The organism is Pontibacter sp. 13R65 (assembly GCF_047525655.1).
Lineage (GTDB): Bacteria > Bacteroidota > Bacteroidia > Cytophagales > Hymenobacteraceae > Pontibacter.
Genome location: NZ_JBLIQL010000008.1, coordinates 57,672 through 115,342, shown reverse-complemented (window position 1 = coordinate 115,342; position 57,671 = coordinate 57,672). Strand labels below are relative to the sequence as shown.

At 46.5% G+C, this 57,671-nt stretch carries 50 protein-coding genes (2 of these 50 cut by a window edge); 28 read left to right on the top strand and 22 right to left on the bottom strand.

All coding sequences use genetic code 11. The annotated features are described in order from the left end of the window. From ACMA1I_RS11870 to araA, 4 genes are all read left to right on the top strand, one after another. A protein-coding gene (locus ACMA1I_RS11870; RefSeq protein ID WP_337068554.1) for a ribulokinase crosses the window boundary here: on the top strand, positions 1-597 show its final stretch. It extends 1,128 nt beyond the left edge of the window; 597 of the gene's 1,725 nt are visible here — the last part of the coding sequence; the start codon falls outside the window, past its left edge; it ends in the stop codon at positions 595-597. A gap of 8 nt (positions 598-605) precedes the next feature. Then, positions 606-1,304 (top strand): L-ribulose-5-phosphate 4-epimerase, encoded by a 699-nt coding sequence (locus ACMA1I_RS11865; protein WP_337068553.1) that lies wholly within the window; start codon positions 606-608, stop codon positions 1,302-1,304. Positions 1,305-1,873: 569 nt separating this feature from the next. After that, on the top strand, positions 1,874-3,748 hold the full coding sequence (locus tag ACMA1I_RS11860; RefSeq protein ID WP_337068552.1) for a sodium/sugar symporter: 1,875 nt from the start codon (positions 1,874-1,876) through the stop codon (positions 3,746-3,748). Positions 3,749-3,831: 83 nt separating this feature from the next. After that, positions 3,832-5,331, top strand: coding sequence for an L-arabinose isomerase (gene araA, locus ACMA1I_RS11855; protein WP_337068551.1), 1,500 nt, complete (start codon positions 3,832-3,834; stop codon positions 5,329-5,331). 89 nt (positions 5,332-5,420) lie between these two features. Here araA and ACMA1I_RS11850 read toward each other — a convergent pair whose 3' ends face one another. Next, positions 5,421-6,083 carry an HAD family phosphatase gene (locus ACMA1I_RS11850; protein WP_337068550.1) on the bottom strand — a complete coding sequence of 221 codons (663 nt, stop codon included), beginning with the start codon at positions 6,081-6,083 and terminating at the stop codon, positions 5,421-5,423. Between the two features lie 482 nt (positions 6,084-6,565). On the opposite strand from ACMA1I_RS11850, the gene ACMA1I_RS11845 reads away from it, so the two are divergent. The 3 genes from ACMA1I_RS11845 to ACMA1I_RS11835 all read left to right on the top strand — a co-directional run bounded on the left by ACMA1I_RS11845 (position 6,566) and on the right by ACMA1I_RS11835 (position 11,419). Beyond that, positions 6,566-8,023 carry an NAD(P)/FAD-dependent oxidoreductase gene (locus ACMA1I_RS11845; protein ID WP_337068549.1) on the top strand — a complete coding sequence of 486 codons (1,458 nt, stop codon included), beginning with the start codon at positions 6,566-6,568 and terminating at the stop codon, positions 8,021-8,023. 20 nt (positions 8,024-8,043) lie between these two features. Beyond that, entirely contained in the window at positions 8,044-8,592 is a 549-nt protein-coding gene (locus ACMA1I_RS11840) for a hypothetical protein (RefSeq protein ID WP_337068548.1), read from the top strand. Positions 8,593-8,890: 298 nt separating this feature from the next. Beyond that, complete coding sequence (locus tag ACMA1I_RS11835) at positions 8,891-11,419, top strand: hypothetical protein (protein ID WP_337068547.1); 2,529 nt, start codon at positions 8,891-8,893, stop codon at positions 11,417-11,419. A gap of 78 nt (positions 11,420-11,497) precedes the next feature. Here ACMA1I_RS11835 and ACMA1I_RS11830 read toward each other — a convergent pair whose 3' ends face one another. Continuing rightward, positions 11,498-11,959, bottom strand: a complete 462-nt coding sequence (locus ACMA1I_RS11830; RefSeq protein WP_337068546.1) for an RES family NAD+ phosphorylase — start codon at positions 11,957-11,959, stop codon at positions 11,498-11,500. Then, complete coding sequence (locus tag ACMA1I_RS11825) at positions 11,956-12,384, bottom strand: antitoxin Xre-like helix-turn-helix domain-containing protein (protein WP_337068545.1); 429 nt, start codon at positions 12,382-12,384, stop codon at positions 11,956-11,958. The genes ACMA1I_RS11830 and ACMA1I_RS11825 overlap by 4 nt, the downstream gene beginning before the upstream one ends. A gap of 312 nt (positions 12,385-12,696) precedes the next feature. On the opposite strand from ACMA1I_RS11825, the gene ACMA1I_RS11820 reads away from it, so the two are divergent. From ACMA1I_RS11820 to ACMA1I_RS11805, 4 genes are all read left to right on the top strand, one after another. Further along, a complete protein-coding gene (locus tag ACMA1I_RS11820) occupies positions 12,697-13,725 on the top strand; it encodes an aldo/keto reductase (protein WP_337068544.1) in 1,029 nt (342 codons plus the stop codon). A 201-nt stretch (positions 13,726-13,926) separates the two neighbouring features. Further along, a complete protein-coding gene (locus ACMA1I_RS11815; RefSeq protein WP_337068543.1) occupies positions 13,927-14,637 on the top strand; it encodes a tetratricopeptide repeat protein in 711 nt (236 codons plus the stop codon). 91 nt (positions 14,638-14,728) lie between these two features. Continuing rightward, on the top strand, positions 14,729-15,436 hold the full coding sequence (locus tag ACMA1I_RS11810) for a hypothetical protein (protein ID WP_337068542.1): 708 nt from the start codon (positions 14,729-14,731) through the stop codon (positions 15,434-15,436). Positions 15,437-15,647: 211 nt separating this feature from the next. After that, positions 15,648-16,526, top strand: coding sequence for a flagellar motor protein MotB (locus ACMA1I_RS11805; protein WP_337068541.1), 879 nt, complete (start codon positions 15,648-15,650; stop codon positions 16,524-16,526). A 167-nt stretch (positions 16,527-16,693) separates the two neighbouring features. Here ACMA1I_RS11805 and gdhA read toward each other — a convergent pair whose 3' ends face one another. After that, on the bottom strand, positions 16,694-18,043 hold the full coding sequence (gene gdhA / locus ACMA1I_RS11800; protein WP_337068540.1) for an NADP-specific glutamate dehydrogenase: 1,350 nt from the start codon (positions 18,041-18,043) through the stop codon (positions 16,694-16,696). Positions 18,044-18,120: 77 nt separating this feature from the next. Beyond that, a complete protein-coding gene (gene rluF / locus ACMA1I_RS11795) occupies positions 18,121-19,074 on the bottom strand; it encodes a 23S rRNA pseudouridine(2604) synthase RluF (RefSeq protein WP_337068539.1) in 954 nt (317 codons plus the stop codon). A 494-nt stretch (positions 19,075-19,568) separates the two neighbouring features. Here rluF and ACMA1I_RS11790 point away from each other — a divergent pair, with 494 nt between their 5' ends. Genes ACMA1I_RS11790 through ACMA1I_RS11780 form a run of 3 tightly spaced genes read left to right on the top strand, consistent with a single transcriptional unit; the run spans position 19,569 to position 22,146 of the window. After that, positions 19,569-20,381, top strand: a complete 813-nt coding sequence (locus ACMA1I_RS11790) for an ABC transporter permease (protein ID WP_337068538.1) — start codon at positions 19,569-19,571, stop codon at positions 20,379-20,381. Positions 20,382-20,391: 10 nt separating this feature from the next. Beyond that, entirely contained in the window at positions 20,392-21,165 is a 774-nt protein-coding gene (locus ACMA1I_RS11785; RefSeq protein WP_337068537.1) for an ABC transporter ATP-binding protein, read from the top strand. Beyond that, positions 21,166-22,146 carry an MlaD family protein gene (locus ACMA1I_RS11780; protein WP_337068535.1) on the top strand — a complete coding sequence of 327 codons (981 nt, stop codon included), beginning with the start codon at positions 21,166-21,168 and terminating at the stop codon, positions 22,144-22,146. 167 nt (positions 22,147-22,313) lie between these two features. Here the strand turns inward: ACMA1I_RS11780 and ACMA1I_RS11775 are convergent, their stop codons facing one another. From ACMA1I_RS11775 to rsmA, 5 genes are all read right to left on the bottom strand, one after another. Beyond that, on the bottom strand, positions 22,314-22,715 hold the full coding sequence (locus ACMA1I_RS11775; protein ID WP_337068534.1) for an HIT family protein: 402 nt from the start codon (positions 22,713-22,715) through the stop codon (positions 22,314-22,316). 4 nt (positions 22,716-22,719) lie between these two features. Next, on the bottom strand, positions 22,720-23,193 hold the full coding sequence (greA, locus tag ACMA1I_RS11770) for a transcription elongation factor GreA (protein WP_337068533.1): 474 nt from the start codon (positions 23,191-23,193) through the stop codon (positions 22,720-22,722). Positions 23,194-23,462: 269 nt separating this feature from the next. Next, complete coding sequence (locus tag ACMA1I_RS11765; RefSeq protein ID WP_337068532.1) at positions 23,463-24,416, bottom strand: NAD(P)-dependent oxidoreductase; 954 nt, start codon at positions 24,414-24,416, stop codon at positions 23,463-23,465. 355 nt (positions 24,417-24,771) lie between these two features. Then, entirely contained in the window at positions 24,772-26,121 is a 1,350-nt protein-coding gene (mgtE, locus tag ACMA1I_RS11760; protein WP_337068660.1) for a magnesium transporter, read from the bottom strand. Continuing rightward, complete coding sequence (gene rsmA / locus ACMA1I_RS11755) at positions 26,121-26,903, bottom strand: 16S rRNA (adenine(1518)-N(6)/adenine(1519)-N(6))-dimethyltransferase RsmA (RefSeq protein ID WP_337068531.1); 783 nt, start codon at positions 26,901-26,903, stop codon at positions 26,121-26,123. The genes mgtE and rsmA overlap by 1 nt, the downstream gene beginning before the upstream one ends. A gap of 144 nt (positions 26,904-27,047) precedes the next feature. Between rsmA and ACMA1I_RS11750 the strand changes: the two genes are divergently transcribed. The 8 genes from ACMA1I_RS11750 to ACMA1I_RS11715 all read left to right on the top strand — a co-directional run bounded on the left by ACMA1I_RS11750 (position 27,048) and on the right by ACMA1I_RS11715 (position 37,268). Beyond that, complete coding sequence (locus tag ACMA1I_RS11750) at positions 27,048-28,481, top strand: leucyl aminopeptidase (RefSeq protein WP_337068530.1); 1,434 nt, start codon at positions 27,048-27,050, stop codon at positions 28,479-28,481. 7 nt (positions 28,482-28,488) lie between these two features. Then, entirely contained in the window at positions 28,489-29,508 is a 1,020-nt protein-coding gene (pdxA, locus tag ACMA1I_RS11745) for a 4-hydroxythreonine-4-phosphate dehydrogenase PdxA (RefSeq protein WP_337068529.1), read from the top strand. A 68-nt stretch (positions 29,509-29,576) separates the two neighbouring features. Further along, positions 29,577-30,122 (top strand): DUF177 domain-containing protein, encoded by a 546-nt coding sequence (locus ACMA1I_RS11740; RefSeq protein ID WP_337068528.1) that lies wholly within the window; start codon positions 29,577-29,579, stop codon positions 30,120-30,122. A 52-nt stretch (positions 30,123-30,174) separates the two neighbouring features. Next, positions 30,175-30,372, top strand: a complete 198-nt coding sequence (gene rpmF, locus ACMA1I_RS11735; protein ID WP_147923429.1) for a 50S ribosomal protein L32 — start codon at positions 30,175-30,177, stop codon at positions 30,370-30,372. A gap of 57 nt (positions 30,373-30,429) precedes the next feature. After that, positions 30,430-31,371, top strand: coding sequence for a phosphate acyltransferase PlsX (gene plsX / locus ACMA1I_RS11730; RefSeq protein ID WP_337068527.1), 942 nt, complete (start codon positions 30,430-30,432; stop codon positions 31,369-31,371). A 141-nt stretch (positions 31,372-31,512) separates the two neighbouring features. Beyond that, complete coding sequence (locus tag ACMA1I_RS11725; RefSeq protein ID WP_337068526.1) at positions 31,513-32,511, top strand: beta-ketoacyl-ACP synthase III; 999 nt, start codon at positions 31,513-31,515, stop codon at positions 32,509-32,511. Positions 32,512-32,758: 247 nt separating this feature from the next. Then, the gene (locus ACMA1I_RS11720; protein WP_337068525.1) at positions 32,759-33,709 is read left to right on the top strand and encodes a UTP--glucose-1-phosphate uridylyltransferase; all 951 of its coding nucleotides are present in this window, start codon (positions 32,759-32,761) and stop codon (positions 33,707-33,709) included. A 226-nt stretch (positions 33,710-33,935) separates the two neighbouring features. Then, a complete protein-coding gene (locus tag ACMA1I_RS11715) occupies positions 33,936-37,268 on the top strand; it encodes a UTP--glucose-1-phosphate uridylyltransferase (protein ID WP_337068524.1) in 3,333 nt (1,110 codons plus the stop codon). 123 nt (positions 37,269-37,391) lie between these two features. Here ACMA1I_RS11715 and ACMA1I_RS11710 read toward each other — a convergent pair whose 3' ends face one another. The 5 genes from ACMA1I_RS11710 to ACMA1I_RS11690 all read right to left on the bottom strand — a co-directional run bounded on the left by ACMA1I_RS11710 (position 37,392) and on the right by ACMA1I_RS11690 (position 42,954). Beyond that, on the bottom strand, positions 37,392-38,738 hold the full coding sequence (locus ACMA1I_RS11710; RefSeq protein WP_414703905.1) for a bile acid:sodium symporter family protein: 1,347 nt from the start codon (positions 38,736-38,738) through the stop codon (positions 37,392-37,394). Positions 38,739-38,749: 11 nt separating this feature from the next. Then, positions 38,750-39,409: an aspartate/glutamate racemase family protein gene (locus ACMA1I_RS11705; protein ID WP_337068522.1), complete on the bottom strand. Its 660-nt coding sequence runs from the start codon at positions 39,407-39,409 to the stop codon at positions 38,750-38,752. A gap of 5 nt (positions 39,410-39,414) precedes the next feature. Further along, a complete protein-coding gene (locus tag ACMA1I_RS11700) occupies positions 39,415-40,821 on the bottom strand; it encodes a four-carbon acid sugar kinase family protein (protein ID WP_337068521.1) in 1,407 nt (468 codons plus the stop codon). Further along, a complete protein-coding gene (locus tag ACMA1I_RS11695) occupies positions 40,821-42,068 on the bottom strand; it encodes a ribulose-bisphosphate carboxylase large subunit family protein (RefSeq protein ID WP_337068520.1) in 1,248 nt (415 codons plus the stop codon). The genes ACMA1I_RS11700 and ACMA1I_RS11695 overlap by 1 nt, the downstream gene beginning before the upstream one ends. Before the next feature lie 613 nt (positions 42,069-42,681). Next, positions 42,682-42,954, bottom strand: a complete 273-nt coding sequence (locus ACMA1I_RS11690) for a hypothetical protein (protein WP_337068519.1) — start codon at positions 42,952-42,954, stop codon at positions 42,682-42,684. Positions 42,955-43,029: 75 nt separating this feature from the next. Between ACMA1I_RS11690 and ACMA1I_RS11685 the strand changes: the two genes are divergently transcribed. Beyond that, the gene (locus ACMA1I_RS11685; protein ID WP_337068518.1) at positions 43,030-43,233 is read left to right on the top strand and encodes a hypothetical protein; all 204 of its coding nucleotides are present in this window, start codon (positions 43,030-43,032) and stop codon (positions 43,231-43,233) included. Positions 43,234-43,282: 49 nt separating this feature from the next. Here the strand turns inward: ACMA1I_RS11685 and ACMA1I_RS11680 are convergent, their stop codons facing one another. Beyond that, a complete protein-coding gene (locus tag ACMA1I_RS11680; protein ID WP_337068517.1) occupies positions 43,283-44,227 on the bottom strand; it encodes a 2-dehydropantoate 2-reductase in 945 nt (314 codons plus the stop codon). A gap of 331 nt (positions 44,228-44,558) precedes the next feature. On the opposite strand from ACMA1I_RS11680, the gene ACMA1I_RS11675 reads away from it, so the two are divergent. After that, positions 44,559-47,324, top strand: coding sequence for a hypothetical protein (locus ACMA1I_RS11675; RefSeq protein ID WP_337068516.1), 2,766 nt, complete (start codon positions 44,559-44,561; stop codon positions 47,322-47,324). A 160-nt stretch (positions 47,325-47,484) separates the two neighbouring features. Here ACMA1I_RS11675 and ACMA1I_RS11670 read toward each other — a convergent pair whose 3' ends face one another. The 4 genes from ACMA1I_RS11670 to ACMA1I_RS11655 all read right to left on the bottom strand — a co-directional run bounded on the left by ACMA1I_RS11670 (position 47,485) and on the right by ACMA1I_RS11655 (position 53,361). Beyond that, on the bottom strand, positions 47,485-47,817 hold the full coding sequence (locus ACMA1I_RS11670) for a hypothetical protein (RefSeq protein WP_337068514.1): 333 nt from the start codon (positions 47,815-47,817) through the stop codon (positions 47,485-47,487). A gap of 123 nt (positions 47,818-47,940) precedes the next feature. Next, complete coding sequence (locus ACMA1I_RS11665; RefSeq protein ID WP_337068513.1) at positions 47,941-49,002, bottom strand: sugar phosphate isomerase/epimerase; 1,062 nt, start codon at positions 49,000-49,002, stop codon at positions 47,941-47,943. 8 nt (positions 49,003-49,010) lie between these two features. Then, the gene (locus ACMA1I_RS11660) at positions 49,011-50,168 is read right to left on the bottom strand and encodes a Gfo/Idh/MocA family oxidoreductase (RefSeq protein ID WP_337068512.1); all 1,158 of its coding nucleotides are present in this window, start codon (positions 50,166-50,168) and stop codon (positions 49,011-49,013) included. Between the two features lie 214 nt (positions 50,169-50,382). After that, complete coding sequence (locus ACMA1I_RS11655) at positions 50,383-53,361, bottom strand: FAD-binding and (Fe-S)-binding domain-containing protein (protein WP_337068511.1); 2,979 nt, start codon at positions 53,359-53,361, stop codon at positions 50,383-50,385. Between the two features lie 376 nt (positions 53,362-53,737). Here ACMA1I_RS11655 and ACMA1I_RS11650 point away from each other — a divergent pair, with 376 nt between their 5' ends. Genes ACMA1I_RS11650 through ACMA1I_RS11635 form a run of 4 tightly spaced genes read left to right on the top strand, consistent with a single transcriptional unit; the run spans position 53,738 to position 55,501 of the window. After that, positions 53,738-54,052 carry a metalloregulator ArsR/SmtB family transcription factor gene (locus tag ACMA1I_RS11650; protein WP_337068510.1) on the top strand — a complete coding sequence of 105 codons (315 nt, stop codon included), beginning with the start codon at positions 53,738-53,740 and terminating at the stop codon, positions 54,050-54,052. Between the two features lie 10 nt (positions 54,053-54,062). Next, the gene (locus ACMA1I_RS11645; protein ID WP_337068509.1) at positions 54,063-54,539 is read left to right on the top strand and encodes an SRPBCC domain-containing protein; all 477 of its coding nucleotides are present in this window, start codon (positions 54,063-54,065) and stop codon (positions 54,537-54,539) included. Beyond that, the gene (locus ACMA1I_RS11640) at positions 54,536-54,928 is read left to right on the top strand and encodes a DoxX family protein (RefSeq protein WP_337068507.1); all 393 of its coding nucleotides are present in this window, start codon (positions 54,536-54,538) and stop codon (positions 54,926-54,928) included. The genes ACMA1I_RS11645 and ACMA1I_RS11640 overlap by 4 nt, the downstream gene beginning before the upstream one ends. A gap of 9 nt (positions 54,929-54,937) precedes the next feature. Beyond that, positions 54,938-55,501, top strand: coding sequence for a DUF4256 domain-containing protein (locus tag ACMA1I_RS11635; protein WP_337068506.1), 564 nt, complete (start codon positions 54,938-54,940; stop codon positions 55,499-55,501). A gap of 14 nt (positions 55,502-55,515) precedes the next feature. Here ACMA1I_RS11635 and ACMA1I_RS11630 read toward each other — a convergent pair whose 3' ends face one another. Next, the gene (locus tag ACMA1I_RS11630; RefSeq protein ID WP_337068505.1) at positions 55,516-56,718 is read right to left on the bottom strand and encodes a beta-ketoacyl synthase N-terminal-like domain-containing protein; all 1,203 of its coding nucleotides are present in this window, start codon (positions 56,716-56,718) and stop codon (positions 55,516-55,518) included. Positions 56,719-57,103: 385 nt separating this feature from the next. After that, positions 57,104-57,671, bottom strand: the 3' portion of a protein-coding gene (locus ACMA1I_RS11625) for a glycoside hydrolase family 32 protein (protein WP_337068504.1). The gene runs 1,091 nt beyond the window's last position; the window shows 568 of its 1,659 coding nt (coding positions 1,092-1,659); its start codon lies off the right edge, out of view — the gene reads right to left on this strand; its stop codon occupies positions 57,104-57,106.

The following is a 57,671-nucleotide window of genomic DNA, read 5'->3' as shown; positions in this document are numbered from 1 at the left end:
TTATCAGATAAATTAATTCCGGTGTTGGCAGAGCAGGCCGCTGCACTTCCGCTAACCGAAAACAGCGAGTTTGCTTTGGATTGGTTTAACGGTAGAAGAACCCCGGATGCGAACCAAATGCTGAAAGGTGCCATAGCTGGTCTGGGACTGGGCAGCGATGCTCCCCGTGTGTTCAGAGCGTTGGTTGAAGCGACCTGCTTTGGCGCCAAGAAAATTGTAGACCGATTTATTGAGCAGGGTGTGCCGGTAAAAGGCCTTATTGGTTTGGGTGGTGTAGCCCGTAAATCGCCGTTTATCATGCAGATGATGGCTGATGTAATGAACATGCCAATCCGAATTCATAAATCTGAGCAGACTTGTGCTATTGGAGCAGCCATGTTCGCCGCCACGGCTGCAGGCATTTACCCTCGGGTAGAAGATGCCATGGCTGCTATGGGACAGGGTTTTGATGCAGAATACACACCAGATGCCACCCGTGCTGCTTTGTATGCCAAACGTTTCCGCAAATTTACTGAGCTTGGAAATGCAATCGAAAAACAAACGGTTGGCTCCAAGCCGGAAGAGATTTCAGATGTTCAAGAAGAAGTTGTAAGATAAGTTTACAAATGGATAAATATCAAGACATTAAAGAGGCTGCTTACCAAGCAAACATGCAGCTTCCTAAGCTAGGGCTGGTTCTGTTTACTTTTGGTAACGTAAGTGCTGCGAACCGCGATTTAGGCGTGTTCGCCATCAAACCAAGCGGTGTGCCATATGAAGATTTATCGCCAGAGAAAATGGTGATCGTTGACTTTGACGGTGTCACCGTAGAGGGATCTTTAAGACCATCTTCCGACACTAAAACTCATGCCGTGCTGTATAAGCATTGGGGGAATATCGGAGGCATAGTGCACACCCACTCTACTTATGCCACAGCCTGGGCCCAGGCACAACGAGACATTCCTATTTACGGCACCACGCACGCCGACCACAACACCTTTGATATACCGTGTGCGCCTCCTATGAACGACGAAATGATTCAGGGAGACTACGAATATCAAACCGGTTTCCAGATAATGAATGCGCTCGAGAGCAAGGGCATGAGCTACGAAGAAATGGAAATGGTGCTTGTTGGCAACCACGCTCCTTTCACCTGGGGTAAAACTCCTGAAAAAGCAGTTTACAACAGTGCCGTGGTGGAAGAAGTAGCCCGTATGGCTTACCTGACTGAACAAATCAGACCAAGCGTGCCGCGATTACAGGAATCACTTATCCGCAAGCATTATGACCGCAAGCATGGTGCAGGATCATATTATGGGCAATAATAATGCTGTAAGTTTATGACTGCATTTTATTAAATAGGACAAACAGACCTGTTGCTTTAACCTAAAACTGGAGCAACAGGTCTGCTTGTTTTATATGTTTGCTCCTTTACCAGCAGCAAGTTCACTCGTTCTGTTAAAGCACTACCTGAACATCATTGCCGATTGACTGCAAAGTTAGATTTAGTCTTCCTAAGTTGTTTTCTTTCTGTAGTAGAGCCTATATGCGACTAAGACTTAAGCAGAACTGGTAATCATGCTCCCTCACCCTATAACCTGTTTTAATTAAATTATCTCAGGAAGGGCCATTTCATTAGAATAATTTAAGCGTTCTTCTCTTTCTTTTGCTTCACCATGTTAATATGCTATGAGCAGGTTTAACGGTTAAGCAAGTTTCTGACGCACATGTTAGCGCCAGAAAGATAACGAACATACGTATTCGCTTTGATCTGAAAAAAACAGCCTACAATTTTTATCTTTTAGGAGAGGCGTAAAAGAAAATCCCTATATTTAAATCAAATTCAAAAAACTGTTTAAACAACTACAAACTCACACAACACAAAAACTGACAAATGAATTCTGGATTCTCAACACTAGATTACATCGTCTTTATTCTCTATGCCTGTGTCATCATCTTTATGGGACTCTGGGTATCAAGATCGAAGAAAGGGGTGGAAAAGACGGCACAGGAGTACTTCCTGGCAGATAAATCGCTCACCTGGTGGGCGGTGGGCGCCTCACTAATTGCAGCAAACATTTCGGCAGAACACTTTATTGGCACCTCCGGGTCCGGTTTTGCTATTGGCCTTGCCATATCGGCTTACGAATGGATGGCTGCTCTCGCCCTTATTATAGTGGCCAAATATTTTCTGCCAGTATTTATCGACAAAGGCATTTATACCATGCCTCAATTCCTGAATGAGCGTTTTAACAGAGGTGTGAGTACCGCATTTGCTGTTTTCTGGTTATTGGTATATGTGTTCGTGAACCTGACTTCGGTTAGTTACCTGGGCGCTCTTGCCATGGAGCAGATAATGGGAGTGCCGCTGGTGTATGGCATTATTGGGTTACTCCTTTTCTCTGCCATCTACTCCATCTACGGTGGTTTGGAAGCAGTCGCCTGGACAGACGTTATACAAGTGGTATTCCTGGTAGGCGGTGGTCTGGTTACCACGTTCCTGGCCCTCGATGCTGTAGGTGAAGGTGCCGGTATATTTGCTGGCTTAGGCAATATTTATGAAAAAGGCCGCGACCACTTCTCTATGATTATTCCGCAAGGCCACCTGATGATTCCGGACGGGTCTGGAGGTCAGAAGGATGCCTTTATTGACTTACCAGGTGTAGCCGTAATTGCAGGTGCCATGTGGGCAACTAACTTAGGTTACTGGGGTTTTAACCAATACATTATTCAGAAAGGTTTGGCTGCCAAAAGCATTAACGAAGCTAAGAGAGGTCTTTTGTTTGCTGGCTACCTGAAGCTCCTTATGCCTATTATTGTGGTTATTCCGGGCATCACTGCTTATGTGTTGCTTAATGCGCATACGCCAGAGGAACTTTCTGCCATTCTGGGCAAATCAATAGAAGAAATTGGTACCATCAGCAAATCGGACGGTGCTTACCCATGGTTACTGAAGAACTTTGTTCCTGCCGGCGTTAGAGGCCTGGCCTTTGCCGCACTTGCTGCTGCCATTGTATCTTCACTGGCATCTATGGTAAACAGTACCTCTACCATCTTCACCATGGACATCTACAAGCCTTACTTTAGCCCGAATGCCAGCAACAAAGTACTCGTACGTGTAGGTCGTTTGGTAGCTGTAGTGGCTCTTTCTATTGCAGCTTTGGTAGCTCCGCAGCTTTCTTCACTTGACCAGGTGTTCCAGTACATTCAGGAGTATACAGGTTATATTTACCCTGGTGTGGTAGCCGTGTTTGGTATGGGACTTTTCTGGAAACAAATTACGCCAAATGCTGCTCTCTGGACAGCTATTGCTACCATTCCGGCAGGGGTTGTTTTCAAGATCGTTAGCCCGGATATGCCATTCCTGCTGCGCATGGGGTATGTTTTCATCATCCTTTGCGTAATTGCCTGTGCTATCTCCTTTGCTGAAAAAGGCGCTAAAGTTAAAATGCCTTTACCGGAACCAGGACGTCAGCGTCAGCTGACCACCTATTCATACATCTTTTTTGTACTAGGTGCGCTGACACTTGTTCTTACTTTAATTTATGCAACAGAATACAGCCACCTGGCTATTGAGGCAGGTTACTTCCTGGGCTCCTTCCTCCTAGTGATCGGCATCGTATTATACACCAATGCACGTCTGGAACTAGCAGATAAGCGTGCCATTGTATCAGATCCGACACTGTTTAACACGGCTACTCCTTTTAATTTGGGTGCTGCCGGTATTATCGTTATCCTGTTCCTGATTTATTATTTCCTTTGGCATTAATATATAAGGTGTTTACTAATGTAAAGTTGGTAAACACCTTTTTTTAGCCTTTATTTGTTATTGTAGATTAGACAATTATTATCATGATAGATTTAAAACAATTTGAGGTCTGGTTCATCACAGGTAGCCAGCACCTTTACGGCGAAGAGACGCTGAAACAGGTAGATGCGCATTCTACAGAAATTGCTGCAGGACTAGATCAGTCTGCCGATGTACCCGTTCGGGTAGTGTTTAAACCGGTAGTAAAGTCAACAGAAGAAATCTTTAAAATTTGCCAGGAAGCCAACGTGGCTGAGAACTGTGTTGGCGTAATTGCCTGGATGCACACCTTCTCTCCTGCCAAAATGTGGATCAATGGCCTAAAAGTGTTACAAAAGCCATTGTTGCACCTGCACACGCAGTTTAACCGTGACATTCCGTGGAGCACCATCGACATGGACTTCATGAACCTGACGCAAAGTGCACACGGCGACCGCGAGTTTGGCTTTATGGTATCGCGCATGCGCATTAACCGCAAAGTGGTTGTAGGTCATTGGCAGGAAGCAGAGGTGCAAAAAGAAATTGGCAACTGGAGCCGTGTAGCTTGTGGCTGGTACGACTGGCAAGGAGCTAAATTTGTGCGCTTTGGCGACAACATGCGTTTTGTAGCCGTAACAGATGGCGACAAAGTAGAAGCTGAACTGAAGTTTGGTTTCGCTGTGAATACACACGGTATCGGTGACCTAGTAGCCGTAATCAATGAAGTAAGCGAAGAGGCAGTAGATGCCTTAGTTGCCGAGTACGAAGAAAAGTATACCATTGCGGAGACACTTCAAGAAGGTGGTTCGCAACGTGCCTCTCTAAGAGAAGCAGCCAAAATTGAAATTGGCATGCGCACGTTCCTGCAACAAGGTGGCTACAAAGGCTTCTCCGACACGTTCGAGGACCTGCATGGTATGCCACAGTTACCAGGTATTGCAGTTCAACGCCTGATGAACGAAGGTTATGGTTTTGCCGGCGAAGGCGACTGGAAAACAGCAGCCCTGGTAAGAGCCATGAAAGTAATGGGAAGCGGCCTGGAAGGTGGAAATGCCTTTATGGAAGACTATACCTACCACTTCGACCCGAACAATTCGCTTGTGTTAGGTTCGCACATGCTGGAAGTAGACGAATGTCTGGCTGCAGACAAACCTTCGTGCGAAATTCACCCGCTGGGAATAGGTGGCAAAGCTGATCCTGTTCGCCTGGTATTTAATGCCAAAGGAGGCGCTGCCCTGAATGCTTCTATAGTGGATATGGGTAACCGTTTCCGCCTGATCGTAAACGAGGTAGAGGCTGTTGGTCCGCAAGAAGAATTACCAAAACTGCCAGTGGCACGTGTACTTTGGAAACCACTTCCTGACATGAAGACTGGCGCTGCTGCCTGGATTCTGGCCGGTGGTGCTCACCATACCTGCTACAGCCAGAATATTTCTGCTGAGCAATTAGAAGATTTTGCTGAAATGGCTGGTATTGAGTGTGTAAGAATAGGAAAAGATACTACGTTAAGCCAACTTAAGAATGAATTGCGCTGGAGCGAAGCTTATTTCCAACTGTTCCGATAGTTGATAGAAAGGTCATAAAAAAGAGCGGGTTTAGGCCCGCTCTTTTTGTTTTAGCTGAAATTTTTCAAATAAAAAAGGCCTTCCAGAGGCTAAAATAGTTCTTTTACAGAAGGGTCGTTGTAGTCTGTTACGAAACAGATAATGTTGTCGTAGTCGCTGAACTCTTCTTTCTCATGGGTGGTAGTAAGCACAACGCATTGCATGCCGGCATTTTGGGCTGCCTCTACACCTTTGGGCGCATCTTCCAGCACAATACAAACAGCAGGCTCTACTCCTAGCAGTTCAGCGGCCTTTGAGAATGTCTCCGGATCAGGCTTGCTTTCGGTTACATCGTCGGCACTAACTACCGCTCCAAAGTACTGGCGGATGTTTAGGTTATCAAGCACAAAATCGATGTTGAAAGGAATAGCCGCAGAGCCTACAGCCATTTTGATACCCTTCTCATGCGCCCGCTCCAGAAAGGCATCCAAACCAGGAATAAGCTTCAAATGCTCGAAGTAAGCCTTCTGGTATCTTCTCTCCTTCTCGAAAGATATTTCTGTTACCCTTTCTTCGGGGAAATGCTCCTTCCCAAATATCCGGGCTAATACTTCACTGTTTTTGCCATACATATGGCCCTTCACCTCCTCATATGTCAGCTCCGCTCCCAGATCCTCGTTCAGAATCTGATGCCAAGCTTTTGTATGAAAATGCATATCGTCAATCATGGTTCCGTTTAAATCAAACAGAAGTGCTTTGGGTACTACTTTCATAACTTGTTAATCTTGTTTGTGGCAATCTAAAACATCTTTCCGAAAATTACAGCAAAAGGTTCTATAAATGCCTCCTTTAAATCTGATTTAGCACATCTTCGGCCAATCTTTGTTATTGAAACAGTTTGATGGTTAATTGCTAAATGGCTGATTCGAAAGATGTATACTGTAGAATCTTTCAGCTACTACAAATGGGTGTTAAAGCAAGAAAAGAAAACATGAGGTTTAGAAAGAGTGTAAAGTCTGGTATCCGCAATCTTTCAAAACCCTCCAGAAGGCCACTTTCATTAGAAGAATTTGAGAAGTAACAGAGATTTTAAATACAAACTTTTTAAAGTTAAATTTTAACTATTTCAGCTTATAAAAACAGTATTGTCTTATATTTGTTTAGAACTTACAGCTGCGCGTACACAAGTCATAGACCAGTACAAGATCGTACAGCAGCTTTAGTTCTTCAGTAGCTGCCTTAAACAAAATTCATTTTGAGAAACCTCGAGAAAAGAGATTACGATGCCGTAGTGGTGGGATCTGGCCCCAATGGATTGGGTGCGGCCATTACCTTGCAGCAAGCCGGTCTTTCGGTTTTAGTTATAGAAGGAAAAGACACTATTGGTGGCGGCCTGCGTTCAGCAGAGCTCACGCTGCCTGGCTTTGTCCACGATATCTGTTCTGCCATACATCCCCTGGCTGCTGAGTCTCCGCTGTTCAAAGCCTTGCCGCTACAGGAGCATGGGCTGGAGTACATTACCCCTCCTGTTTCCGCAGCTCACCCATTCGACAATGGCACGGCAGCTGTTCTGAAAAAATCGGTAGCCGAAACTGCGCGGCTTTTAGGGGCCGACGAAGAATCTTATCTGCAGCTGATAAAACCACTTGTATCCGACTGGCCCCGTATTGCTCCTTCAACCTTAGGCCCGCTAACCTTTCCGAATCACCCGTTTGCCATGGCGCGATTTGGGCTCAATGCCCTTACTTCGGCAGAGTTGCTGGCCAAAATGCGCTTCGAAACAATGGAAGCACGCGGACTTTGGGCTGGTATGGCGGCACATTCCATTCAACCGCTAAGCAATATTACTACCTCCGCTATAGGTCTGGTGCTAATGGCAGTAGGGCATTTGAGAGGATGGCCCGTTCCAAAAGGCGGTTCCCAAAGCATTGCCAATGCGCTGGCTTCTTATTTTGTATCGCTGGGCGGTAAAATAGAGACTGGAACTTATATACAATCGCTACAACAGTTGCCCTCTTCGCATGCAGTGCTATTTGATGTAACTCCAAAGCAGCTGCTCCAAATTGCCGGGCATAAGTTTTCTTCGCTGTACCAGTGGCAGCTCCGTAACTATCGTTATGGTATGGGCGTGTTTAAAATAGACTGGGCTTTAGACGGTCCTATACCTTTTACAGCTGAAGGATGCAGAGAAGCTGGTACTATACATATTGGTAACACCCTAGAAGAAATTGCTGCTTCAGAAAGCATAACAGCAGCCGGCCTCCATCCGGAAAAACCATTTGTACTGCTGGCTCAGCAAAGTTTATTCGACTCTTCCCGCGCTCCCGATGGCAAACATACTGCCTGGGCCTACTGTCATGTGCCTAACGGCTCGCAAGCAGATATGACTTCTGCCATAGAGCAGCAGGTGGAGCGATTTGCGCCTGGCTTCCGCGATCGTATCCTGGAACGGCATACCCTGAACACGCTTCAGATGGAAACCTATAATCCTAATTATATTGGCGGTGATATAAATGGAGGCATTATTGATATCGGGCAACTCTTTACACGACCAGCCCTGCGCCCCAGCCCTTACAGAACGTCAGCAAAGGGACTTTATATCTGCTCCTCCTCCACTCCGCCTGGCGGAGGTGTACATGGCATGTGCGGATACCATGCAGCCAGTCGTGCTTTGAAAGATATTTTCGGTCTGAAACCGCTTAGTCTGAAATAATTAGGTAACCTGAGGGATGTATGTCTTTAACTCCTGAACTCAAACAAGCTATCAGCAAGCTTAGCCATACGGAAAAAGACAAACTGCTCTACCGGCTACTCCGGCTAAACCCCGACCTGGTGGAGCGGCTGCAGTTCGAGTTGGTGGAGCGAGGTGAGTCGTTGACACAGCGCCGGGAAGAACTGAAGAGCCGTATTGATGATATGTTAGCCTACGAGCCCTACTCGCCAGGCTATCTGATGATGGACCTGCGCGCGCTCAACGGTGAGATAACCCGCCACGTAAAGCACACAAAAGACAAGGAAGGAGAAGTACAGCTGACGCTATACATGCTGCGCCTCTGCCTGGAGCTGCACACAGATTTCATAGTCACTCAATTGTTTCGTGCCGATACACTACAAGTCTACTTGGTAAAGCGGATGCAGGTAGTGTTGGGAAAACTTCAAAAATTCCATGAAGACTTGTATACAGACTACGAAAGTGACATAAATTTCATACTGAAGCAACTGCACGGAAAAATTGCTATACTCCAGGCGCGGGAGAAGCTGCCTAAAAGCTGGCCAGAATAAAAAAGTACCGTTTTTAGTTATTTATTAGAAGATATTCTATTGTAAATGTAATTTCTGTATATTGGTTTATGCATAGCCTAATTCTTGCCGTTGTGGAGCACTAGTAACCACAGGCTTTGCATTTTTCAACCATCTTTTCCTGTTATCACACTTCGCTTTATCAGCGGGAAACTCTGCGGCACTAAAGGGAGAATTATCACCTTGTGTGGCTGTAGGTGTTCCGAAGCGGAATAGTACCTTCATACTGCCATGGCTTTCATTCTATGGCAACTTTATAGCCTAACCTATACTTGTATCCATGAAAAAAGCGATTCTGATCAGTTTGTGCTTCTTTGTTGTGCTTTGCTGTAAAGCGCAACTTTTGCCATACAAGCCCCTAGATAAAGCCAACCCCATAGAGTTTAAAGGAAAGTATATTGTATACAAAGGCCAAAAAATCATGCTAGGTCCAAAATCCTTTTTTATTGATGGACAGCTTACTGATGAAGAGGCAGCAAAATATCCTTATGTGTTTAATTCGGTAAATAAAGCAGCAGATCACCTAACCAATGGTACAGAGGACGCACCCATGGTTCTTTACCTGGCCCCTTACGTTTATTGGATCGATAACCCCGATGATCCGGCGGTGCGTGTTTCTAAAACAGCCGGTGCTCCACCTTATGGACTTGAGATAGCTTGCGAGTGGCTGCGATTTTTCGGTTTATCCGAAAAAGCCGAAAATGTGGTGCTTGCCTCCAATCGCGGACAAACCATTGGGGCAGAAGGCAATTTTACTATGTTTAAATTTATAGGCCAGGGTACCAGCTCCGAAAACATCACCTTTGGCAACTATTGCAACATCGATCTGGTGTACCCGCTCAAGCCAGCATTAAACCGTCAGAAGAGAGCCTCGGCAATTGTGCAGGCGCAGCTCATACATTGTAATGGCGATAAAATTGTAGCTCGCAATACCCGTTTTGTCAGCAGGTTGAATCTGAACCCCTTCGTTGGCGGCAAACGCGTACTCTTCGACCGTTGCCATTTTGAGTCTACCGACGATGCCTTGTGCGGCACCGGTGTTTACCTCAATTCCACTTTAGACGTGTATGGCTCTAAACCTTTTTACCACACTACCGGAACAGGAGCCGTGCTTTTGGGCTCAGAAATCAGGTCTTTTACACACGACAAACAATTTTTTACCAAAGCAAACGGCCAGGTTTCCGTGGTAGACACCCGGTTTATAACTGGGCTCAAAACGTATGTAGGCTGGCGCGATGTAGTAACAGCTGAGACCCGCAATTACCAGTACAAAGTTTCTCAAAATGGTAAGCCCTTGTTCATTGGCTTAAACGATACAGCCGCCACTGTCGAAATGGGCGGTAAACCCTTATTGAATGCCTATTTTTTTGAATACCAAGGAAAGGCTTATTACAACACCTATAACCTGCTCAGCGGGGACGATGGATGGGACCCAATGGGAATAAAAGAAGTGGTACTGGCTGCAGAAAAGGAACATAAAAAACCACTCACCATGCTGCCGGTACAAATGCTTGTTTCTCCTACCAACGTTACCATTGAGACACAAAAAAACGATGTACAGTTAACCGCCAAGGTAAATCGGTTTGGCAACTACGAAATCAAAGGGTCAGAAATAATAAGGTGGAGCGTAGCCCCGGAGCATGCCTCGCTTGTAAAATTACAGGTGAATGCCAATGGATCAGTTTGCACGGTGATTCCGACCAATACCCTGGTTGAGACCAAAAAAGTAATGGTGGTCGCCTCTACAGCTTCTGGTTTAGAAGCTGCCAGTGTGGTGCAGGTCGCTCCCGCTATTTTGGAGGCACCTTCTTTTCTTGTTGCTCCAGCCATTGCCAAAGCCAAAAACGGTAAACTCCATTTAACCTACAGCCTTAACACAAAGTTTGCAGACCAATCGCTGGTAACCTGGTACCGCTGCATCGATGCCAAAGGCAGCAATCCCATTGAAGTTGCCGTGTCTCGCTTTAATAATCCCTTGCAGGAGTATGACCTGTCGACAGGAGATGTTGGCTATTTCCTGATGGCAACAGTGGCTCCAAAACATATCAGGAGCAACATAGGTGAAGCAGTACGTGTTGTGATGACTCGACCCACTGCCTTCAAGGATGTAAAAACTGATGTCAGCGTGTTAGCGACTGATTTTAAAAACACCTCCACGCGCAACCAGCCTGAGAAGCTCCCCGGCTTTTGGACTTTCGATCATTTTGAATCTCCTGCAAATACTGCTGCTTACCCTGTGAACAGGGAAAAGGACGCCTGGCATTATGGCGAAGGCCAGGATGGAGCAGCTAATATGGTTGGCCTGCTACAAGGTCGCAGTGGCACCTTGCTCTACACGCCAACCGGAAAAGAATATGGCGACATGAAAATGACCATGACCGTAGCTCCCTATAAAACGGCTGGTCAAGGCTTTAGCATTGCACACCTTTACATGGACGTGCTGCTGAAATTCGACACGCAAACTATGACGGGCTACGGACTTCGCTTTATCCGGACAACGAAATACCACGATGCCGTGGACTGTATTTTTGTAAAATATGAGAATGGTCAAATTACTCCAATTAGTGAGCCTGTTACTACAACCAGCTATAGAACACCCTGCACCATTACAATAGAGTTTAAAAAGGATAGTTTGGTAGCACATGCTACCACCTCAGCCTCTTACCAAGCTCCACAAGATAGGTCGGAAGTTGTAAAAGAAGTAAATATAAGCACTAATGCAAGCCCGAATACGTTTGGCGGGTTTGGTATTCAATACAACGGTGGTGCCCCCACCATGATTCAAAATATTAAAGTAGAATGGAAATGATGGCCTCAAAAACCTTCTTTTAAACACGAAGCCGCGATAGCAGAGAGGCAGGTATGAAGGCAGACGCAGGTGCGCTTACTACTTTTTAAACAGACGGTGGTCAAAGGCGAAAGGCTCGGTTTTGACAACCTCTACTTTGCTAAAATCTTTATGGCGGGGGTTCAGCAGGAAATTATAGTTGCCCTGTACCGTAGCGGAGGGGACTTTTAAAGTCATATAGACTGCATCGAATACAAAAGCGTCGCCAATTTCCTGAGTCGAGTTAGGGTGCGGGAACAGCTTCCAGTCTGTAGGAAGCGCCTGCGGCTCAAGAACCTGAAGCGACAAATCATCGGGCACATGTATACTAATCAGGTAGTAACCGTCAGGTACAATTCCTAAAGGTGTATGCACGGCTATCTCCACGGTGCAAAGCGCAATAGATTCACTGGTATACAACATGGCTACACCTTTGCTGTTCCACCGGCCACCGGCTAGTTCCGCTCCTTTTCCGGAAAGATCGTTTCGGTACCTTCCTTTACTTAAGCGGTACACGATCATGCCAGCACACCATGTTCAATCCGGGTAAGCTCATCTTTTAACAAGCTGATTCCGAAGGTAGTATCAAGTAGCTCTTTTGGCTTTAGGCCAGCCAAAGCCACACTCTGTGTCTCCAGCCAAATATTAAATTTTTCCTGATCGCCAAACACCTCTATGCCTTTGTTATATACTAGAATGACTTCAATTATCTTCTCAGAATGAATTGGATCGAATGTCCGTTTTTCTTTTTTGTAACGCTGAAAAGTACGCTCAGAGAGGTGCAGAAAACCCGACCACTCGTCTGTGCTGAAAGGACTTTTATCGGCAATAGATTTAAAGGCTTCATACTTGATGCCTTCTCTTGCCGCACTTACCAATGCCAGCATATTTCTGTCGTCGGTAAGGTCGTAGCTTAGGTTGCTGTCTATTTTAATGGTTTCTGCCATAGCGCCTGTTGATTAATAAATACAAGTTACGAAATCTGTCATAATTATAACGCCATTTGTCTTAATTTAGTTTGTGTAGATTATAAGATAGTTAACACGCACTATAAACTAGCTTAAAGCCAATTATTAGCGACTGCCACAGCTCTAATCAAATTCTGCTAATGAAAAAGGCCTTCCGGAGGCAAAATTAGGTTCCCAGACTTTAGGCATCTTTTATCTTAAAACTTAATTTTACATGGCGCGCACTGCTACATCTTTAGCGGCTGCAGGTCCGTACATTAATCCTTGTCTAACCATCATTCTATAGTAACTATGAAATATAATCTTTTAGGCGATACCGGTGTGCTGGTATCCGAACTTTGCTTTGGTACCATGACTTTTGGCGGCCAGGGTTATTGGGAGGCTATCGGGAAACAACAACTCGATGAAGTAAATCAACTCCTGAAAATAGCGGTAGATGCAGGAATAAACTTTATAGACACCGCCAATGTGTACTCCTACGGACAGTCAGAACAGCTGCTGGGTGAAAGCCTGAAACAATCTGGAGTTTCCCGGAACGAGCTGTTTATTGCCACTAAAGTTCGGGGTCGCATGGCTCCAGGTGCTAATAATATCGGTCTCTCCCGCTATCATATCATGCAATCGGTGAACGAGAGTCTGCAGCGCTTGCAGATGGACCACATCGACCTTTTGTATGTGCACGGGGTCGATAAGCTAACCTCTGTGGAGCAGGTGGTGCATACACTCCACGACTTGGTTACAACTGGCAAAGTGCGCTATGTTGGTGTTTGTAACTGGCCTGCCTGGATGGTTATGAAGGCAATTGGTATTGCCAAACAACAAGGCTGGCACGAGTTTGCCGCCATGCAGTACTTTTATGCCATCGCCAACCGCGATTCAGAACAGGATTTACTGCCATTGGCTGAAGACCAGCGCTTGGGATTTATGCCCTGGAGCCCACTGGCTGGTGGCTTTTTATCCGGTAAGTTTACTCGCGACAAAACAAGCACCGGCGGCCAGTCCAGACGCGATAATTTCGATTTCCCTGTAATAGACAAAGAAAGAGCCTACGACATAATAGATGTGTTGATACAGCTTGGCGAGAGCCGGCAGGTATCGGCGGCAGAAGTAGCCCTTGCCTGGGTACGTCAGCAAAAGGGTGTTACAAGCACCATTATTGGAGCTAAAACACCTGAACAGCTGCGTTCCAACATCCACTCCACTTCTTTTGACCTTACTTCCGAGGAATTGCAACAACTGGAGAACGTAAGCAAACCCTCGCCCTCCTACCCAAGCTGGATGGTAGAGCGCCAGATGCGAGAGCGCTACCCTGAGGAATAAAATACCTGAAAAGGCTCCGAAGGATCCTTTTCATTGGAATAATTGCTGAAAATAGTTTTAGCAGAACATCTGGAAGAAAAACCTAAACGTGCGTCTGCGTCTGCAGAAGCACGTTTAGGTTTACTATGCTGGATTTCAATTTAGCTGTCTAGCACTTTTTTTGGGCTGTTGGCGTTATAGCAGCTGATCAACTAATTTTTTATGCGATACCGTTTAGTGGCGGCAGGTGCTATAGCTGTTCTTTTGAGCGCCTGCAACACACAAAATGCTTTAACAGAGCATCAGCTGCAGGTAAGGAATTTCACCATGGCCGATGTCATTCCTCCCAGCCATACCAGCTCTCAAGCTGAAAAAGACCAACAGCAGACCTTCCGGAAAGATAGCAAAAAACGCTTCTCTTCAGGCAAAATAGCTGCTGCTTATTATGTAGCAGAGGCCAAACGCAACTTCAACGAACAAAAACCAGACTCGGCCGCGCAGTTGTTTGGGCAAGCCTGGCTCCTCGATAGCACCAACAACGAGGTATACTGGGGCTACGGGCTGGTGTACGGCCAGCAGAAAGAGTTCGACAAGGCCTTATTTGTGCTGTACCGGGCACTGGAAGAAGATAAGGAGAACCCACGCCTCTTAACTGATATTGCCACCAGCCACCTGGGGCGCTTCTACGAGACAAATCAACCAGAAGACCTGCTGCAAAGCCGAAAGCTCCTGGAAAAGGCCGTGTCTTACACACCAGATTTTGCTGATGCCTACTACAAACTGGCCATCAATAGCTATTACCTGCAGGAATATGGCAAGGCTTGGGAATACCTACACAAAAGTATTTTGCAAAATAATGAAATTGCCAATCCAACATTTGTAGCGGCCCTGCTCCAAAAGCAGGCAGATCCACAAGGAGTTTACCAGCAGTAAAACAACACTCCCTCTTGATTCCTAAATGCATAACCATTACATTTAGGTTTTCGGAGAGCAGGAAAATAACAACATCTACTTATTCTTTACCATGAAGAAATTATTTATTGCCGTTGTAGCGCTTTTTTTAGTCACAACAAATACGTTTGCACAAGAAGCCGCTGAAAAGCCAAACCCAAGTGTGTTGCCTATGTTTGGCAACATCGCTAAAACAGAAGCACAACAAATTAAAGATCAGAAATTCCTTAGCAGCTGCGACAATAGCTTTTCCAGCAGGCAGGAAGCCAGCGAGTTTTTCATGAATCGCGGTTGGGAATATTTTAACGAAGGTCAGATGGACACGGCTGTTTACCGCTTTAACCTGGCCTGGCTACTGAACCCAGACAACAGCAATACTTACTGGGCCTTTGGCTTGGTAACATATGGTCAAGGCAAGTTAAACGAATCTATCGGGTTTTATGAAAAGGCACTTGCACTGGATCCTACAAACTCGCTGATAATGTCTGACATAGCCAGTTCTTACCTGGCCTTGCAGGATGCCGAAGAAAAGAAAAACAAGAAAAAGCAGGCATTTAAAAAAGTGGTGGAGTTCACAAACAAAGCCCTGGCAGCAGACTCAGTCAATGCTTTTGCTTTGTACACCATGTCGAAAGTAAAGTTTCAGGAGAAGCAGTACGAGGAAGCCTGGACATACCTGCATAAAGGTCGCGAACAAAATGTAGCCAATATAGATTTTGTTTATTTAACTAGTTTGATGGCAGAAATGCCAGACCCTACCGGGTTCTTCAAAAATAATTAATCGGCACACCAAAATTATTTATGGAAAAGAGACGCATTTAACCTATGCGTCTCTTTTTTTGTCTGTACCAGCTCCACCTTGGAATGAATTTTGTTTCAAGGAGAGCGTTTAGCACTATTCTCTCAGCTTTTAAAAAAACAAGGTTTTCCATTTTCAAAACATTTCAGGTTACTTATATTTGTTTTACTCTTAGCCCAAGAACCCTTTATTTATGAAAAACAATTTATACAGAGCATCCCTTTTTTTACTAGCGGGGTCCCTGTCTCTCTCTTCCTGCGTCGTATCTAAAAAGAAATACGAGGATCTGCTAGCCCGCAAAAATGCACTCGAGGTGGACAAATCAGGACTTGAAAAGCAAAAGCAAACCCTGGAACAGCAGAAAGCATCTTTGGAGCGTGAAAAAGCCAATCTGGAGCAGGAACGAGCTACGCTGGAGCAACAGAAAAACGAGTATGAGCGCAACCTGGCACAAGCCTTGAAAGAAGGCAAAACACTTGGCGAAAACCTGAACATGAGTAAAACGCAAATCGACAGGCTGAACGCAGACTTAAAAGCTCGTGAGCAGCGCCTAGCCGAATTGCAACGTATTCTGGATGAAAAAGACAAAGCAGTAAATGCTCTTCGTGCCAAAGTAAGCAGTGCCCTCCTCGGCTTTAACGACAAGGACCTGACTATTAACGTGCGCAATGGCAAAGTATATGTATCGCTGGCGGAGCAATTGCTTTTCCAATCTGGCTCCACCAAGGTAGATCCTAAAGGTGTTGATGCACTTCGCAAGCTAGCATCAGTGCTGAAAGAGCAACAGGATGTTAACGTGCTGGTAGAAGGCCATACCGATGATGTTCCTATTGCAAGAGGAACTGTTGGCATGCAAGACAACTGGGACCTGAGTGTATTACGAGCCACTGAGATTACCCGTATTCTGGCAAACGCTGGTGTAGATCCAACAAGAGTAACTCCTTCCGGCCGTTCTCTATATGTGCCTTTGGATGGTGCTAAAACAAAAGAAGCCCGCCAAAAAAACCGCAGGACCGAGATCATTCTTACACCTAAACTCGACGAGCTTTTCCAAATCCTGGAAACTACCTGATTAGCTAAATAGAAATAAGATAGTTTCAACTTAAATTTAAGCTTCAGTATTTGTTCACCTACTCCGGATATCATAATGAAGCTGAGGTAGTAATAAAATTAAAAGCTAAACGGCCAGCTCCTTTCGGGGCTGGCCGTTTAGCTTTTAAAGCAATGTCAAAACTTTGGTTAGATTACCCCCATAGCCAACATGGCGTTAGCAACCCTAATAAAACCAGCCACATTCGCTCCCAATACATAATTGCCTGGCGACCCGAATTCGGCCGACTTCTCATAACAAAGATCATGAATGTTGGTCATAATGTTAGAGAGCTTGTTTTCTGTGAATTCAAATGACCAGGAGTCTCTGGAGGCATTCTGCATCATCTCAAGCGTGGAAGTTGCTACACCGCCTGCATTGGCAGCCTTGCCAGGAGCGTACAAAATGCCGGCCTCCTGAAACACTTTAACTCCTTCTGGCGTGGTAGGCATGTTTGCTCCTTCACCAACGGCAATGCAACCATTTTTAACCAGCAATGCGGCATCTTTCCCATTAAGTTCATTTTGGGTAGCAGATGGAAAAGCTAACTCACAAGGCACTTCCCATATATTACCGTTTTCGAAGTAACGCGCTTCGCCCCGGAATTCAAGGTAATCCTTAATACGTTTCCGCTCCACTTCCTTTAGTTGTTTTACAACTTCCAGGTCTATGCCATTCTTGTCGTAGATATACCCATTAGAGTCAGAACAGGCAACCACTTTGCCTCCTAATTCATTTATTTTCTCAATGGTATAAATAGAAACATTGCCGGATCCTGATACAATACACGTTTTGCCTTCAATTTCCTGCTTATTGGTTTTAAGCATTTCTTTTACAAAGAACACATTGCCATAGCCTGTAGCCTCTTTTCTTACTAAAGAGCCACCCCAATCAAGTCCCTTGCCTGTAATAACACCTGCTTCGTAGCGGTTTGTAATGCGCTTGTATTGCCCAAACATATAGCCAATTTCACGCCCTCCCACTCCTATGTCTCCTGCTGGAACATCCGTGTGCTCCCCAAGGTGGCGGTACAACTCTGTCATAAAGCTCTGGCAAAAACGCATGATCTCGCTGTCCGATTTTCCTTTCGGATCAAAGTCAGACCCTCCCTTTCCACCACCTATTGGCAGACCAGTAAGGGCATTTTTGAATATCTGTTCGAATCCTAAAAATTTAATGATACCTAGGTACACGCTGGGGTGAAAACGCAACCCGCCTTTGTATGGTCCCAAAGCACTGTTAAATTCTACCCTAAACCCACGGTTAATATGCACCTGGTTCCGGTCGTCTGTCCATGGAACCCGGAATATGATTTGTCGCTCCGGCTCACAGATGCGTTGAATAATTTTATGATGTGCAAATTGCGGATACTTTTCCAGAACCGGTCCCAGAGTTTCCAGCACTTCGCGCACTGCCTGATGAAACTCTAGCTCCCCCGGATTTCGCTTGATAATTTCCTGAAAAATGGGTGCAACTTTTGCGTCAATTAAATTGCTCATAACGTTTTATAAGTTCAAAGTTAAATTATTACTACAGTTAGATGGTGCTTAAGTGTAAGGAAACTTGTACTGAGATATTACCTTGGCCTAGCCCTGCCCCTTCCTTTGCCTCCAGAAGCGGGTTTAGAAGAGCGACCTGCGCTTTTACCAGATCCGGCATTTTTGGATCTGCCGCCAGGGCCTGTCCGGCCAGGTTTGTCGGCGGCTTTCGAACTGGCTTTGAAGGGTGTAAACCCACCGGGCTTATTTTTAGGAGGTGCTTTTTTAGTTTTTCCAGGTGCTGGCGGGCCAGCTTTAACTTCTGCTTTTTTGGAAGTTGTGGCTGTAGACTCAGAATGTTCAATAAGTTTAAAAATCTCCTCCATTTCCTGTGGAGTAAGGTCACGCCAATCGCCGGTGGGGAGACCTTTCAGCGTAATATTCATGATCCGAACACGCTCCAGCTTCGTTACTTCGTAGCCAAAGTATTCGCACATGCGGCGAATTTGCCTGTTTAACCCTTGAATTAAAATAATCCGGAAGGTTTGCGGACCTTCTTTTGTGACCACACACTTTTTGGTGGTGCTGCCCAATATGGGTACACCACCCGCCATGCCTTCTATAAATTGATCGGTTACGGGTTTATTTACCGTTACCACATACTCTTTTTCGTGCTTGTTGCCTGCCCGCAGAATCTTGTTTACAATATCGCCGTTGCTGGTTAGGAAGATCAGCCCCTGAGAATCTTTGTCCAATCGGCCAATAGGAAAAATACGCTGGCTGTGGTTAATGTACTCTACTATATTATCTTTAGTGCCTGCTTCTGTAGTACTTACCACTCCCACTGGTTTGTTAAATGCCAGATAAACGGCATCTTCAGTGCTTCGGGGTTCAATGGCTTGGCCATTTACCATCACCACATCGCGAGGCTTTACCTGGTCGCTTAACGACGCTTTTTTACCATTTATAAGCACATGCCCCTGTTCTATGTATTTATCTGCCTGTCGCCTCGAACAGATACCACTCTCGCTTATGTACTTATTTAACCGCATCTATAAAGAAATTCCTTTCTACTTGTTATACTATTGTTAATTCTGCACCAGGTCTACCATCAGGCATTTTAAATTCCTAAACATTCTGCCCTTTTTTTGTATTACCTCCAGTGCCTGCACAATATAATTCAAAATGCCGGACCAATTCTCTTATTTTACAGAGAAAAATAAAATTTGCCTGTTTATTGGCTGTTTGGGCTGAATTTTTTAGTCTTTTTTAGAGAAAAAGTTAAGAAAAAGAGCTGTTGGCGGATGAAAAGTGAATTGGTCACCAGGTTTTATTATTCTTCGCCTATTAATTAAATTTATAAATGTTATAACTTTGAATCAGATTACCGTGAGAAGAGGAAGGTTGAAATATAGCGAAGTTACATCTTTCTTAACCACGGGCTCCTTTCAATCCGTATGTAGAGGATTAAATCTTTTTTTATCTCCTCATGTAACGATTTAACTTCTTAAGTTTACGTTTGAATAAGCATTTTACGATATAGCCAATGGATCCTAAAAACGACGCTAACCCTACCAGAACCAGAAAATATGTACTGACCAGGAGGCTGGACCGCATGTTTATGGAACTGACAAGGGTCTATTTATTTGTGATCCGTTTTTTTAAGGAAGTTTTTTTCCCGCCTTACGAGTTTAAAGAAATTATAAAACAATGCTATGAGGTAGGTGTGCGTTCTCTCCCGCTCATTGCTTTAACCGGTTTTATTATAGGGATTGTTTTTACCAACCAATCGCGCCCCTCGCTCTCTGAGTTTGGCGCTACCTCCTGGTTACCAGCGCTTGTTTCTATTGCTATTGTGCGGGCACTGGCGCCCTTGGTTACTGCCATTATTGCGGCAGGCCGGGTAGGCTCCAGCATAGGGGCCGAATTAGGCTCTATGCGCGTAACAGAACAGATAGATGCCATGGAGGTTTCTGCTACTAACCCTTTTAAATTTCTGGTAGTAAGCAGGGTGTTGGCCACCACATTCATGATTCCTACACTAACCATGTTTACGATGGTGGTAGCACTGGCTGGTGCTTACCTGAATGTGCACCAGAACGAGCAGACCAGCTTCGCAACCTTTATTCAGCAGGTTTTTAATGCTATGACCTTTCTGGATATATTTTCAGCCATTATTAAGGCCTTTATTTTTGGGTTTACTGTAGGAATGGTAGGGTGCTACAAAGGGTATTATTCCTCCAAAGGAACGGAGGGCGTAGGCAAGGCCGCAAACTCATCGGTGGTAACGGCCATGTTTCTTATTTTTATTGAAGAACTGCTCGCCCTGCAAATCATTAACGCTATTAGAGCGCTATAAGCTTTCGTAAATGAAGAAGAACATTCCGAGCATAGATAAGAGTAACAAAGTAATAGCCATTAAAGGTCTTAAAAAGGCCTTCGACGAATATGAGGTACTTCGCGGTGTAGACCTCGATTTATATAAAGGCGAAAACCTGGTGGTTTTAGGCCGATCAGGTACTGGTAAATCAGTATTGATTAAAATTATTTCGGGACTATTGCGCCAGGACGAGGGCCAGGTGAATGTGCTGGGTCAGGAAGTAAGCCAGCTCTCGCAAAAAGAGCTGGACAAGCTACGCCTCAAGATCGGTTTCTCCTTTCAAAACAGTGCCCTATACGATAGTATGACAGTGCGTGAAAACCTGGAGTTTCCGCTCATCCGCAACTCACGCGAAATGACCCGAAAAGAGATTGACCGAATTATCAACATTGTGCTCGAGGCGGTTGGGCTGTCGCAGACCATAGACCAGATGCCTTCGGAGCTTTCTGGTGGTCAGCGAAAGCGAATCGGCATTGCCCGTACGCTAATTCTGAAGCCAGACATCATGCTGTACGATGAGCCGACTGCCGGTCTGGACCCCTTAACCTGTATAGAAATTAACTCCCTTATCAACCAGGTGCAGCGGCGGTTCAACACATCTTCTATTATAATTACCCACGATCTTACCTGTGCCCGCGCCGTTGGCGACAGGCTGGTGATGCTGCTAGATGGTCAGTTCCAGCGTCAGGGCACTTTCGAAGAAGTTTTCGACTCAGAGGATGAGCGGGTTAAATCATTTTATAACTACAACTTTATAGACTAAATGAGTGCTGCAGAAAATAAACGTTCCGTAATGGTTGGCATCTTTGTGTTGCTAGGCATCATCATTTTTATAATTGGCGTATTTACACTGGCTGGCCAGCAAAAGCGCTTTATAAACAGTATTAGCCTACACGCCACTTTTTCAGATGTGGCCGGTTTGCGCCCTGGCAACAATGTATGGTTTTCAGGTGTGAAGATTGGCACTGTCAAATCAATTCGTTTTTCAGGGGAGTCGCAGGTAGATATTCTTCTTAACATACAAACAGATGTGCAGCAGTATGTGCGCCGCGATGCGAAAGTAAGAATCAGCTCCGAAAGTTTAATAGGCAACAGAATACTTGAGATTGTTGGAGGAACGCCACAAGCCCCGCCGGTGCAGGAAGGCGACAGGCTACAGTCGGAGCCGCTATTAAACACCGACGATGTGCTGGAGACGCTACAGGAAAACAACAAGAACCTGGTTGCCATTACTTCCGATTTCAAAGAACTTAGCTCCAAACTGGTGAATGGCGAGGGTGCGGTAGGTGCTATGCTAACCGATACTACATTGGCCGGAAATTTCAAAAACATTGTAGCCAGCCTGCAGCAAACTTCTGCCAACACCGTAAGAGCCTCCAGGTCGCTTAATCAATTTACAGCCAAACTCAACACCCAGGGCGGACTAGTAGACCAGCTGGCTACCGATACAGCAGTGTTCAGGCAATTACAAAGCTCTGTAGCGCAGCTGCAGCAAGCCACCAGTTCTGCGACTGCTATTACCAACAACTTGCAGGAAGCCAGCAGCCGTCTTACCACCAGCAACAATGCAGCCGGTGTTTTACTCAACGACCCCGAATTTGCGAACCGTTTAAAAGCAACTATGCAGAACCTGGAAACCAGCACCGAAAAATTTGATCAGAACATGGAGGCCCTTCAGCACAACTTCCTGCTCAGAGGCTTTTTCCGCCGCCAGGCCAAACAGGAGGCAAAACAACAGCAATAATAGAAGAAGATCTCAAGACTGATTTTCTGATTATAATACCAAACAAAAGAGCCTGCAGCAATTCATTTGCTGCAGGCTCTTTTGTTTAAGGAAAGACAGTAATTATTTTAATGAATAAGCCCTTCCGGAGGCATTTTGCCCTTCAGGGCACATAGGCTGGAGTAAGATTAAGCCGCGTTGTAGGCTGCTTTAATTTTTTGTAATACCTCCTCGAACTCTTCTTTGGTGAAGTTTTGCTTGTTGGCAAAGTTCATGTCTTGCATGCTGTTGAGCGGAATAAGGTGCACGTGGGCATGAGGTACCTCCAGCCCTACCACCGCAACGCCAATGCGTTTGCAGGGCACTGCTTTCTCAATAGCTGCGGCCACTTTCTTCGAAAACAGCATCAGTCCTGCATACAAGTCGTCGTCAAGGTCGAACAGGTAATCGATCTGCTGTTTTGGCACCACCAGGGCATGTCCTTTCGTGGTAGGAAAAGCATCCAGAAAGGCTAGGTAACGGTCGTCTTCTGCAATTTTGTAGGCAGGTATTTCGCCGTTAACGATTTTAGTGAAAATAGAGGCTGCCATGGTGTTAGCGGCTTATATCTAGAACTTCGAATTGCAGTTTGCCTGCAGGTACCGTAATTTCGGCAATGTCTCCTACTGATTTTCCCAGAAGACCTTTTCCTATCGGAGACTTAACAGATATTTTACCTGCTGCCAGGTCTGCCTCTTCTTCGGCCACCAGCGTATAGTCCATCACCATGTTGTTTTTCAGGTTCTTGATCTTCACCTTCGATAGGATCAACGCCTTGCTCAAATCCAGGTTTGTCTCATCAATTAGCCTGGCATTGCCTACCACTTCTTCTAACTTAGCGATCTTAAGTTCCAAGTGCCCCTGCGCATCTTTTGCAGCATCGTACTCTGCATTCTCGCTCAGGTCACCTTTGTCGCGTGCTTCTGCCAACTGGCGTGCTACTTCAGCACGGCCTTTCGTCCTCAACTCTGCCAGTTCATCTTTTAATTTCTGTAAACCTTCGGCAGTGTAATAAGAAATGTTGCTCATAATAGTTTCTCTGTTTAAAACACAAAAACAAAAAGAACGGTTATGGCATGCATAACCGTTCTTTTTGTAAGTATATGTTGTTTGTTAATTCAGTCTATCAAAAAAACAGCAGCATGGAAGGCACTTAGCTTTTCCGATTGTCTTTTGGCTACTGTTCTGCTTCTGCTATAAGTTCGTTTTTAAGTTCCACTTTAACTGCAGACATGGGCAAATATAGCAAATTTTTGTTTAACCGCTCTTACAATCACTTAATAAAATTTGAACAACCATTAATTATCCGCTGCCAGCACCTGTTTGATTTTGGCTGCCAGCACCTCGTTTATTTTACGGTAAGATTCATGAGTCCAGCCGGCAATGTGGGGAGTAAGGACCACGTTAGGCGATGTGCACAGGTACTGAAACTCTTGTTGCTGCCTTTCTGTGAGAGTTTGCAGTTTCTCGTTTTCGAGCACATCGAGGGCTGCTCCTTTCAGAGTTCCCTGCTGCAGGTGCCGTACCAGCGCCGACTGGTCTGTTACCTCACCCCTGGCCGTGTTTACAAACCAGATTTTCTTCCTGAAACCAGTGAAAAAGGCTTCATTCGCAAAATGCCGGTTTTCAGGCAAATACGGAATGTGCAGACTTACAATATCTGCCTCTTCCTTGATTTGTTCGAGCGTGGCCGGAATGGCGGGTGTGCCAATTTTTTGCGGGGCATAACAATCGTGAGCCAGAATGCGGCACCCAAAGCCAGCCAGCACCCTGCTGAAGCTCTGCCCCATATTGCCATACCCGATAATGCCAACCGTTTTACCACCAATTTCTTCTCCCCTGTTGGCTTCCCGCAACCATACCTGTTCCCTTACCTGGCGGTCGCTTCTGGCGATATTCCGCATTAGGGCCAATAGCATGCCCAGTGCATGTTCTCCTACTGCTTCGCGGTTTCCTTCGTTTGCTCCTAAAACAGGTATGCCTGCCTGTTCCAGCTTTTCCACCTCAATATTGTCGAGGCCCGCTCCTGCTCTGGCTACAAATTTTAAGTGTTTCGCCTGCGCCACGGTTTCTGTTGTAATGCGCATTTTGCTTCGCACTATCAGCCCATCGAACTCCTGCAGCGCAGTAGGCACCTCCTCTGGTTTAATGGCTGGACGATAATCTGCTGATACACCAACTGCCTCCAGCAACTCAAAAATACTAGGGTGCATCTCATCGATTATCAGACAGCGAAAAGTAGTTTTAGACATTCTTATTACTCATTAAAAATTAAAGCCCTTATACCCCATGCTTTAAAACGACTCCGGCTCTCACAGCCAGAGCAGCAAGGATTGTTATGAATTATCGAATTATTCCAATGAAAAGGCCCTTCCAGAGGCATTTTAAGATTTAAGTTGATAGGTGTCAGATAACAGATTTTTCTCTCAATCTGTGTTTGTTAGTGCTTATGCTGTAGTTCTAAAACTACCTACCATGAGTTGCACACGCTGCGAGGTGTTACAGCTTATTACCAACAACCGAATTCCTCTAATAAAAATGGCCTTCCGGAGCTATTTTAACCTAATATTGCCAAAGGTGCGCTCAGGTACTCGCAACCCTAAGGCCTCACAAATTGTAGAGGGCATGGGCTACTGCGAAATAAATGGCCAGGCCCAGCAAGTCGTTGGCGGTGGTGATAAAAGGACCAGCAGCAACCGCAGGGTTAATGCCAAACCTATCCAGGACCATTGGGGTAAGTGTTCCCATTAAAGAAGCCAGCATAACAACTGAAAACAAGGCCACAGACACCACCATCGAAAGAGTAATATCGCGTCGGAAAAGGTAAGATAAGCCAAACACCAGCACCGAAATGATAACGGCATTTAACAAAGCCACCAACATTACCTTGAGCATACGCTGACCAAAGTGCTCAAATATAACCGTGTTAGAAGATAAGGTTTGAATAATAATGGAAGAAGACTGGATACCCACGTTACCACCGGTCGCAGTTATAAGCGGCACAAACAAAGCAACGGCAGGAAGTAAAGCAATATCGGCCTCGAACAATCCCATGAACTGCGCAGCCAGCAACCCTCCTACCATGCCAATGATCAGCCATGGAAGCCGCGACCTCGAAATTCGGTATACGCTGTCATCTTCTTCTACATTCTCGGTGATACCTGTCATGAGCTGGCGGCTCAGTTCGGCCTGCTCCTGCATTACATCCACCACGTCGTCGATGGTAATGCGGCCCAACAAGCGACCTTGTATATTCACCACCGGAATCGATTCCAGGTCATACTTCTGCATCACCGCCACTACCTCGTTTTCATCTTTGTAGGATTCGATCGAGATCACATCAGGGTTGTAAATGTCCTTTATCAGCACATCGTCTTTAGAGAGCAGCAGGTTTTTCACACTCACGCGCCCCACCAGCAGGTCGCGGTTATCGACTACATATACAGTATAAATACGGGCTACATCTTCTGCCTGCCGCCTAATCTCTTCTATGCACTGGCGCACGCGCCAGTTAAGGTTAACCTTTATAAGCTCTTTCGCCATAAGGCCGCCCGCGCAGTCTTCTTCGTAGTGCAGCAGGTCCAGAATCGCCGGTGTTCTGTCTTCATCGAGCAGGGCAATAATTTCTTCGCGCCGCTGAACCGATTGCTCATTCAGAATATCCACGGCATCATCGGAATCCATCAGGTTCACGTACCGGGCAATTTCCTGACTTGTAAAGTTTTGCAGAAAATCGGTCCTGATGTCGTAGTCCAGGTTGCTCAGAATCTCAGATCCTACCTCCGGGGGCAGCAAATCCATTACATACTTGCACTCGTTGGCGTCTAGCTCATAAAGCACGGTAGTGATGTCGGCTGCATACATGTCGGCCATGCTAGACAGAATAAATTCTTTGTCCTGCCGCTCAATCGCCTCTTCAACCTCATTTATGTACTCACGTGTAATCTCTACATGCATCATGACAGGTTCTGCTCAATCAGTTGGGTTAGTTGTATAAACTCCTGCACCGACAGCTGCTCAGCGCGTTGGTCAAACACAGGCAGCGCCTGAACATCCGCCGGAAGATTGTATGTTTTCAGGCAGTTCCGAAGCGTTTTGCGGCGGGTTCCGAAGCTCAGCTTTACTACTTCAAAAAACCGCTTCTCGCTACAGGGTAGCTCCTGCACCTCGTTGCGCAACAAACCAATTACGGCTGATTTTACCTTAGGCTTGGGGTGGAACACATGCTCGCTCACCGTAAACTTATAGGTAATGTTGTAGAACGCCTGTAGCAAAACGCTTAGAATGCCATAAGTCTTAGACCCTGGAGGCGCTGCCAGGCGCTCTGCCACTTCCTTCTGCAGCATACACACCACTTCAGGCACATGGTCGCGGTGCTGCAGCACTTTAAAGAATATCTGGCTGGAGATGTTGTAAGGGAAGTTGCCAATAATAGCAAACTTCCCAGGGAAAAGCGTGCTTAAATCTGTGCGCAGAAAGTCAGCTGAAATGATACGCTCCTCCAAGGCCGGGAAATGCTGCTTCAGGTAAGCAATCGATTCCCGGTCTATGTCTATCACCGTGGTAGTATAGTCTTTGTTCTGCAAAAGATACTGCGTGAGCACACCCATGCCGGGGCCAATTTCCAGCACATCGGTTACGCCGTGGTGGAGCGTCAGTTGCTTTACTATATCGATGGCGATGTTCTGATCTGTCAGAAAATGCTGCCCCAGGTGTTTCTTCGGACTTACTTTACTCACGGTGTTTTTAATTAAATAATGCGCTACTTCTATTACAATTCCGTTTCTTTTACGTTAACGAACTGGCAAAACAGGTGTACAGACTGATTTTCGCTTTAAAAGTTTATACTTCCTATATTGCATCCTCAAAGATACGAACGACAAATGCCGACACAACTTAAATACAGCACAACTCCCGGTAAAGATACCGACATTGTCTTAATTGTGCAGGCAGCGCAGCCTGCGCTCCCAGACGATTTCTCTAAAGAAGAGGCCGCTTATGTACAAGAGCAGCTCAGTCAGGAGGCAAAACTCATATCGCTGAACCGCTACACACACCGCATTTATTTGGTGGCAACAGCTACCGCTAAAACACAGCAAGCAGGGCATGAGGCCCTCCGCCAGGCTGGGTATAGCCTGCTGAAACAGCTGAAGGCAGATAAAGTGGCCCAGATCACATTGGTAGACACAACCAACACCGGCGCTACTACTTACCTGGCCGAAGGCATTTACTTAAGCAATTACCAGTTTCTGCGGTACAAAACCAAAGATGCCAAGCCTAGTCCACTGCAGACCATTGTCATAACCGGAACAGATAACACCGATCAAGCGGTACAGGAGCTCCAGCATGTGCTCGAGGCTGTAAACATTACCCGAGATCTTGTAAACGAGCCCAATAGCCACCAATCGGCAGAGCAGTTTAGTGCGCAGCTGGAAGAATTGGGGCAAGAGGCCGGTTTTAAAACGGATGTGCTGGATGAAATAAAAATTCAGTCGCTGAAAATGGGTGGCCTGCTGGCCGTAAACCAGGGCAGCGAAGATCCGCCTACCTTTACCATTATGGAGTGGAAACCAGAGCAGCCGGTAAACGAAAAGCCGTATGTGCTGGTAGGCAAAGGCGTTGTATACGACACAGGTGGCCTAAGCCTGAAGCCAACACCCCAGTCAATGGATTTTATGAAATCGGATATGGCAGGAGCCGCGGCAGTGGCAGGCGTACTATATGCCATTGCTAAAAACAAGCTGCCACTGCACGTTATAGGGTTGGTGCCAGCCACCGACAACCGACCGGGCGGAAAAGCCTTTGCCCCAGGCGATGTGATAACCATGCACAATGGCCTTACGGTGGAAGTGCTGAACACAGATGCTGAAGGACGGTTGTTACTGGCCGATGCCTTAAGCTTTGCGCAGAAATATCACCCTGCCCTTGTTTTTGATCTGGCCACCTTAACCGGTGCTGCTGCCCGCGCCATTGGCAAAGAAGGCCTCGTAGCTATGGGCAATGCCGGAGAAGAAGTAATGAGCGGCCTAAAGAAAACAGGAGAACAGGTTCATGAACGGCTGGTGGAGTTTCCGCTTTGGGACGAGTATAAAAAACACATTGAGTCAGACATTGCCGACCTGAAAAACCTTGGAGGTGCGGATGCCGGTGCTATTTCGGCTGGCAAATTCCTGGAGTGCTTTACCAATTACCCTTGGGTGCATTTCGATATTGCCGGTGTCGCCTATTTGCATGGCGAAGACTCCTACCGGGGTAAAATGGCAACTGGCGCTGGCGTTCGTCTAATTTATCATTACCTTCGCGCATTGGCCCAATAAGCAACAAATGGAGAAACAGAAAATCAGGTTAGGAATCAGTATCGGCGACACCAATGGAATTGGTCCCGAAATCATTATAAAAACGCTTTCTGACCAGCGAATTCTTAATTATTGTATTCCTGTTATTTATGGCTCCGGCAACCTTTTTAGCAGTATCCGAAAAAGCCTGAGCGCCGATCATTTTCATTTCCAGCAGGTTGAATCGGCCGACATCTTGGTCAACCGTAAAGTAAACCTTATTAACTGCTGGCAGGAGGAGTTAGTACTGGAGCCTGGAAAACCTACACCAGAATCGGGAAAGGCATCGCTTCAGTCACTGATGGCAGCCTGCCAGGACCTGAAGGCCGGAAAGTTGGATGGTTTGGTTACGGCACCAATTAATAAGGATAATATCCAGACGGACGAATTTCGTTTTCCAGGCCATACTGAATTTTTAACTTCTTTTTTCGATGCGGCTGAAAGCCTGATGCTCCTGGTGAGCGGAGATCTTCGCGTAGCCACCGTTACAGGGCATATTCCTATAAATGAAGTATCAGGCAAACTATCTAACGAGTTGCTGATACGGAAACTTACTATCCTGCTGGAGTCGCTGAAGCTAGATTTTGGCATACAGAAGCCAAGGGTAGCTGTATTGGGTTTAAACCCCCATGCAGGCGAAAATGGTTTATTGGGAACAGAGGAAAACGACATTATTCGTCCGGCAATTCTGCAGTTAAAAGAGCGTGGTCACCTGGTGTTCGGCCCCTACCCTGCCGATGGCTTTTTCGGGATGCAGCAATACAAACAAGTAGATGCGGTTCTCTCCATGTACCACGACCAGGGGCTAATTCCATTCAAAACTCTGGCTTTTGAGAACGGAGTTAATTTTACGGCTGGTCTGCCCATTGTACGCACCTCTCCAGACCACGGCACCGCTTATGATATTGCCGCTAAGCATGTTGCAGATGAAACTTCCTTCAGAGAAGCACTGTTCACAGCCTGCGACATTATCCGGAAACGAAAAGAAGCCGAAAATCCCACTGTATAATATAGGGAAGAAGTTTTTTTTGTCGAAAATAAGTTATAATTTTGCGTCTTGCAAAAAAAGCAGCAGTTGTGAAAAAGCTAAAAGATTATGAAATCGGCATAGCCAAACTCAGCAACAAGAAACACTTGCACGAGTTTGACATGGACGATTCCTTCTTCGACCTGTTCGGGAAAGAGATAATCCAGGGAGGGAATCTGCAGGCGAAAGTTGAATTAGACAAGACTGAAACGCTGATTACACTAACTTTTAACATTGAAGGAGAAGTTAAACTAATCTGCGACCGAAGCCTTGAAGAGTTTAATCAGCCGGTTACTTTGCAGGAAGTAGTGCGCATGAAATTTGGGGATGAAAACAAAGAGTTAGATGACGACCTTTTTGAAATTACCCCTGAAACGCAGCACATTAACGTAGCACAGCACCTTTATGATTACATAGCGCTGTCGCTACCCATGAAAAAGCTTCACCCCCGCTTTCTGGAGGAACTTGACGAGGAAGATGACAGTGATATACTAATCTATTCTTCTCGCCAGGCCAGCCAACAAGAAGGAGAAGAAGGCGATGACGACGATGAGGACATTGACCCTCGTTGGGACGCGCTCAAAAATTTGAATTAAATTGTAGTAATATCAACCAAGTATAAACAGCAAGTAAACTATTTAACTAAAAATGGCACATCCTAAACGCAAGATTTCGAAGACCAGAAGAGATAAGAGAAGAACTCACCAAAAACTTTCTGAGAAAGCCATTGCTCTTTGCCCTACCACTGATACTCCTCACCTGTACCACCACGCTTATGTGGTAGAAGGTGACCTGTTCCACAAAGGCAAACTGGCTATCAAAAATTATACAACGAACGCCCAGTAAGCAATAGCCTGCTTTTGATATAGTTCTGTATAATTTAAAACAAAAACATCCCAGTACATGAGGATCGCCTTAGACGCTATGGGCGGCGACTATGCACCTGAGGCTATCATTAAAGGTGCATTGCTCGCAGCCGAGCAGCTTGAGAAAGATAATGAAATCCTGCTTATAGGACAGGAGGAAATTGTTCATTCACTGTTAAAAGAATACGGGTACACAGGTAATAATATTAAAGTTGTAAACGCTACCCAGGTTATTGGGATGGCGGAGCACCCTACCAAAGCCCTTTCCCAGAAAACCGATTCCAGCATTGCTGTGGGTTACGGTATGCTAAAAGCACAGCAGGCTGATGCTTTCTGCAGTGCCGGAAACACTGGAGCTATGCTGGTAGGTGCCATGTTTAGCGTTAAAACGATTGAAGGCATAATCAGGCCTACCATAGCTGGTTTTGTACCTAAACTAAGCGGTCGCTTTGGTGTTATGCTGGATGTTGGTGCTAACGCAGAGTGTAAACCAGAGGTACTGGAGCAGTTTGGCGAAATCGGATCCATTTATGCGAAGTATGTGCTTGGCATTGAGCATCCGAAGGTAGGCCTAATGAACCTGGGTGAGGAAGAAAGCAAAGGAACTGCTAATACCCAGGCCGCACATCAACGGCTTAAAAACAACCCGAATATTGAATTTATAGGCAACCTGGAGGGGCGAGACATGTTTAATGATAAAGCTGACGTAATCGTTTGTGACGGCTACACAGGCAATATTATTATTAAAATGGCCGAATCGATCTACGAAATCATGCACGAAAAAAATATTAAGGATCCATTCTTTGATAATTTTAACTATGAGGCCGCAGGTGGAAGTCCTATATTAGGTATCAATGGAAATGCTGTAATTGGTCATGGGGTATCTAGCCCGCTGGCAGTTTGCAACATGGTTTTTTTAGCCCAGAAAATGGTGGCTTCTAAAATTTCGGAACGCTTCCGTAAAAATTATAGCGCTTAGCCTACCTGTTCTGCCGCTACCCTATCGTTTCAACACCTGGTACAAACAAAGCAGCAACTCTTTTATAGTTCTGTCAGTTTATACCAGGTTTTTTTTATTAATTTGCCCGCTTAAACTTTTACCTTTAGAAACAGTTATAATATGAGTAAAATTACTGCCGCTATTACAGGTGTAAGTGGCTACGCTCCTGAATATGTGCTCACCAACAAGGAATTGGAAACAATGGTGGAGACTAACGATGAATGGATCCTTAGCCGCACTGGTATAAAAGAACGGCGCATCCTGAAGGGAGAAAACCAAGGCACTTCACAAATTGCCATTCCAGCAGTAAAAGACTTATTAAAGAAAACTAACACTAAGCCGGAAGAAGTAGACCTTCTGATTTGCGCCACCACCACCCCAGACATGGTGTTCCCGGCAACTGCTAACCTGATTACAGCAGAAGTAGGTGCTATAAATGCTTTCGGCTATGACCTGCAGGCAGCTTGCTCAGGTTTTCTTTTCGCACTGGCTACCGGCTCCAAGTTTATTGAGTCCGGGCAATATAAAAAAGTGATTATAGTGGGAGCAGATAAAATGTCTTCCATTGTAGATTATACCGACCGCACCACCTGCATTATCTTCGGTGATGGTGGTGGAGCCGTAATGTTAGAGCCAAACACAGAAGGCTACGGCGTTCTCGATCAGGTTCTGAAGTCAGATGGTGCTGGTGCTCCTTATCTGCACATGAAAGCTGGTGGTAGTCGTAAGCCTGCTACCAAAGAAACCTTGGAAGCAAGACAGCATTATGCTTATCAGGAAGGCCAGACAGTATTTAAGTTTGCGGTAAAGAACATGGCAGATGTTTCGGCAGAAGTTATGGAACGCAACAACCTGACAGCAGACGATGTGGCATGGCTTGTTCCTCATCAGGCGAACAAACGCATAATAGAGGCTACCGCAAATCGTATGGGTGTTTCCAGCGACAAGGTAATGCTCAATATTCAAAAATATGGCAATACTACCAGCGGTACCATTCCCCTTTGCCTGTGGGAATACGAGCCGCAGCTAAGAAAAGGTGATAATCTTGTACTGGCTGCCTTCGGTGGTGGATTTACCTGGGGCTCTATTTACCTGAAGTGGGCTTACGATCCAAAATAATTGAACTACCACATCCTTTATAATTTGAAAGCGGCATTAAGCCGCTTTTTTTGTGCAATCTTACTTAAAACTTGATCTCAAGAGGCTCGTTCAGGTATGCCAGACGAAACTGTAGACCATCAGTAAATGCTACGCTAATTTTACTATGAGCTATAAGAAGTTGATGAAGGTAGTAATAAAGAAAAATTTAATAAATTAATCCAGTTTTAAATGAAACCGGCTATTAAAGCCCTGATAATACTTTAAAATGAAAATAAAAAAAGCAGTTATTACCGCAGCGGCCCGTGGAGAAAGGCTCTACCCTGTGGCAGACACCATACAGAAAGCCATGCTTCCGGTAATTGATATTGATGGCCTGCATAAGCCGGTTATACAAATTATTGCAGAAGAAGCCTTTGCCAGTGGCATTGAAGAACTTTGCATAGTATGTGCCCCTGGCGATAGAGAACGATACTTGAGTGCCTTCTCTTCGTTGCGCGACAATCTGCTAAAATCATTTAAAAGTGTTGACTGGGCGAAAAAACAGGCCGAGAAAGTAGACGGTTTGCTTAGCAGGCTTCATTTTGCGGAGCAACAGGAGCCCCTAGGATATGGACATGCTGTGTATTGTGCCCGGGAATTTGTTAATGACGAACCCTTTCTGCTTCTTCTGGGCGATTATCTTTATGTTTCAGATAGGCTTCAAAAGCGATGTGCTGCACAGCTAATAGAATTGGCAACAAAGGAAGGTTGCGCAGTATCAGCTGTAAACCCTACCATCGAACACCAGATTGGCCGCTATGGCACCCTAACTGGCAAACAGGCTGCTAACCACCATGGCGTATACCAAATAGAAAAAATAATTGAGAAACCATCTTTAAGTGTGGCTGAACTGGAATTGCAAACACCAGGTTTGCGGGTAGGCTATTACTTATGCTTTTTTGGCATGCATGTGTTCACTCCAGCTATTTTCGAGCTTTTGCAAAAACAAATAGACCAGGAAAATCATCCTGTTATGCTGACACCAGCCTTACAGGAACTGGCTGAGCAGGAAAAGTACCTGGCCTTAGAGGTGAAAGGCAGTCGCTATGATTTAAGTAGAAAACATGGCTTATTAAGCGCACAAGTTGCCCTCGGACTAGCAGGCGAAGCACATAGCGAAACCCTTACCACCCTGGTAGAATTGCTTGCCGAAGCTAATGCCAGAACATCAAAATAATTTTTGAAATAGATTCAAGACAGAAGACAAAGGACACCATGCTTTTTACCTTAAGTGAAATGGAACCAAGTGAAATTCCATGTGAGGTAATAGGCTGACAACCGTGATCATGGGAAAGTTTGCAATTGAAATTCTCTCTCCATGTAGTTATGTGTAGCCGGTGCTTTTGAAGTACACTGCACCATTGTAAAGTCTTTTAACTTATGTCTAGCCACCAGAAAGTAGCATGAACATTTTTATACAAACCATTACCTCTTCTGAAGCACAGGTACGAAACCGCTCCTTTTTCGAAATAAGCCGGAGCTTAACGGCTAAGGAGCTACAGGCGGCTTTGCGGGAACTGGATTCTTTCAGAAAGGCAACTCCCAACCTTTACGATAAAGTAAGGGCCATTCAGTTTTTGTACGCTGGCTACCGGTTTTTCCTGATGCAGGCAAAGGACACACCAGCAGTAGGTAAAATAGCTTACGCTGGCTTTGAAGATTTGCTGGCCCGGCGCTTCGAGCAGGCCATCAGCACCTTTTTGCAGGAGCTAGATAAAACGGGTCCAAACGCAGCCTTGTTCAGCGCACTTGCCGAAAGCTACCATCATCTGTCGTTCCAGATTTTAGCGGATCAGGTTCGTAAAAGTGTACGTTCCAGCAAAGGCAATCAGTGGATGTTTCGGGTGGGGCATCAGGAGGAGCATCCTATCAGAATTCATTCACGCCTTTTACAGCGACAGGAAAACACGCTCTTTTACCCCATGCTGCACGAGCAAACTTCTGTACGCATGGATCTTACCCATAGCGGCTGGTCCGATATATTCTTCTTGGGAATGGACTATCCGGAAGGTGCCCGCGTTATCAATCTTTCTATTAATCTGGGAGTTTTTGGTCGGGATGCGGACATACGCCCACCGCTGCACGCCTATGTGCGGGTGATTCAGGAACCAGTGCTGCGTCTTACAAGTATTGATCTAAACACCACTAAAGACATACACGACCTGGCAGACCTCTTTAATTTTGGCAATGATTATTTAAGCCTGGTTAAAGCCGGCGTAATTGCCTCAGGTCTAATTCCACCTTCGTTTGAAGGAACAAACCAGGCTTTACCCGACATACTGGCTCGGATTGTAGCGCCAGGCATGGGGATAGAACTTGTTACCAAAGTAAACGATATTCCAAAAGGTTCTCGCTTTGCTGTATCTACCAACCTGCTGGGTTGTATTATCAGCCTGCTGATGCGTGCTACTGGCCAAACCAAATCCTTGGAGGGCGGCCTGGAAGAAAGAGAAAGAAGGTTGGTTGCTTCTCGAGCCATATTAGGGGAGTGGATTGGAGGTTCCGGTGGTGGCTGGCAGGATTCCGGCGGCGTTTGGCCCGGTATCAAATCTATACAAGGCACTTTTGCGCAGGACGGAGATCCGGAATACGGTATCAGCAGAGGCACGCTTCTCCCACGGCACCAGGTGTTGCAGGGGGAAGAAGTACATCCAGACATTGCCGATAAAATTATGAATTCGCTGGTGCTGATGCACGGCGGTATGGCCTCCAACGTGGGTCCTATTCTGGAGATGGTAACAGAGAAGTACCTTCTGCGTGGCGATAAAGAATGGGCGGCACGGCAGCAGACTAACCAGATATTCGACAACATTCTTGCTGCCATCAAAGAAGGAGATATTCAGAAGCTCGGTGCTAATACGGCCCGCAATTGGGAAGGCCCGATCAAAACAATTATTCCTTGGGCCTCCACTCACTTTACAGAACAAATAATTGCAAAGGCTAAGAAGAAATTTAGTAGCGATTATTACGGTTTCCTGATGCTGGGAGGCATGTCGGGAGGTGGTATGGGTATGTTTGTAAATCCGGCGCGCTACGAAGAGTATAAACTGGGCGTACTGGATCTTCTCAGAGAAACTAAAGCAGAGTTATCTGACTCTTTGCCGTTTGCCATGGAGCCTGTGGTATACAATTGGAGCATTAATAATAAAGGCACCTGGGCTAATCTGCAGGACGGCAATGAGGCTCTGATGCCGGAGCAGTACTATGCCATTCATGTTTCAGAGCTTGTTAGAAAAGATCCGGCCACTATTTCTTACATACGGCGAGCCGAAATTGATTTGTTTACAACCTTTTGTGAGCAGAATAACCTAGCCTATCCCCTGCTGCGCACTATTGTGAGCAACTTGTTTAAGGTGTCTGACCCATCTACGCAGGGCAACCGCAGTATCGAAAACGAGAAAGCTGACCAAGTAAAAAAAGCCAATGGTTTTGACTTTATTCAGCACGAAGAAATAAGGGAGCAGCTGCAGAAGGGCCGCATCGGTTTATCACGGAACCGCCTCGCTGCCGAAACATCTATTGAAGATGTTGGATCTGCTGATGTGGTTTTACTGGAAAAGCTTGCATCTGCTGAAAATACAGGAAAAGAAGCTTTAAGATCTGGCAAAGTAGCAGTGCTTAGCCTGGCGGCTGGTGTAGGAAGCCGGTGGACCAAAGGAGCCGGTGTAATTAAAGCCTTAAACCCTTTTGTGGAATTAAACGGGCACCACCGCAGCTTCCTGGAGATCCACCTGGCCAAAACGCAAAAAGTTTCCACTCAATATCAAACTAACATACCGCATATCATAGCAACCAGCTACCTTACCCATGAGCCTATCCGGAAGAAGCTGGAACAGACTGAGAATTTTGGGTATGCCGGGAGCGTATACTTATCTGAGGGTCGATCAATAGGCCAACGCTTTGTGCCGATGGAGCGCGACCTGCGCTTTATGTGGGAGGAAATGCCGCAGGAGACATTAGATGAGAACAAGCAAAAAGTGCGGGATGCTGTGCGCCAGAGCATGATAAGTTGGGCGAAGTCTAAAGGTGAGGGTACTGATTACATAGATAATATTGCCGCACAACGCTTCTCCCCGCTCGGCCACTGGTACGAAGTATCGAACATGCTGCGCAATGGTACGCTCGCTCGCCTGTTGCACGAACAGCCACAAGTTCAAACCATCATGCTGCATAATATCGATACCTTGGGTGCAGATGTAAATCCCGCCGCACTAGGTTATCACCTGGAGTCGGGCAACATGCTGACATTTGAGGTGGTACCACGCCGGATAGAAGACCAGGGAGGCGGATTAGCGAAAGTAAACGGTCAAATACGTCTGCTCGAAGGGCTGGCGCAACCGCGTGAAGAAGATGAGCTAAAACTAAGTTACTACAATTCCAACACCACCTGGATTCAGATTGACCCGCTTTTGCAATTGTTTGGTCTGACCCGTGAGGATTTACAGAAAGGAGATACCTCTCTACTCGCCAAGGCTGTACGAAGTGTGGCTCACCGTATTCCAACTTACGTTACTATAAAGGAAGTAAAATACCGCTGGGGCCATGGGCAGGAAGACATTTATCCCGTATCTCAAATAGAGAAGCTATGGACAGATATGACGGCATTGCCAGATGTTAAATGCGGTTATATAGTTGTGCCACGGCCAAGGGGCCAGCAAATGAAAGACCCAGCCCAATTAGACTCCTGGGTGACAGATGGTAGCAAAGATTATGTGATGGCTTTAGGCGCATTTTAACTTAAAATTTTATCCAATAAAAAGAGCGTACAGCAGACCTATAATGGCAAGTTGTACGCTCTAATTCTTTTAATGAAAATGGCCTTTAAGAGCTATTTAGGCTAAAACCGGCCATAGGGTAATTTAATCTTTATCTAAAACTTCTTTAACAGTGGCATCTTCTAATGGCAGTCGTTTCTCCACCTCTTCTTTACCCGTATTTTCTTTTATAGGCCTGCTACGCCAGTAGTTAGCCAGTATGGAACCTGAGATGTTCATCCAGGGGCTGAATACGGCTGAAGCAAGTCCAACGGTTCCAAGTTTGCCCATGCTGCCTGCCAGACCAGAGGCCATGCCGCCGTTTTGCAAACCTACCTCGAAAGCCATAGAGCGGGCTGAGTTTTTGTCGAGGCCCAGTAAACGGCTGAACCAGTACCCGAAGAAGTAGCCAGAGGCGTTGTGCAATACGGCCGCCAGAAAAAGCAAGAACCCTACCTGCAACAGGTTATCGCGGCCTGCAGCTGTGGTGACTGTAGTAAAGTACACAATCCCAAACATGGAAATGTAAGGCATAAAGCTATCGAGGCGATGGTATCTGGTGGTAAGAATATGGTAAAACAAGCCAACTAAGAAAGCGCCGGAAAAAAAGCTTAAAACTTCAGCGGTCTGTAAGGCTGGCGCAGACAAATTAGTCTCCATTATGTTCCAGAAGCCAAAAGGAAGTGCCAGTAGCCATAGTGCGCAACCTACCGCAATGAAACGTACTGTTTTCCAGCCTCGTGGTGAAGCCCTTTTGAGATAGTCGTGCAGGAGAGCGGCACCAATGGGCACTATCACAATTTTAATGATCTCCATCATCATGTTGATAAACTTAACTTCAATCATAGCACCGGCAAACAGCTTCATCATAAAAGGTGTCATAAATGGGGCAACCAGAGTGGCAAGTGCCGTAACTGTTACAGACAGAACCAGGTTAGCCCTTGCAATATACACCATTACATTAGAGGCCAACCCACTGGAGCAGGCTCCAATAAGAATAACGCCTGCCGCAATTTCAGGCTCAAACTGAAATATTTTAGTAAGCACAAAGCCGACTAGCGGCATAATGGAAAACTGACACAGCAAGCCTATGAACACACCACGCCCGGTGGTGGCAAGTCCAGTAAAATCGCGCAGACTCATCTGGATGCCCATCCCAAACATCACCAGCTGCACCACCAGCAAAATCAGCCATTTATTGCGCAGGTCGAACTCGCCCCAACTGAGGAAAGCTGCCGGGTAAATCATTGCAGCTACGACAGCCACCAGAATCCAGGCAGTGTATTGGTAACCTGCCAAGGCTGGAACAGCCCCTATTCCAATGGCGGCAGCTACGGCAGTAACCACAGCAGCAGCTTGCCACATAGGTACATTCCCCATGAGGAGGCCTATCAGCAAGAAAAGGAGCGCCAGACCCGCGAGGCCAAGACAAATTTTACGCAGCATGTTCATAGGCGTCTTCATTATAGCACTGTTGCCAGATGCTTGATGGCCTGCGGCGGACTGGCAATAATCGGAACTTTCTTCGTTTCTTCGTCCAGTCCATCCACTACACGTGCCATAGAAGCTTGCGCCAGCAGAACAACGTCTACCTGACCTGCGAGTTCTTTCAGGGCAGCCGATACCATGACATCGTGTTTGGCAGCATCGCCACTCATGAGCGCTTCGAAGGCACCTTCACATAATTTTGAAGTAAGTTCTATCTCTTTGCCTGCGGCGGCGGCACGGCGGGTTACAAGGTCGCTGGTAGGGCCGAGTGTGGTAGGCAAAGTGGCAATTACACCAATCTTTTTTCCTGTTTGAACCGCCAGATCTGCCATCGGCTGATCTACGCGAAGCACTGGCACACTGGTGAGCGCCGCCGCCGCCTCTACGGCCGCACCTATAGAGGAACAGGTAACCATGATATAATCGGCACCGGCTGCCTCTGCCGAACCCACATAGTCTACTACTCTTCTGGAAGTAGCTGCTGTTAATTCGCCTCTGGTGATTACATCTTTTATAAGGCTGTCATCCACAATGTTAAACACATTTACATCAGGTAACGATTCATTGCAGAGCTGTTGGAATACAGGTACTAAGGTGGCTGAAGTATGTATCAGGCCTAATGTTTTCTTTTTCATTTAGTTTAGGTATTTAGAATGTTGAGTGTTGATTTTCCTTGAGAGGCCATGCCAAAATAATCTGGGGCTCCCACTTGTCCGCCTTTAAAATTTACCTGCAGACCATCTACCGGTGAGCCGGGTGCAAAGGCCTTGCAAATGGGTGCGCCAGGTGAGAGCGGTGCCACCATTTCTACTGCTTCTATGCCCATGGCGCGGGCTGCATAACTGGATGTGTCGCCACCAGCCACCACCACACGCTTAACCGCTGTGTGAGCAGCTACTTCTCTGGCAATCTGCCCCAGCGCGGTACCGTATAATTGGGCGGTTTGCGATTTATTACCTGTTTCGGCAAGTGCTTTTTTCGTTTCTGCTATGCGCGCGTCATCAGCGCCACAACTGGTATGCACTATAACACTTTTACCTTGATTTATGGCAGCAATAGCCTCTTCAGCACAGCCAGCCATTATGGCAGCAGCAGCATCTGCTTGCCGGGCAATGGCAGCTGTATCAAGTTTTATTTCTATAAACTCGCCTTCTGAAACAGCCCATTCTATCTGACCGGAGGTAACAGGAGAGCAACTGCCTGAAACGACCAGCAGCGGTTCCGCCACCTCTGGATTGGGCCAGGACTTCGGTGCCTCCAACAGCCCCGCCTCTTTCCAAAAATTGCCCAGCGCCATTTCTATGCCGGAAGACCCTACCGAAAAAAGAGGTTGCTCCGGGTTGGCATAAGCATCTAGCAAGCGCCCGATACCTGCCATCTGGTTTTCGTAAATAGCATCAAAAAGAACAACTTCTGACCCACTAACTATAGTTTTTCTTAAAGCCTCTGCTGCCTCTTCGGCGGGCAATACCACCTGCAAAATATCCATCAGGCCGGTGCTTTTGGCTGTCTGCCGCGACAAGTGCAGGCGCAGATCACTTTCATCGGCGGGTGTGGTGGGGTGCTTGCTCATAGAAGGGTGCCGGTCGAGGCGGTGGATAGTTCCTTTGCTTCCGATACCCATGCGGGCAAAAAGATTTCCGAAGGCACAGTATCGACCCAGTGCAGGGGCTGCCACCAAAAGCGGCACAAAGGCTGCTTTAAATATTTCGGCAGCCACATCAATAGCTTTGCCGATGCTGCCAATGGTTGGCGAAGAATCAAAGGTGGAGCAAACTTTGTAATGCACATGCGGAGCACCAAGTGCCCGCAAGGCAGTGAAAGCTGGCACGAGTGCCTGTTCCATTTCGGCAGGAGCCATAGCCCGTGTCATGCCGGCTACACCAATGGCTTGTAAGCCTTCGTAGCGGGCCAGCTGTTCGGGCGTGGGAGGCTCAATGAAAAGCGCCGTTTTAGCACCTGCCCTGCTTAAAAACTCCAGTGCATCGGTAGAACCTGTAAAATCGTCGCCGTAGTAAGCCAGCAAAAGATTGCCTTGGGATGCCATTATTTTTTAGATCCAAATTTTTCAACTGATTTAGAGAACTCAGCGTACTTGCTGGCGGCCTCTTCTACTGAAAGACCCTGTACAGCTGCCTCCCATGCTTGGTTTAAGGCTACCACGCCACCTGTAGGCCCATCAGGGTGTGCCATAATGCCACCTCCTGCCATGTAAAGGAGGTCGGTGGTTTGAGTACGCCGGTAAGTTTCAGGAGCTTGCCCGCCCCACTGACCTGATGATACCACCGGCAGCACAGAGTAACCGCCCAGCATAGGCTTTAGGCAAGCTTCAATGGATTTCACTACGGAATCGTCGGACTCCCAGAATTTGTTCTGGATGCCATTTACGTGAATCTGATCTACTCCTGCCAATCGCCAAAGCTTTTGGTAAGCAGGGAACTCAATACCCAGCAAAGGATGCCGGTTCAGCATGCCCCAGCCGTTGCGGTGCCCATGAATGGCGAGTTGCCCCTGGTCACAGATTTTCTTGGCACCAGCCAGACCTACACTATTCAGGCTTACCATGGCGCAGGTGCCACCAGCTGCTACTATTTTATCATAACGCGCTAACATCGAATCAATTTCATCGCTGATGTTGAAGGCGTACATAACCTTTTTGCCTGTTTTGTCGGCATGGTCGTTGATCACCCGCATCACGGCATCTACCCGATCTTCGAATGAAGAATTGGCGGAGGCGGAAAGCAGTTCATCATCTTTTATAAAATCAATGCCTGCTTCGGCCAGCGTTTTTACCAGCGCCGCTGTTTGCTCCGGTGTCATGCCTATACTTGGCTTAATGATCGTACCAATCAGCGGTCTTCCCTCCACGCCTGTTAATTTGCGGCAGCCTTCAATCCCGAACCTGGGGCCTTCAAAATGATCGGCAAAAGAAGCCGGCACTTCCAGGTCCATCAGCTTCAGGCCCGTGAACTGCGTGATTTCGTATAAATTCCCCTGCAGCGTAGAAACCATGGTGGGGAGGTTATATCCAAAATTTTCGATAGACCAGGAAACTTCTATAGAAGCTCTGTGGTATTGGCCTTTGGCTGAAACGGCACCAGGTATGGCTGGCTCCGAAACGGTTTCAAGCGGCGTAATGGATTCTACGCGGGCGGCAAAGCGTTGCTTCAGTTCTTCTGTTTCGCCTGGTACGGCCACAAATGTTCCTGAAGACTGTTCTCCGGCTAGCACAGCAGCTGCCTTCTCCAACTCGTAGGGCGTTTCGATATAATACGTCGCAGTTATTCTTTCCATAGAATGTGATGTTGCCTTTAAGGCGCTATGTTTAGTGATGGTTTTATGAGTGGCTATTTATGCAGCACCTTTTAAGTAAAATAACTCGCTGGTTCTCAATAAATAACTATCGTTTGTTAAGTGATTGATTAAAATTTTTTACTACACAATTATTCTAATTAAAATAGCCTTCCAGAGGCTCCATAAGCCAGCAGCACCTTATGGCTTGTTTAGCACACGGCTCAATAAATTGTTGAACTTGTAATCTAACCACCTTCTACAGCGGTACAGGTTCTTGCATACTAGCTATCAAATATACCTTCGTCAGGAAATAGTTTGAAACAGCTACCTTGGGCCCTATTGCTAAATTTACATGTAAAGTAGCAATTTATATTTAAAGTAGTAAGCATCTTGATCAGAAAATTGCAGAAAGGCTAAAAAGTAGTGTGGTTGCTTACACTTTATGTACATCAAGCCAGGCCGCAGCAAGGAGGTGGATACAGGTTTAAATTATTCCAATGAAATTGGTCTTCCAGAGGTATTTGAGGTGAGAAATGGGCTTAGAGCACTAAGGCCATTCTAAACGTTCTCCACTTTATAGTAAAATTGGTTGTATTTACAGGTACTGCACAAACTACTTTATTTTGTTAACCCTAGGCTGTAAAAACCATATGCCAAGGGGCCACACTAACATCAACGCCATACCTCCCGCATACTTTCCTAACTTAGCCTCTCTTCCTAATTCTATCGTTTTAAGTGCTTTTACAGGAAATGCATGAATGTAAAAGTAAGCGTAGATGAAGTAATAAATAGGCAAGGCCGCAAAACCGCTAAATTCTTTTTTTTGTCCATCGCCAAAAATCAAAGCAACTCCTACAATAAGCAACACTATTGCTCCATTTATCAAAATAAGGTTGTAGTTGAGCTTTACATTTTCGGGACATAGGCATAAAGCTCAGCTCCAATAACTAATGGAAAACTTATGATGGTTATGAAAAATAAAGTGCTAAAAATAACTTTTAAAGTTGATGAATCTCCTAAATCTATATCACCAGCAAAAGATAAAAGAATGAAACCTAAAAATATCTGCCAATGCTTTGCTTTGAGTACTGCTTTCTTGTATTTGGTGCAACTAAGTAATATTAACAAGCATTTGCTAAAACATGGCTTTAGCAGAAGCCGATGACTGTGTCTGGTTCAATGGGTTGTTTTCCCTTTTGCTTAGAAACATCACCTTACCCCAGCGCCGGATATAACGCTGTTATTTTTTCGTTTACCTGCTCGTAGGCTACTGCAGGTATACCAGCTTCCTTTGCTTTGGCTAGCACATAATCTACTAGAAATGGCTTCTCGTTGCGCAGGTGCTGCTCAAAGTCGAGTTGCATAGAGGTTTTGGATTCTGCAGGAAACTTAGTTAGCAACGCTTTGGCTGTGGCTACACTTTCTTCAGGTAAATTCACTCCAGTTGCTGAGGCCAGCGCATTGATCTCCAGCATCATAAAATGCAACACTTCTAGTAAAGCAGCATCTGCGGCTATGGCACCAAAGGTAACCTGATAAGCTGTGGTAACAGCCGCTACCGGAGACAAAAACAAGTATTTCTGCCACAAAACCTCCTTTATGTTATGGCTGAAGCTGAGGTCTACGCCTGCCGCCCTTATTGCCTTTACAAGCCAGGCAGCTGACTCTGGCGCCTCACCACCTATGTATACTTTGCCGGGGCCACCCTTGTGTTCTACCACGCCGGGCGCTGCCATATTCGAGACCACATAAATACAGCCTTCCAGGACCCTCCCCTTCGCAGGCAGCACCTGCCGGATAACCTCGGCCGCATGCACCATGTTTTGCAGAGGAACCAGCAAGGTATCTGGTCCGATACAGTCGGAGTAGGTATGCAGTACTTCCGCTAAGGCATAGGATTTGGTGCAGATAAAAAGGGCATCGAGTTGTCCAATGGCGGCAGGATCGTCGCTGGCCAGGGCTGGTTTTACCGTTTGCTCCTGCCCCGCGCTTCTAAAAACAAGCCCTTGTTGTTGAATACTTTGCAGGGTTTCTCCTCTACAAATAAATACGATCTCCACCTCAGGCCTATGAGCATAAAAGGCGGCCAGTGGGGCGCCAATAAAGCCTCCTACTCCACCAATTCCTACAATCCCGATCCTCTTTTTTATATTTGCCATACGTAGTTGTGTGTTAGTATCTGAATATTCCAAAGGTAAATTATTCTAATGAGAATACCCTTCCGGAGCTTAATTGGTATCAGGAAAGCCTAGGCAGTAATTTAAGCTATTGCGTATCTGCAAAGCCGTTCTTGTAGCTGCTGATATAGGCATTGTAGCAGCCTTTTGTTATTTCTATATACATATTTTCTTTACTAATAAATACGAAGCTTGATTCCTTTATGGCGAATGCTTACTTTTGAACAAATGAACGGTTGTTCTGCAGGAGAATCGGCGGCGGCGGTTTCATCACCAATCAGAGATTACCTTACTTACACGAATAACATACCACATGAAGCGGATCTTACTCCTAGTACCTCTCCTGTTTTTGCTTTTCAGCTCCTGCAGGCAAAGCGATATCAGTTCCTCCAAAAGAGAGGCTGTAACCATTGTTATACCGCAAGCAGCGCCTTCGCGGGTAAGTTTCGGGGCTGAAAGGCTACAGCTGGCACTGCAAAATGCCGGCTACCCCGCCAAAGTTGTAACACAGGGTAAGCAGCCCAAAAAGGGAAGGCAAATACGCATTGGCTTTACAGACACTGCCATACAGACTCCCGCTGCAGATGCCAGCAGCAACATCAACTCAACTGGCAAAGAAGGTTTCACAATCGCTACTGCCGAAAATGTGATAACAATTACGGGAACTGATGCCTCTGGTGCGCTCTATGGCTGCCTGGAAGTAGCAGATCAGTTACAAAAGCAAGGCGAACTGCCCCACAACCTGCAACTAACCGATCAGCCGGAGATGGTGCTACGTGGCACGGCGGTTGGCGTTCAAAAAACCTACTACCTACCCGGCCGCACCGTTTACGAATATCCGTATACCGAAGAGACTTTCCCTTGGCTGTATGATAAGGAATTGTGGATCAAGTACCTCGACATGATGGTGGAGAACCGCTACAATTCTCTCTACCTCTGGAATGGCCACCCTTTTGCCTCCCTTGTAAAATTACCTGATTACCCCTACGCGCTGGAGGTGGACGAGGAAACATTCGCCAAAAATGAAGAATTGTACCGATTCCTGACGGAAGAAGCTGAAAAGCGTGGAATCTGGGTAATACAGATGTTTTACAACATCATCGTTTCCAAACCATTCGCCGAAAAGCACGACATCAAAACACAAGACCGAAATCGGCCTATCACGCCGCTGCTTTCAGACTACACCCGCAAATCTATTGCTGCTTTTGTAGAGAAATATCCCAATGTGGGGCTGCTGATAACCTTGGGCGAAGCCATGGAAGGTGTGGGGCAGGATGATGTGGACTGGTTCACCAAAACGATTATACCGGGGGTGCAGGATGGGCTGAAGGCTATCGGACAAACCGTGGAGCCACCCATTGTGCTTCGTGCCCATGACACCGATGCTCCACGCGTCATGAAGGAGGCATTGCCAATTTACAAGAACCTCTACACAATGGCCAAGTACAATGGCGAAGCCCTCACCACCTATACCCCTCGCGGTAAGTGGGCAGAATTGCATCGCAACTTAAGCCGCATCGGAACGGTACACATCCAAAACGTGCACATTCTGGCTAACCTGGAGCCTTTCCGGTACAGTTCTCCTGACTTTATTCAAAAATCGGTGCGGGCCATGCACGAGGTGTATGAGTCGAACGGTTTGCACCTGTACCCGCAGGCCTCCTACTGGGACTGGCCTTACACAGCCGATAAAACAAACGAGCGCCTCCTGCAGTTGGACCGCGACTGGATGTGGTACGAAGCCTGGGCCCGTTATGCCTGGAAATCACAACGTCCTAAAAACGAAGAAGAAGCTTACTGGAGCAACAAGTTAGGCCGGGAATTTGGCATGGCACCTGAGCAGGGCCGCCACGTGCTGCAAGCGCAGGAAGAAGCTGGGGAAATTTCGCCTAAGATACTGCGCCGCTTTGGCATTACCGATGGCAACCGGCAAACCATGAGCCTGGGCATGCTGATGACACAGTTCATTAATCCGTTCCGCTACAGCGTGTTCACGCTCATGTACGAGTCTGAAGCTCCGGAAGGAGAAATGATAATTGAGTATGCTGAAAAAGAATGGAAAAAAGAAAAGCACGTGGGCGAAACGCCGGTGCAGGTAGCCGAAGAAATAGTAGTGCACGGCAGAAAAGCAGTAGAAGCCATAGACAAAGCGGCTGGTGCAGTAACCCAGAACAAAGAAGAGTTCGCCAGGCTGCAGAACGACATGTACGTTTATAATGCCATGGCCCAGCATTATTCCGAAAAAGTAAAGGCCGCCGTAAAGGTCCTGCGCTACAAGTACTCAGAAGATGTAGCCGACCTGGAGAAGGCGCTTCCGCACCTGGAAAAAAGCATGGAGCATTACCGCGAACTTGTACGGCTTACTAAAGATACCTATCTGTATGCCAACAGCATGCAAACCACGCAGCGCAAAATACCGGTGAGAGCAACAGATGGAGCGTTTAAACATTGGGAAGAAATTCTGCCGATTTTTGAGCAGGAGCTTTCTACCTTTAAGCAACGAATCGATTCTCTGAAGACAAGCCATAATGCCACGGCTGCTAAAGTAGTTCCTCTCAAAAATGCCCATGTCATCATTCAATCCAAAACGGAGGGCTCCTATACACTTGGCAAAGGCCAGAAACTATTTGCGGACACTACCGTGCTTATTCAGGATGTTGCGCCAGAGCTGAGAGGCCTTAAAGGCATGCGCTATTCTAAAGCTAAGCAAATAGCAGAAGGAACCACAATTAAGTTTACAGCATCCAGGCCGGTTAAGCTGCTGGTTGGGTACTTTAAAAAACCGGTGGCTTATGGCAGTGAGCAAGATCCTAACTTTGCCCGTGCCCCCGAACTAGAGACAGATGCCACCGCCAATGATTACGGCCAGGGTGAGACCAAGATCACCAATGCCATTGTAGCCGGTGACCTTCCCCCAGTTAACATCCACTCCTACTCCTTTAACGCTGGCGCACATACGCTCCATTTGCCAAAAGGGGCGTTGCTACTGATTGGTTTTATCGACGGCACAAAGGAGCTGAAAATTTACGATGCCGGTTTGGCAGGAAGTACCAAAGATATAGACTGGCTTTTTGAGTAGAAGCTTTAAAACACTATAAAACAAAAGCGGGGCTGTAGAAGCCCCGCTTTTGTTTTAAGGAATGTTGACTTAGATTGGCCACTCTGTTAATCCCTTGGCGTAAACAACAGCCAATTACCTCCGGAAGGTCATTTTCATTTAAATAATTTACTTCCGCTTTTCATCTTCTGCTTACTCTGATGTAGCCTTTGTCGTAAACACGTTTTTTGGTATTCACGTCTACTTCGTACCAGATGTCGAGTTCGAAAGAGGGCGTAACATAGGTGGTGGTAAACTGCTCCTCCTGGTCAATAGTTTTGTAGTCGGTTATCATCTCGTAACCATCATCCAGAGACTTGTAGTACGCTTCATCATCGTCATCAAACTCTTCGAGGTACCGGTTGTACACTTCGTGGTATTGGTCGGTCACGGCTTCGTAAATCCGCTGCAACTCAGAAGGGTAAAACTCCATAAACCCATCTTCGTCTTTCGTCCATCTGCCTTCTTGTTCCATGGTAGGTAAAAATTAGTCTTGCTGCCTGTTTTTGCAGCACTTGCAATATAGAAACCACCTTTAGCAGGTAGTAAAATGTTTTACTGAAATTAGGGGCATGTCCAACAGGCCCTGGTTTTTGAACTAACGTGCATCTAAGCCTAAAACACTTCTGTTTAAAGAAGTATCTTTACCTGTAGCGGCAAAATCATCAAAAGCCTTTTCGGTAACCCTGATAATGTGGTCTTTGATAAAGGCTGCCCCTTCCACAGCTCCGTCTTCAGGATGTTTAAGGGCACACTCCCACTCCATCACAGCCCAACCATCGAATCCGTAAGCTGTTAGTTTGCTGAAAATGGCTTTGAAGTCTACCTGCCCATCGCCAAGCGATCGGAAACGGCCTGCGCGATTGATCCAGCTTTGGTAGCCACCGTACACCCCCTGCTTTCCGGTTGGGTTAAACTCGGCATCCTTTACATGGAACATCCGGATGCGCTCGTGGTAGTGGTCGATGTAAGATAGATAGTCCAGACATTGCAGCACAAAATGCGATGGGTCGTAGAGGAGACAGGCCCTGGCGTGGTTATTTACCTTCTCCAGGAACATTTCGTAGGTAACGCCATCGTGTAAGTCTTCTCCCGGATGGATTTCATAGCATACATCTACCCCACTTTCATCGAAAGCATTCAGGATGGGGAGCCACCGGTTGGCTAGCTCTTGAAAACCATCGTCTACCAGGCCGGCAGGGCGCTGCGGCCACGGGTACACTGTTTGCCACAGCAGCGCTCCGCTAAACGTAGCATGTGCCGTCAGGCCCAGGTTTTCAGAGGCTTTGGCGGCGTATTTAAGCTGCTGCACCGCCCATTCCGTTCTGGCTTTGGGGTTGTTGTGGTACGCTGCAGGGGCAAAGCCATCAAACAGCTTGTCGTAGGCAGGGTTTACTGCTACCAACTGCCCCTGCAGGTGCGTAGAAAGCTCGGTTATCTGAAGCCCCTGGCTCTCCACCAGCCCCTTTATGTCTTCTGCGTAGGCTTTGCTTTCGGCAGCCTGCTGCAGGTCAAAATACTGACTGTTCCAGGTCGGGATCTGCACTCCTTCAAAGTCGATACTTTTCGCCCACCGGCAAATATTTTCCAGATTATCGAAGGGTGGCTGGTCGCCTAAAAACTGTGCTAAGAAAATAGCAGGTCCTTTTATTGTCTTCATCGTTTGTCTTAGATAGTAAAGTCAGTCCATTTGTTTTCTGATTTGCCGGAAGCCACCACGTGCTCAATAAAAGCCATGCCGCGTACGCCTTCTTCAATTCCTGGGTAATCCTGCCACTCCGGCTTCGCTTCTGTGCCTTCTAGGGCAGCGGTTACACACAGGGCGAAATTGCGGTAAAGGTTGGCAAACGCTTCCAGGTAACCTTCAGGGTGTCCGGCGGGCGTGCGGGTATTGTGCTGGGCGAAAGAAGTGGTATAGCCGCCGCCGGTGCGATAAATCTCTGCCGGGCGATCCAGCCATTTTACCTGCAAGGTATTGGCGATCTCCTGCTGCCACTCCAAACCTCCTTTTTCACCATACACCCGGATCTTTACATTGTTCTCCTCGCCTGCTGCAATTTGTGTAGCCATTAGCACGCCACTCGCACCGTTGTTGAAACGCAGGAAAGCAGCCCCGTCATCGTCCAGCTGGCGACCTTCTACTACTATGTTAATGTCGGCACAGAGTTGCGTTACCTCCAGGCCGCTGACATATTCGGCCAGGTTAAAGGCGTGGGTGCCTATGTCGCCCATACCGCCGGCTTTGCCGCTCTGCTCCGGGTTCGTTCTCCAGGAAGCTTGTTTGTTTTCGCCTCCTTCGGCGAACGTGCTGAGCCAGCCTTGCGGGTACTCTACATAGACTTTGCGGATTTTGCCCAATTTGCCTGATGCCACCAGTTGCCTAGCCTCTTTTACCATGGGGTAGCCGGTATAGGTGTGCGTAAGGCAGAAGAGCATGCCTGTCTGGTTCGCTACGTTTCGCAGCTCCAGCGCCTCTTCTAAAGAGTAGGTCATGGGCTTATCCAGTATTACATGGAAACCATTTTGCATGGCCAGCATGGCGGGTTCAAAGTGCACATGGTTGGGAGTAACAATACTGATTACCTGCACCCGTTGGTCTTCAGGAAGTTGTTTCTCTCTTTCAAACAACTCCTGGTAAGAGGCATATACTCTTTCCGGCGCAAGCCCAAGCATCTCGCCACTTGCTTTAGATTTTTCGGGGTTACTGCTGAAGGCGCCGCATACCAGCTCGTAAGCATTATCGAGTTGGGCAGCAATACGATGAACGGCTCCGATAAAAGCGCCTTGTCCGCCGCCTACCATGCCTAATCTTAATTTTTTATGCATTTTTCAGTTTATAGAGAAATCTTGAATTGGTTTACAAATCTTAGTTAGTAAAAAAAATCAAAAATTCCTTCTAATTCCTGAAGAAAGCTTTGTTATAACGTTAATTATTTATGGTCTTCTGATAGTCCATAAGCTCAAAATCAGCACTTTACTCCTCCTGTTACTATTAGATGAAGTAAAATGCTGATTTGTTAAATTTTCACTACTAAACTGATCAAGGCATCTGGTCATTGATTTTTAATGCCTGCCACAGGATTTCTACGGGGTGCTGGGCCTGCCTTTTGGTGCCGTCTTTTATCTGGTGGCGGCAACTGGTACCGGCAGCGGCAATAATAGTTTCTGGCGCCAGCGCTTCTACTGCAGGAAACAAGACCAGGCTGCCAATTTTCATGGAGACATCGTAGTGCTCCTTTTCGTACCCAAACGAGCCGGCCATGCCACAACAGCCCGAAGGAATTTGCTCTACCACATAATTTTGCGGTAAGGATAAGATTTGTTGTGTGGGTGCCAATGCGTTTAAGGCTTTCTGGTAGCAGTGCCCATGCAGTTTAATGAGCTGCGGTTTGTCTGTAAATTGATCTGCTGACAGGTGGCCTTTTGCCACTTCCTGTACCAGAAACTCTTCTATCAGTAAGGAATGCTTGGCCAGAAACTGTGCGTCTGACAGTAGCTCCGGCGACACAAGGTCAGGGTACTCATCGCGAAAAGTCAGTATAGCAGAGGGCTCAATGCCAAGGAGAGGGACATCGGTTTTCACCACCTTTGCCAGGACCTTCACATTGTGGTGCGCAATGCTTTTCGCCTTCTCTACCAGCCCTTTTGACAGATAGGTGCGGCCGCTTTCCAGGTGCTCCGGCAGATGAACCTCATAGCCTAATGCTGTCAGAAGTTTGATGGCTGTTTTGCCGATCTCCACATCGTTGTAATTGGTAAACTCATCGCAGAAAAGGTTTACCTGGCGCAGCGGCTTGTATGCAGTACCAGCTGCCTTACGCTTTTTGTCCCACTTTTTTTTCCAACTGCGCAGGGTAAGGTTACCCACTGTAGGTAAAGACCTGTCTGGCGCAAAGCCTATTACGCGCTTCACCAGGTTGCTGGTCACGCTGTTGTTGATGATGTAGTTGTAGAGCTGCGGAAACAAAGAGGCCAGCTGCTGCGATTTGGTAAAATTACCTACCATGCGGGTTCGGAAAGGTACACCATTGGCCTCGTAGTAGTGCTGCAGAAACTCGGCTTTCATTTTGGCTACATCCACACTGCTGGGGCACTCCGACTTACAGGCTTTGCAGCTCAGGCAAAGGTCCATCACCTCTTTTATTTCTTCATGGTCGAAGCGGTTTTCTTTTGGGGAGCTGGTGAGAAACTGGCGCAGAATATTAGCGCGGGCACGGGTGGTATCTTTTTCCTGGCGCGTGGCCATGTAACTGGGGCACATGGTGCCGCCGGTAACATGGGTTTTGCGGCAGTCGCCGGAGCCGGAACACTTTTCTGCCAGGCGCAGAATACCCTCCTGCTTCGAAAAGTCGAACAGCGTCTCCACCGGTATTACCTGCTTATCGGGCTCATAGCGGAGTTGCTCGTTCATGGGCGGCGTATTTACGATCTTGTTGGCGTTAAAAACGCTTTTAGGATCAAAGGCCAGCTTCACCTGTTTCAGCAGCGCATATACTTCTTCTCCCAACACAGTGGGAATAAACTCTCCGCGCAAGCGGCCATCGCCGTGTTCGCCGCTAAGAGAGCCGTTGTATTTCTTCACCAGCAGCGCCGTGTCGTGCAGCACGGTCCGGAACAGTTCCTTGCCTTCAGAAGTTTTCAGGTTGATCATAGGCTCCACGTGCAGTTCCCCTGCGCCGGCATGGGCGTAGTAAGAAGCATTGAGCTTGTACTTATCCAGTATCACCTGCAGATCTGCAATGTAAGCCGGTAAGTCCTCAGGCGACACCGCACAATCTTCAATCAGGTTCACTGGCTGGTAATCTCCTGGCAGGTTGCGGATAAGGCCTAAACCGGCTTTCCGAACATCCCAGGCCAACTTTGTTTCTGCTCCTCTTATCAGTGGGTAGGCATAGCCCAGACCTGCTTCCTTTAAATCAGTGACCAAGGCATTGGCCATCCTAGTGATTGTATCCTGCGTGTCAGCCATAAATTCAACCATTAGCAGCGCGGCCGGCTCACCTTCTATAAAAAAGCGATTGTACTGGTACACAGGGTGCCCCTTGGTAAAACCTAATATATAATCATCTACCAGTTCCGAGGCCATTGGCTGGTGCTTAAGGGCCACCAGGTTTACCAGCAGCGCCTCCGGCAACGAACTGCAGTGGATGCAGACAAGACCTTCTTCTTTTGGCGGCAGCGGGATCATGTTAAGCTTGGCTTCGGTCACAAAAGCAAGTGTTCCTTCAGAGCCTGCCAGCAGATTGCAAAGGTTCAGGGCATCGGTGCCTGCCGCCACCGCATTCGCTACTAAAATATCAAGGGCATACCCGGTGTTGCGGCGGGTTAAGGTTGCCTTCGGATAATTCTTTTCAATTAAAGCTCTGTTGGTTTCGTCCTTTACCAGCTCGCTCACAGTGCGGTAAATTTCTCCCTCCAGGGTTTGCTGCGCACTTTTTATAGCTACTTCCTCTGCTGTTAGTGGCTTAAATTCTGTTTCGGAACCATCGCTCAGCAAAACGTTGGCCGAAAGCAGGTGCTCCCGGGTATCGCCCCACACAATGGAGTGCAGGCCGCAGGAGTTGTTGCCAATCATCCCTCCTATCATGGCGCGGTTGGCTGTGGATGTTTCTGGCCCAAACATGAGTCCGTGTGGTCGCAGCAGGGCATTTAAATCGTCGCGGATCACACCTGGCAGCACCCGCACCCAGCGCTCCTGCACATTCACCTCCAACACCTGATTCAGATACTTCGAAATATCTACTACAATGCCATTACCAACTACTTGCCCGGCCAGAGAAGTACCTGCAGCCCTCGGTATGAGCGAAAGCTGGTATTCATTAGCAAAACGAATTAGCGTTTTAATGTCGGCAGTTGTTTTTGGAAGCGCGACGGCCAAGGGTTTTTCCTGGTATACAGAGGCATCGGTGGCATAAATCAGCTTTTGCGACTCATGCAGCGAGGAGTTGTCGAAATAAAACTCTCCTGCTAACTCTTTGGCAAGCGCTGCGAAAGCAGACATTAGGGTGTCAGAATTCATTCTGAATGAAGGTTAAAGGCTTTACTTATGAGATTAGACTTCGGAACTACAAGGTTACTTTTACTGCGGGTTTCGTTCATTAGGAAACGCAAAGCAATATAAAGTTATCTATTGAAATTTCCGTGCCTGACCAGCTGATTCTGAATTATTCTAATGAAAATGGCCTTCCGAAGGGTAGTTAGTGCTAGTCGGGGTTAGGGTAATGGGGATTGATTAAAAGGTTGCACTAGATTGTTACACACCTTCTACCAATAAACAGGGCAGACCAATTGTTCAGTAGCAGAGTCTCATACTGCCACAGATCATCCAAAGATTTTATATTAAAATTTGTGTAGTCATTTAACTACATTTATATTTGTAGCCAAATGACTACAAAATGAATTTAAGACGAGACGTATTTCAGGCGATAGCCGACCCGACCAGAAGAGCTATTTTACTTCTGCTGGCCACACAGTCGATGACGGCTGGCGCTATAGCTGCTAATTTTAACACTGCAAGACCAACCGTTTCCAAGCATTTGCAAATTCTCACAGAATGCGAACTGTTGAAACAAGTGCAGGATGGCAGAGAAATGCATTACCACATAAACCCGCACAAACTTAAGGACATATCCGATTTTATTGAGCCATTCCGTCAAATGTGGGATGACAAATTCAATAAGCTGGAAAGCATAATGAAAAAATATCAATAACCTAAAAACTATGGAGAGAAAAACAAAAGTACATGCCGAAGACAGCAAACAAGAAATACTGATTACCCGGGAATTTGATATACCTCTGAGCTTACTTTTTAGAGCTTATACTGAAGCTGAACTGGTTGAGCAATGGATGGGTAACACTGTCTTAAAACTGGAAAGCAAGCCTCACGGCAGTTACCTGTTCGAAACAAAAGATGCGCAAGAAAACGTGTTGTTCCGGGCTAATGGCGTTATTCATGAGTTTGTTCCCAATCAAAAAATTACCCGAACCTTCGAAATGGAGAACACCCCTTTCCCGGTTCAGCTCGAGTTCCTGGAGTTTAAGGAATTAACGTCCACCAAAAGCAGTCTCACCATGCATATCATCTACAAATCAGTGGCGGACAGAGATCAGATGCTGCAGATGCCATTTGCTCAGGGTATTAACATGGCACATAACAAACTGCAAAAGATCATGGAAAAGGTAATAACTGCTTTATGAATAAAACCAAAAACATTATCTATTGGATCGCTACAGTTTGGCTGGCGTTGGGAATGCTCTCGACTGGCATCGTCCAATTACTTAAAATGGAGGAAGAAGTGGCGGCATTTCATCAGTTGGGCTACCCGAGCTACTTGCTCTCAATTTTGGGAATTTGGAAAATTTTGGGCGTCATAGTCGTCTTAATCTCAAAATTCCCTTTACTAAAAGAATGGGCCTATGCCGGATTTTTCTTTCTGGCTTCAGGAGCCATTATGTCTCATTTATTAGCTGGAAACCCTTTTACAGAAGCACTTCCTACCTTACTACTTCTAATCCTGACCATAACTTCCTGGTATTTCAGGCCTGCGAACAGAAAACTTTTGAATGTAAAGCCACTTAACGAATAAGGTGAAAATATGAGAAACGAAGCAAAAATTCCTTCGGAAAGAATTGAGGAACTTTTTAAAATTATGCGAACTCGCTTTGAGAAGCATAGGCACCGTCATCCTGAACTTGAATGGGTGAAAATTCAAAAAAAGCTGGAGGATCATCCTGACAAACTATGGTCTCTGAATGAAATGGAAGAAACAGGCGGAGAACCAGATATTATTGATTTTGACCAAAACACCGGCGAATACATTTTTTGCGATTGTTCAGCTGAAAGCCCGAAGGGCCGGAGAAGTGTTTGTTATGATCACGAGGCGCTGGAATCGAGGAAGCAGCATAAACCGATGAACAGTGCTGTTGGGATGGCAGCCGAAATGGGCATTGAGTTGTTAACGGAAGAGCAATACTTCGGACTGCAAAAACTAGGGAAGTTCGATACCAAAACATCGAGCTGGATTCTTACGCCGCCAGACATTAGGAATAAAGGAGGTGCCATCTTTGGAGACTTCCGTTTTGGACGCGTCTTCATTTACCATAATGGTGCAGAATCGTATTACGGTGCCAGAGGTTTTCGAGGTTTGCTAAAGCTTTGAGCTCTCCTGACCAGCTAAAAAGGTAGTTTCCGTACGATCATAGCAGCAGCATTGCCTCCAAAACCGGCAGCAGTTATCAGAATTCGCTTGATTTGTTTAGGTGCCTTTCCTGCAGTAACTCGTGTTGGGAAGGGGAATGTAGGCAGCGCTTGCTCCTGTAGTACGGTCAGGGCGTACTCCAGGCTCAGACAAGCCGACGCACCGAAAGTATGCCCCACCAGCCACTTGGTAGAGGTAAAAGCAGGCATACTTTCTTCTCCAAAAATACTTAGTATAGCCTGCCACTCTGCTGCATCCCCGGCTACTGTGCCAGGGGCATGCATTATAATCAGGTCAATCGGTTCCGGGTTTCCTGATTTTTGTAGGGCATCCTGCACGGCCATTTTAAAATGTGCGCCGTCGCGGGATATACCTGTTTTGCTATTAATGGCCTCGAATCCAAAACCTACTGACTCCAAAACTACAGCAGGGGCAGCAGCATGTTGCAGGTCTGCCTCTTTAACTTTTTCAAGCGCAAACACAGCAGCCCCTTCTCCTAAAACAAAGGTGTTCTTTTTTTCTGCATTGTGGGGCCGGCATGGGTATGGGCCAGATCCATCGGTGGAATAAATTCCAATGGCTTTCATCTGCGCAATGGTAAAAGGTGTGAGCGGCGCCTCTGCTGCTCCTGCCAGAAATTTACTGGCCATGCCTGATGTAAGCCAGGCAAAGGCGTTGGCAATGGCTTGGATGCCTGTGCTGCAGGTAACAGAATGGCTCATGGTAGCTCCGGCACTTCCCAGATCCTGAGCTACCCACGAAGAAATGTTTCCCAACGTCGTTACCGGAGATGTCTGTACCGGCACCACGCCAGTCTGATGAAACTCCAGCACATACTTTTCGAACAGGCCAGTGGCTCCTCTGGAAGACCCAATGTTCACGGCAAGGTCGTGCTGCTGCTCCCAGCCAGCCTGGTTCACGGCTTGCCTACTTGCGTACATAGCCATTAAAACAGTTCTGTCAAGGCTTTGGTAAGCTTTCTTCTCCGTTGCCAGTTGTGCTAAAAGTGCATCTGCTTCAGCTGATAAGGCCCCAACAGGTACCTCCACCCCATTAAATGTTCGAGCCTGAAATGTAGGCTGCCCCAAGCCGAAAGAGGCAGCTACAGTAGCATGCGTATGGCCCATGGGTGAAATAGCGCCATATCCCCGGATAATAATATGTTCTTTCTGAGACAAGATTGCTTTGCGTCGTTCAGGTGCTCACGCTTATATCGGCTCTAACCAGTATGAAAGTTCCGCTTCTCTTATTTGCATGAAACGAAACGCTGGAGCAACATAAACAAATGAGTACTTTAGCTTTAGATGTTTAAATTATTCTAATGAAAAAGCCCCTCCAGAGGTGTTCTATAGGTTATTGCCTAAAGGGTTACTGGTTGCCGGCAAAAACATAAAACCAAACTCAGGACTAATCATCCACAAAGGTAGCTGAAGGAACCGAAGGGAAAAGCCTCTACTCCTATTTTTGATTTGGAGTAGGAGGCTTTACAACATAAAAAACCCTTTTAAGCAAACTGCTGGAGTGCAGCATGCTCAAAAGGGTTTAGATTATCTTTCTTTCTTTTTAAGAAGCAGGATTCTTATTCGGTTTTATGCTGGTGATCTTACCTGACCTAAGGTTATACGCTCCTTTTTCTGCTACAATGCGAACCTTCGTAAACGGTTCGTCCGGAAAGAAAATAGCCGTCATGGTGGTTTTGCCGCCATCTGCAAACAGTTCTACGGAGGCTACATCTACCAACAGCCGTACATTATAGATTTTCTCCTGACTTAACCTCGGGCCCACTTGTTCTCCTGCAAACTTTTCAGAAAAGGCATGGTTACCGGCATTGCTTCTATCTATGTAATACTGATTTTCCGCAGCCTTATATCCAATTATTACCTTTTGGTTTTTACTGTTAGCTACTTCGATGGCAAAGTCTTTTCCTGCTGTGGCTTGTTCCAGATTCAGGTTAAGATCAAAAGTGGAAGTCGGTGCAGAAAACTTTTCTGACAACAAAAGGCTTCCGGTTATTGGCTGCGCCTCCAGGTTATGAGCCGTGTTGGTTATTGCCTGGAGCTCCTTTACCGGCTGAGAAACCACACGCAAACCTGCCGCTGTCTTTTCCAGGGAAAGTGAGCGTGCTACCGTC

Coding starts and splice junctions, on each gene's coding strand:
- ACMA1I_RS11790 (WP_337068538.1), top strand. CDS start 19,569: ATGGATCCTAAAAACGACGCTAACCCTACCAGAACCAGAAAATATGTA.
- ACMA1I_RS11665 (WP_337068513.1), bottom strand. CDS start 49,002: ATGAAGACAATAAAAGGACCTGCTATTTTCTTAGCACAGTTTTTAGGC.
- ACMA1I_RS11660 (WP_337068512.1), bottom strand. CDS start 50,168: ATGCATAAAAAATTAAGATTAGGCATGGTAGGCGGCGGACAAGGCGCT.
- ACMA1I_RS11860 (WP_337068552.1), top strand. CDS start 1,874: ATGAATTCTGGATTCTCAACACTAGATTACATCGTCTTTATTCTCTAT.
- plsX (WP_337068527.1), top strand. CDS start 30,430: ATGAGGATCGCCTTAGACGCTATGGGCGGCGACTATGCACCTGAGGCT.
- ACMA1I_RS11805 (WP_337068541.1), top strand. CDS start 15,648: ATGAAAAACAATTTATACAGAGCATCCCTTTTTTTACTAGCGGGGTCC.
- ACMA1I_RS11850 (WP_337068550.1), bottom strand. CDS start 6,083: ATGAAAGTAGTACCCAAAGCACTTCTGTTTGATTTAAACGGAACCATG.
- araA (WP_337068551.1), top strand. CDS start 3,832: ATGATAGATTTAAAACAATTTGAGGTCTGGTTCATCACAGGTAGCCAG.
- ACMA1I_RS11720 (WP_337068525.1), top strand. CDS start 32,759: ATGAAAATAAAAAAAGCAGTTATTACCGCAGCGGCCCGTGGAGAAAGG.
- ACMA1I_RS11750 (WP_337068530.1), top strand. CDS start 27,048: ATGCCGACACAACTTAAATACAGCACAACTCCCGGTAAAGATACCGAC.
- ACMA1I_RS11820 (WP_337068544.1), top strand. CDS start 12,697: ATGAAATATAATCTTTTAGGCGATACCGGTGTGCTGGTATCCGAACTT.
- ACMA1I_RS11825 (WP_337068545.1), bottom strand. CDS start 12,384: ATGGCAGAAACCATTAAAATAGACAGCAACCTAAGCTACGACCTTACC.
- ACMA1I_RS11835 (WP_337068547.1), top strand. CDS start 8,891: ATGAAAAAAGCGATTCTGATCAGTTTGTGCTTCTTTGTTGTGCTTTGC.
- ACMA1I_RS11640 (WP_337068507.1), top strand. CDS start 54,536: ATGAATAAAACCAAAAACATTATCTATTGGATCGCTACAGTTTGGCTG.
- ACMA1I_RS11780 (WP_337068535.1), top strand. CDS start 21,166: ATGAGTGCTGCAGAAAATAAACGTTCCGTAATGGTTGGCATCTTTGTG.
- greA (WP_337068533.1), bottom strand. CDS start 23,193: ATGAGCAACATTTCTTATTACACTGCCGAAGGTTTACAGAAATTAAAA.
- rpmF (WP_147923429.1), top strand. CDS start 30,175: ATGGCACATCCTAAACGCAAGATTTCGAAGACCAGAAGAGATAAGAGA.
- ACMA1I_RS11815 (WP_337068543.1), top strand. CDS start 13,927: ATGCGATACCGTTTAGTGGCGGCAGGTGCTATAGCTGTTCTTTTGAGC.
- ACMA1I_RS11700 (WP_337068521.1), bottom strand. CDS start 40,821: ATGGCATCCCAAGGCAATCTTTTGCTGGCTTACTACGGCGACGATTTT.
- mgtE (WP_337068660.1), bottom strand. CDS start 26,121: ATGCATGTAGAGATTACACGTGAGTACATAAATGAGGTTGAAGAGGCG.
- rluF (WP_337068539.1), bottom strand. CDS start 19,074: ATGCGGTTAAATAAGTACATAAGCGAGAGTGGTATCTGTTCGAGGCGA.
- ACMA1I_RS11705 (WP_337068522.1), bottom strand. CDS start 39,409: ATGAAAAAGAAAACATTAGGCCTGATACATACTTCAGCCACCTTAGTA.
- gdhA (WP_337068540.1), bottom strand. CDS start 18,043: ATGAGCAATTTAATTGACGCAAAAGTTGCACCCATTTTTCAGGAAATT.
- ACMA1I_RS11765 (WP_337068532.1), bottom strand. CDS start 24,416: ATGTCTAAAACTACTTTTCGCTGTCTGATAATCGATGAGATGCACCCT.
- ACMA1I_RS11830 (WP_337068546.1), bottom strand. CDS start 11,959: ATGATCGTGTACCGCTTAAGTAAAGGAAGGTACCGAAACGATCTTTCC.
- ACMA1I_RS11715 (WP_337068524.1), top strand. CDS start 33,936: ATGAACATTTTTATACAAACCATTACCTCTTCTGAAGCACAGGTACGA.
- ACMA1I_RS11725 (WP_337068526.1), top strand. CDS start 31,513: ATGAGTAAAATTACTGCCGCTATTACAGGTGTAAGTGGCTACGCTCCT.
- ACMA1I_RS11650 (WP_337068510.1), top strand. CDS start 53,738: ATGAATTTAAGACGAGACGTATTTCAGGCGATAGCCGACCCGACCAGA.
- ACMA1I_RS11645 (WP_337068509.1), top strand. CDS start 54,063: ATGGAGAGAAAAACAAAAGTACATGCCGAAGACAGCAAACAAGAAATA.
- ACMA1I_RS11710 (WP_414703905.1), bottom strand. CDS start 38,738: ATGAACATGCTGCGTAAAATTTGTCTTGGCCTCGCGGGTCTGGCGCTC.
- ACMA1I_RS11695 (WP_337068520.1), bottom strand. CDS start 42,068: ATGGAAAGAATAACTGCGACGTATTATATCGAAACGCCCTACGAGTTG.
- ACMA1I_RS11655 (WP_337068511.1), bottom strand. CDS start 53,361: ATGAATTCTGACACCCTAATGTCTGCTTTCGCAGCGCTTGCCAAAGAG.
- ACMA1I_RS11670 (WP_337068514.1), bottom strand. CDS start 47,817: ATGGAACAAGAAGGCAGATGGACGAAAGACGAAGATGGGTTTATGGAG.
- ACMA1I_RS11680 (WP_337068517.1), bottom strand. CDS start 44,227: ATGGCAAATATAAAAAAGAGGATCGGGATTGTAGGAATTGGTGGAGTA.
- ACMA1I_RS11785 (WP_337068537.1), top strand. CDS start 20,392: ATGAAGAAGAACATTCCGAGCATAGATAAGAGTAACAAAGTAATAGCC.
- ACMA1I_RS11675 (WP_337068516.1), top strand. CDS start 44,559: ATGAAGCGGATCTTACTCCTAGTACCTCTCCTGTTTTTGCTTTTCAGC.
- ACMA1I_RS11635 (WP_337068506.1), top strand. CDS start 54,938: ATGAGAAACGAAGCAAAAATTCCTTCGGAAAGAATTGAGGAACTTTTT.
- ACMA1I_RS11865 (WP_337068553.1), top strand. CDS start 606: ATGGATAAATATCAAGACATTAAAGAGGCTGCTTACCAAGCAAACATG.
- ACMA1I_RS11775 (WP_337068534.1), bottom strand. CDS start 22,715: ATGGCAGCCTCTATTTTCACTAAAATCGTTAACGGCGAAATACCTGCC.
- ACMA1I_RS11810 (WP_337068542.1), top strand. CDS start 14,729: ATGAAGAAATTATTTATTGCCGTTGTAGCGCTTTTTTTAGTCACAACA.
- ACMA1I_RS11840 (WP_337068548.1), top strand. CDS start 8,044: ATGTCTTTAACTCCTGAACTCAAACAAGCTATCAGCAAGCTTAGCCAT.
- ACMA1I_RS11685 (WP_337068518.1), top strand. CDS start 43,030: ATGATGGTTATGAAAAATAAAGTGCTAAAAATAACTTTTAAAGTTGAT.
- pdxA (WP_337068529.1), top strand. CDS start 28,489: ATGGAGAAACAGAAAATCAGGTTAGGAATCAGTATCGGCGACACCAAT.